Origin of the sequence: Streptomyces sp. NPDC048612 (assembly GCF_043199295.1) — a bacterium.
GTDB lineage: Bacteria > Actinomycetota > Actinomycetes > Streptomycetales > Streptomycetaceae > Streptomyces.
This window is the reverse complement of sequence record NZ_JBICVV010000009.1, coordinates 226,738-282,695: the sequence shown is the minus strand read 5'-3', so window position 1 is coordinate 282,695 and position 55,958 is coordinate 226,738. Positions and strand designations below refer to the sequence as shown.

The 55,958-nt window shown below is 72.9% G+C and carries 49 protein-coding genes (1 of these 49 running past the window's edge); 29 read left to right on the top strand and 20 right to left on the bottom strand.

Annotated features, from left to right (window positions below; all coding sequences use genetic code 11):
• The 4 genes from ACGFN2_RS17040 to der form a co-directional block, all read left to right on the top strand.
• On the top strand, positions 1-26 hold the 3' end of the coding sequence (locus ACGFN2_RS17040) for a prephenate dehydrogenase (protein ID WP_393360903.1). It extends 1,060 nt beyond the left edge of the window; only the last 26 of its 1,086 coding nucleotides appear in the window; the start codon falls outside the window, past its left edge; the stop codon is at positions 24-26.
• Positions 27-112: 86 nt separating this feature from the next.
• Entirely contained in the window at positions 113-847 is a 735-nt protein-coding gene (gene cmk / locus ACGFN2_RS17035) for a (d)CMP kinase (RefSeq protein WP_393360900.1), read from the top strand.
• Positions 844-1,500: a lysophospholipid acyltransferase family protein gene (locus ACGFN2_RS17030; protein ID WP_362608256.1), complete on the top strand. Its 657-nt coding sequence runs from the start codon at positions 844-846 to the stop codon at positions 1,498-1,500. Before cmk ends, ACGFN2_RS17030 begins: the two co-directional genes overlap by 4 nt.
• Before the next feature lie 95 nt (positions 1,501-1,595).
• Complete coding sequence (der, locus tag ACGFN2_RS17025) at positions 1,596-3,056, top strand: ribosome biogenesis GTPase Der (protein ID WP_362608255.1); 1,461 nt, start codon at positions 1,596-1,598, stop codon at positions 3,054-3,056.
• 27 nt (positions 3,057-3,083) lie between these two features.
• On the opposite strand, the gene ACGFN2_RS17020 is transcribed toward der, so the two are convergent.
• Both ACGFN2_RS17020 and ACGFN2_RS17015 read right to left on the bottom strand, forming a co-directional pair.
• The gene (locus ACGFN2_RS17020; protein WP_393360896.1) at positions 3,084-3,419 is read right to left on the bottom strand and encodes a hypothetical protein; all 336 of its coding nucleotides are present in this window, start codon (positions 3,417-3,419) and stop codon (positions 3,084-3,086) included.
• Positions 3,420-3,537: 118 nt separating this feature from the next.
• Complete coding sequence (locus ACGFN2_RS17015) at positions 3,538-4,347, bottom strand: hypothetical protein (RefSeq protein WP_393360893.1); 810 nt, start codon at positions 4,345-4,347, stop codon at positions 3,538-3,540.
• A gap of 284 nt (positions 4,348-4,631) precedes the next feature.
• Here ACGFN2_RS17015 and ACGFN2_RS17010 point away from each other — a divergent pair, with 284 nt between their 5' ends.
• The gene (locus tag ACGFN2_RS17010; RefSeq protein ID WP_362608249.1) at positions 4,632-5,192 is read left to right on the top strand and encodes a transglycosylase family protein; all 561 of its coding nucleotides are present in this window, start codon (positions 4,632-4,634) and stop codon (positions 5,190-5,192) included.
• A gap of 70 nt (positions 5,193-5,262) precedes the next feature.
• Here the strand turns inward: ACGFN2_RS17010 and ACGFN2_RS17005 are convergent, their stop codons facing one another.
• Complete coding sequence (locus ACGFN2_RS17005) at positions 5,263-6,057, bottom strand: phytanoyl-CoA dioxygenase family protein (protein WP_393360890.1); 795 nt, start codon at positions 6,055-6,057, stop codon at positions 5,263-5,265.
• Positions 6,058-6,499: 442 nt separating this feature from the next.
• On the opposite strand from ACGFN2_RS17005, the gene ACGFN2_RS17000 reads away from it, so the two are divergent.
• From ACGFN2_RS17000 to ACGFN2_RS16990, 3 genes are all read left to right on the top strand, one after another.
• Positions 6,500-7,759 carry a glycosyltransferase family 4 protein gene (locus ACGFN2_RS17000; RefSeq protein WP_362608245.1) on the top strand — a complete coding sequence of 420 codons (1,260 nt, stop codon included), beginning with the start codon at positions 6,500-6,502 and terminating at the stop codon, positions 7,757-7,759.
• Positions 7,756-8,727 (top strand): hypothetical protein, encoded by a 972-nt coding sequence (locus ACGFN2_RS16995; protein ID WP_393360887.1) that lies wholly within the window; start codon positions 7,756-7,758, stop codon positions 8,725-8,727. The genes ACGFN2_RS17000 and ACGFN2_RS16995 overlap by 4 nt, the downstream gene beginning before the upstream one ends.
• 72 nt (positions 8,728-8,799) lie before the next feature.
• Positions 8,800-9,834 carry a helix-turn-helix transcriptional regulator gene (locus ACGFN2_RS16990; RefSeq protein WP_393360884.1) on the top strand — a complete coding sequence of 345 codons (1,035 nt, stop codon included), beginning with the start codon at positions 8,800-8,802 and terminating at the stop codon, positions 9,832-9,834.
• Here the strand turns inward: ACGFN2_RS16990 and ctaD are convergent.
• Complete coding sequence (gene ctaD / locus ACGFN2_RS16985) at positions 9,725-11,404, bottom strand: cytochrome c oxidase subunit I (protein ID WP_362608241.1); 1,680 nt, start codon at positions 11,402-11,404, stop codon at positions 9,725-9,727. The genes ACGFN2_RS16990 and ctaD overlap by 110 nt on opposite strands.
• Before the next feature lie 510 nt (positions 11,405-11,914).
• Between ctaD and ACGFN2_RS16980 the strand changes: the two genes are divergently transcribed.
• Entirely contained in the window at positions 11,915-12,127 is a 213-nt protein-coding gene (locus tag ACGFN2_RS16980; protein ID WP_362608240.1) for an I78 family peptidase inhibitor, read from the top strand.
• Positions 12,128-12,229: 102 nt separating this feature from the next.
• Here the strand turns inward: ACGFN2_RS16980 and ACGFN2_RS16975 are convergent, their stop codons facing one another.
• On the bottom strand, positions 12,230-13,267 hold the full coding sequence (locus ACGFN2_RS16975; RefSeq protein ID WP_362608239.1) for a phosphatase PAP2 family protein: 1,038 nt from the start codon (positions 13,265-13,267) through the stop codon (positions 12,230-12,232).
• A 285-nt stretch (positions 13,268-13,552) separates the two neighbouring features.
• Positions 13,553-14,746 (bottom strand): hypothetical protein, encoded by a 1,194-nt coding sequence (locus tag ACGFN2_RS16970; RefSeq protein ID WP_393360881.1) that lies wholly within the window; start codon positions 14,744-14,746, stop codon positions 13,553-13,555.
• Positions 14,747-14,956: 210 nt separating this feature from the next.
• Between ACGFN2_RS16970 and ACGFN2_RS16965 the strand changes: the two genes are divergently transcribed.
• Positions 14,957-16,603, top strand: coding sequence for an MFS transporter (locus ACGFN2_RS16965; protein WP_362608235.1), 1,647 nt, complete (start codon positions 14,957-14,959; stop codon positions 16,601-16,603).
• Between the two features lie 148 nt (positions 16,604-16,751).
• Positions 16,752-17,966 carry an acyl-CoA dehydrogenase family protein gene (locus ACGFN2_RS16960; RefSeq protein ID WP_393360879.1) on the top strand — a complete coding sequence of 405 codons (1,215 nt, stop codon included), beginning with the start codon at positions 16,752-16,754 and terminating at the stop codon, positions 17,964-17,966.
• Positions 17,967-18,071: 105 nt separating this feature from the next.
• On the opposite strand, the gene ACGFN2_RS16955 is transcribed toward ACGFN2_RS16960, so the two are convergent.
• Complete coding sequence (locus ACGFN2_RS16955) at positions 18,072-18,521, bottom strand: cell division protein SepF (RefSeq protein WP_362608232.1); 450 nt, start codon at positions 18,519-18,521, stop codon at positions 18,072-18,074.
• A 926-nt stretch (positions 18,522-19,447) separates the two neighbouring features.
• Between ACGFN2_RS16955 and ACGFN2_RS16950 the strand changes: the two genes are divergently transcribed.
• The 3 genes from ACGFN2_RS16950 to ACGFN2_RS16940 all read left to right on the top strand — a co-directional run bounded on the left by ACGFN2_RS16950 (position 19,448) and on the right by ACGFN2_RS16940 (position 23,075).
• Complete coding sequence (locus ACGFN2_RS16950) at positions 19,448-20,356, top strand: S1 family peptidase (RefSeq protein ID WP_393360877.1); 909 nt, start codon at positions 19,448-19,450, stop codon at positions 20,354-20,356.
• A 230-nt stretch (positions 20,357-20,586) separates the two neighbouring features.
• Positions 20,587-21,510, top strand: coding sequence for a slipin family protein (locus ACGFN2_RS16945; RefSeq protein WP_393360875.1), 924 nt, complete (start codon positions 20,587-20,589; stop codon positions 21,508-21,510).
• Positions 21,511-21,998: 488 nt separating this feature from the next.
• The gene (locus ACGFN2_RS16940) at positions 21,999-23,075 is read left to right on the top strand and encodes a S1 family peptidase (RefSeq protein ID WP_393360873.1); all 1,077 of its coding nucleotides are present in this window, start codon (positions 21,999-22,001) and stop codon (positions 23,073-23,075) included.
• Between the two features lie 88 nt (positions 23,076-23,163).
• Here the strand turns inward: ACGFN2_RS16940 and ACGFN2_RS16935 are convergent, their stop codons facing one another.
• The 3 genes from ACGFN2_RS16935 to ACGFN2_RS16925 form a co-directional block, all read right to left on the bottom strand.
• Positions 23,164-23,955 (bottom strand): metallophosphoesterase family protein, encoded by a 792-nt coding sequence (locus tag ACGFN2_RS16935; protein ID WP_393360871.1) that lies wholly within the window; start codon positions 23,953-23,955, stop codon positions 23,164-23,166.
• 90 nt (positions 23,956-24,045) lie between these two features.
• Entirely contained in the window at positions 24,046-24,486 is a 441-nt protein-coding gene (locus tag ACGFN2_RS16930) for a subtilase-type protease inhibitor (RefSeq protein WP_362608222.1), read from the bottom strand.
• Positions 24,487-24,890: 404 nt separating this feature from the next.
• Positions 24,891-25,640, bottom strand: coding sequence for a TetR family transcriptional regulator (locus ACGFN2_RS16925; protein WP_393360869.1), 750 nt, complete (start codon positions 25,638-25,640; stop codon positions 24,891-24,893).
• 108 nt (positions 25,641-25,748) lie between these two features.
• Between ACGFN2_RS16925 and ACGFN2_RS16920 the strand changes: the two genes are divergently transcribed.
• Positions 25,749-26,519, top strand: a complete 771-nt coding sequence (locus ACGFN2_RS16920) for an SDR family oxidoreductase (RefSeq protein ID WP_362608219.1) — start codon at positions 25,749-25,751, stop codon at positions 26,517-26,519.
• A 343-nt stretch (positions 26,520-26,862) separates the two neighbouring features.
• Positions 26,863-27,516 (top strand): HAD-IA family hydrolase, encoded by a 654-nt coding sequence (locus tag ACGFN2_RS16915; RefSeq protein WP_362608217.1) that lies wholly within the window; start codon positions 26,863-26,865, stop codon positions 27,514-27,516.
• A 203-nt stretch (positions 27,517-27,719) separates the two neighbouring features.
• Here ACGFN2_RS16915 and ACGFN2_RS16910 read toward each other — a convergent pair whose 3' ends face one another.
• The gene (locus tag ACGFN2_RS16910; protein WP_362608215.1) at positions 27,720-28,754 is read right to left on the bottom strand and encodes a DUF3533 domain-containing protein; all 1,035 of its coding nucleotides are present in this window, start codon (positions 28,752-28,754) and stop codon (positions 27,720-27,722) included.
• Between the two features lie 218 nt (positions 28,755-28,972).
• Between ACGFN2_RS16910 and ACGFN2_RS16905 the strand changes: the two genes are divergently transcribed.
• Together ACGFN2_RS16905 and ACGFN2_RS16900 are read left to right on the top strand one after the other, a co-directional pair.
• Positions 28,973-32,578: a DNA polymerase III subunit alpha gene (locus tag ACGFN2_RS16905; protein ID WP_393360866.1), complete on the top strand. Its 3,606-nt coding sequence runs from the start codon at positions 28,973-28,975 to the stop codon at positions 32,576-32,578.
• A complete protein-coding gene (locus tag ACGFN2_RS16900; RefSeq protein ID WP_393360864.1) occupies positions 32,575-33,687 on the top strand; it encodes a hypothetical protein in 1,113 nt (370 codons plus the stop codon). The genes ACGFN2_RS16905 and ACGFN2_RS16900 overlap by 4 nt, the downstream gene beginning before the upstream one ends.
• Here the strand turns inward: ACGFN2_RS16900 and ACGFN2_RS16895 are convergent.
• Entirely contained in the window at positions 33,678-34,325 is a 648-nt protein-coding gene (locus tag ACGFN2_RS16895) for a pyridoxamine 5'-phosphate oxidase family protein (RefSeq protein WP_362608211.1), read from the bottom strand. The genes ACGFN2_RS16900 and ACGFN2_RS16895 overlap by 10 nt on opposite strands.
• 296 nt (positions 34,326-34,621) lie before the next feature.
• Here ACGFN2_RS16895 and ACGFN2_RS16890 point away from each other — a divergent pair, with 296 nt between their 5' ends.
• Complete coding sequence (locus ACGFN2_RS16890; RefSeq protein WP_393360862.1) at positions 34,622-35,515, top strand: esterase/lipase family protein; 894 nt, start codon at positions 34,622-34,624, stop codon at positions 35,513-35,515.
• Between the two features lie 64 nt (positions 35,516-35,579).
• Here ACGFN2_RS16890 and ACGFN2_RS16885 read toward each other — a convergent pair whose 3' ends face one another.
• Together ACGFN2_RS16885 and ACGFN2_RS16880 are read right to left on the bottom strand one after the other, a co-directional pair.
• Complete coding sequence (locus tag ACGFN2_RS16885; RefSeq protein ID WP_362608207.1) at positions 35,580-36,167, bottom strand: helix-turn-helix domain-containing protein; 588 nt, start codon at positions 36,165-36,167, stop codon at positions 35,580-35,582.
• Positions 36,168-36,328: 161 nt separating this feature from the next.
• Positions 36,329-37,612, bottom strand: coding sequence for an APC family permease (locus tag ACGFN2_RS16880; RefSeq protein ID WP_393360860.1), 1,284 nt, complete (start codon positions 37,610-37,612; stop codon positions 36,329-36,331).
• A gap of 80 nt (positions 37,613-37,692) precedes the next feature.
• On the opposite strand from ACGFN2_RS16880, the gene ACGFN2_RS16875 reads away from it, so the two are divergent.
• The gene (locus ACGFN2_RS16875) at positions 37,693-38,160 is read left to right on the top strand and encodes an Lrp/AsnC family transcriptional regulator (RefSeq protein WP_362608204.1); all 468 of its coding nucleotides are present in this window, start codon (positions 37,693-37,695) and stop codon (positions 38,158-38,160) included.
• Positions 38,161-38,229: 69 nt separating this feature from the next.
• Here the strand turns inward: ACGFN2_RS16875 and ACGFN2_RS16870 are convergent, their stop codons facing one another.
• On the bottom strand, positions 38,230-39,240 hold the full coding sequence (locus tag ACGFN2_RS16870; RefSeq protein WP_393360858.1) for a lytic polysaccharide monooxygenase: 1,011 nt from the start codon (positions 39,238-39,240) through the stop codon (positions 38,230-38,232).
• 366 nt (positions 39,241-39,606) lie between these two features.
• Positions 39,607-42,132: a SpoIIE family protein phosphatase gene (locus tag ACGFN2_RS16865; protein ID WP_393360856.1), complete on the bottom strand. Its 2,526-nt coding sequence runs from the start codon at positions 42,130-42,132 to the stop codon at positions 39,607-39,609.
• Positions 42,133-42,338: 206 nt separating this feature from the next.
• Between ACGFN2_RS16865 and ACGFN2_RS16860 the strand changes: the two genes are divergently transcribed.
• Positions 42,339-43,055, top strand: coding sequence for a class I SAM-dependent methyltransferase (locus tag ACGFN2_RS16860; RefSeq protein ID WP_393360854.1), 717 nt, complete (start codon positions 42,339-42,341; stop codon positions 43,053-43,055).
• Positions 43,056-43,332: 277 nt separating this feature from the next.
• Positions 43,333-44,283 (top strand): GNAT family N-acetyltransferase, encoded by a 951-nt coding sequence (locus ACGFN2_RS16855; protein ID WP_393360852.1) that lies wholly within the window; start codon positions 43,333-43,335, stop codon positions 44,281-44,283.
• A gap of 86 nt (positions 44,284-44,369) precedes the next feature.
• Here ACGFN2_RS16855 and ACGFN2_RS16850 read toward each other — a convergent pair whose 3' ends face one another.
• Complete coding sequence (locus tag ACGFN2_RS16850; protein WP_362608195.1) at positions 44,370-44,948, bottom strand: TetR family transcriptional regulator; 579 nt, start codon at positions 44,946-44,948, stop codon at positions 44,370-44,372.
• Positions 44,949-45,390: 442 nt separating this feature from the next.
• Between ACGFN2_RS16850 and ACGFN2_RS16845 the strand changes: the two genes are divergently transcribed.
• The 3 genes from ACGFN2_RS16845 to ACGFN2_RS16835 all read left to right on the top strand — a co-directional run bounded on the left by ACGFN2_RS16845 (position 45,391) and on the right by ACGFN2_RS16835 (position 47,772).
• Positions 45,391-45,780: a GntR family transcriptional regulator gene (locus ACGFN2_RS16845; protein ID WP_362608193.1), complete on the top strand. Its 390-nt coding sequence runs from the start codon at positions 45,391-45,393 to the stop codon at positions 45,778-45,780.
• A gap of 185 nt (positions 45,781-45,965) precedes the next feature.
• Positions 45,966-46,742, top strand: a complete 777-nt coding sequence (ddaH, locus tag ACGFN2_RS16840; RefSeq protein WP_362608192.1) for a dimethylargininase — start codon at positions 45,966-45,968, stop codon at positions 46,740-46,742.
• Between the two features lie 70 nt (positions 46,743-46,812).
• A complete protein-coding gene (locus ACGFN2_RS16835) occupies positions 46,813-47,772 on the top strand; it encodes a pirin family protein (RefSeq protein WP_393360849.1) in 960 nt (319 codons plus the stop codon).
• Between the two features lie 54 nt (positions 47,773-47,826).
• On the opposite strand, the gene ACGFN2_RS16830 is transcribed toward ACGFN2_RS16835, so the two are convergent.
• Together ACGFN2_RS16830 and ACGFN2_RS16825 are read right to left on the bottom strand one after the other, a co-directional pair.
• The gene (locus tag ACGFN2_RS16830; protein WP_393360847.1) at positions 47,827-48,426 is read right to left on the bottom strand and encodes a hypothetical protein; all 600 of its coding nucleotides are present in this window, start codon (positions 48,424-48,426) and stop codon (positions 47,827-47,829) included.
• 134 nt (positions 48,427-48,560) lie between these two features.
• Positions 48,561-49,673: a DUF5925 domain-containing protein gene (locus ACGFN2_RS16825; protein ID WP_393360922.1), complete on the bottom strand. Its 1,113-nt coding sequence runs from the start codon at positions 49,671-49,673 to the stop codon at positions 48,561-48,563.
• A gap of 225 nt (positions 49,674-49,898) precedes the next feature.
• Between ACGFN2_RS16825 and ACGFN2_RS16820 the strand changes: the two genes are divergently transcribed.
• The 3 genes from ACGFN2_RS16820 to ACGFN2_RS16810 all read left to right on the top strand — a co-directional run bounded on the left by ACGFN2_RS16820 (position 49,899) and on the right by ACGFN2_RS16810 (position 52,208).
• Positions 49,899-50,636, top strand: coding sequence for a YoaK family protein (locus tag ACGFN2_RS16820; protein ID WP_393360845.1), 738 nt, complete (start codon positions 49,899-49,901; stop codon positions 50,634-50,636).
• A gap of 229 nt (positions 50,637-50,865) precedes the next feature.
• On the top strand, positions 50,866-51,672 hold the full coding sequence (locus tag ACGFN2_RS16815) for an SGNH/GDSL hydrolase family protein (protein ID WP_362613891.1): 807 nt from the start codon (positions 50,866-50,868) through the stop codon (positions 51,670-51,672).
• Positions 51,673-51,944: 272 nt separating this feature from the next.
• A complete protein-coding gene (locus ACGFN2_RS16810) occupies positions 51,945-52,208 on the top strand; it encodes a hypothetical protein (RefSeq protein WP_362613889.1) in 264 nt (87 codons plus the stop codon).
• Between the two features lie 279 nt (positions 52,209-52,487).
• Here ACGFN2_RS16810 and ACGFN2_RS16805 read toward each other — a convergent pair whose 3' ends face one another.
• On the bottom strand, positions 52,488-53,738 hold the full coding sequence (locus ACGFN2_RS16805; RefSeq protein ID WP_393360843.1) for a type ISP restriction/modification enzyme: 1,251 nt from the start codon (positions 53,736-53,738) through the stop codon (positions 52,488-52,490).
• A gap of 216 nt (positions 53,739-53,954) precedes the next feature.
• Here ACGFN2_RS16805 and ACGFN2_RS16800 point away from each other — a divergent pair, with 216 nt between their 5' ends.
• The gene (locus ACGFN2_RS16800) at positions 53,955-55,346 is read left to right on the top strand and encodes an MFS transporter (protein ID WP_393360841.1); all 1,392 of its coding nucleotides are present in this window, start codon (positions 53,955-53,957) and stop codon (positions 55,344-55,346) included.
• Positions 55,347-55,958: the final 612 nt, after the last annotated feature.

Below are 55,958 nucleotides of genomic sequence, written 5' to 3'. Positions count from 1 at the left end.
AGCGGGGCTGGTCGATCCGGCAGTGACACCGTGGACGGCGCCGTGCGGGTGAGCCAGTAACCTTGTCCGGGGCCGTTGTGGCCCTTGGACCCCAGCCCCGTGTACAAGAAAGGTGTTCGTCACCGTGGAAACCGCCGCTCGGACCGCCCCGGCAGCAGTGATTGTCGCCATCGACGGCCCCGCAGGCACGGGCAAGTCCAGCACCTCCAAGGCCGTCGCCGCCAAGCTGGGCCTCGGCTACCTCGACACCGGCGCCCAGTACCGCGCGATCACGTGGTGGATGCTGACCAACGGGATCGACGTCAACGACGCGACCGCGGTGGCCGACGCCGCCGCCAAGCCCGTGATCGTCTCCGGCACGGACCCGGCCGCCCCGACCATCACGGTCGACGGCCTGGACGCCGCGGGACCGATCCGCACCCAGGAGGTCACTTCCGCGGTCAGCGCCGTCAGCGCCGTCCCCGAGGTCCGGACCCTGATCACCGACCTGCAGCGCAGCATCGCCGCCGAGGCGCCCGACGGCATCGTCGTCGAGGGCCGGGACATCGGCATCACCGTCCTGCCCGACGCCGACCTCAAGGTCTTCCTCACCGCCTCCCCGGAGGCGCGGGCGGCCCGCCGCAGCGGCGAGCTGAAGGGCAAGGAGGCCGGTGACCTGGCCGCCACCCGCGAGGCGCTGATCAAGCGCGACGCCGCCGACTCCGGCCGGAAGACCTCCCCGCTGGCCAAGGCGGACGACGCCGTCGAGGTGGACACCACCGACCTGACCCTGGAGCAGGTCATCGAGTGTGTGGTCACTCTCATCGAGGGCGCCGGCGCCGAAAAGGCGGGGCGGGTCGCCCGGTGACCGACAGCGGCAGGGCGCCGAGCGCGGCGGGTGCCGCGGTCGGCCGCCGGATCGGCATCGGCCTGATGTACGGGCTGTGGCGGCCGCGGGTGCTGGGCGCCTGGCGGGTGCCGTCCGCCGGCCCGGTGATCCTCGCCGTCAACCACTCGCACGGCATCGACGGCCCGATGCTGATGGGCACCGCGCCGCGACCGGTGCACTTCCTGATCAAGAAGGAAGCCTTCGTCGGCCCGCTGGACCCGTTCCTGCGGGGCATCGGGCAGCTGAAGGTGGACCGCGCCGCCGCCGACCGCAAGGCGATCACCGACGCCCTCGGGGTGCTGGCGCAGGGCGGAGTGCTGGGGATCTTCCCGGAAGGCACCCGTGGCGAGGGTGACTTCGCCTCCCTGCGGGCGGGCCTGGCGTACTTCGCGGTGCGCTCCGGGGCCCCGGTGGTGCCGGTGGCGGTGCTCGGCGGCAGGGAGCGGCAGAGCCGGCTGTCGTCGGCCGTGCCGCCGCTGCGGTCCCGCGTCGACGTCGTCTTCGGTGACGGCTTCGCCGCGGGGGACGGCAGTGGCCGGCGCACCCGTAAGGCGCTCGACGAGGCGACCGTACGCATCCAGGAGCGGCTGACCGCCCACCTGGCAGAGGCCAGGCGCCTGACCGGGCGCTGAACCAGACTTGAGTAGTGGGGCGCGGACGAGCGGCCCACCGACCACGAGGACCACGCGGCGGCAGCCGCACATTGAATGCGTGAGGAACGGACTTCATGAACGACCAGATCCCTACCGGCGACGAGCACGGTGCGCTTGGCGACGCCGAGTACGCGGAGTTCATGGAGCTCGCCGCGGAGGAGGGCTTCGATCTCGCGGAGGTCGAGGGTGACATCGCCGCGGCCGGCCACGGCCCGCTGCCCGTCCTCGCCGTCATCGGCCGCCCGAACGTCGGCAAGTCGACGCTGGTGAACCGCATCATCGGCCGCCGCGAAGCAGTCGTCGAGGACCGGCCGGGCGTCACCCGCGACCGCGTCACCTACGAGGCGGACTGGAACGGCCGCCGCTTCAAGGTCGTGGACACCGGCGGCTGGGAGCAGGACGTCCTCGGCATCGACGCGTCCGTCGCGGCGCAGGCCGAGTTCGCCATCGAGGCCGCCGACGCGGTCGTCTTCGTCGTCGACGCCAAGGTCGGCGCGACCGACACCGACGAGGCCGTCGTCAAGCTGCTGCGCCGCTCCGGCAAGCCCGTCGTCCTGGTCGCCAACAAGGTCGACGGCCCGTCGGGTGAGGCCGACGCGGCCATGCTGTGGTCGCTGGGCCTCGGCGAGCCGCACCCGATCTCCGCGCTGCACGGCCGCGGCACCGGCGACATGCTCGACGCCGCGCTGGAGGCGCTGCCCGAGGCCCCCGCGCAGACCTTCGGCACGGCCCTCGGCGGCCCCCGCCGGATCGCGCTGATCGGCCGGCCGAACGTCGGCAAGTCGTCGCTGCTGAACAAGGTCGCCGGCGAGGAGCGGGTGGTCGTCAACGAGCAGGCCGGCACCACCCGTGACCCGGTCGACGAGATGATCGAACTCGGCGGCAAGACCTGGAAGTTCGTGGACACCGCCGGTATCCGCCGCCGGGTGCATCTCCAGGAAGGCGCCGACTACTACGCCTCGCTGCGTACGGCGGCGGCCGTCGAGAAGGCCGAGGTCGCCGTCGTCCTGATCGACGCGTCCGAGTCCATTAGCGTCCAGGACCAGCGCATCGTCACGATGGCGGTGGAGGCCGGCCGCGCCCTGGTCATCGCCTACAACAAGTGGGACACCCTCGACGAGGAGCGCCGCTTCTACCTGGAGCGGGAGATCGAGCGGGACCTCGTGCAGATCCCCTGGGCGATGCGGGTGAACGTCTCCGCGCGCACCGGCCGGCACATGGAGAAGCTGGTCCCGGCGATCGAGACCGCGCTGGCGGGCTGGGAGAGCCGCATCCCCACCGGGCGGCTGAACGCCTTCCTCGGTGAGATCGTCGCCTCCCACCCGCACCCGATCCGCGGCGGCAAGCAGCCCCGCATCCTCTTCGGTACCCAGGCGGGCACCAAGCCGCCGCGCTTCGTGCTCTTCGCCTCGGGCTTCCTGGAGGCCGGCTACCGCCGCTTCGTCGAGCGGCGGCTGCGCGAGGAGTTCGACTTCGACGGGACGCCGATCCACATCTCGGTGCGGGTCCGCGAGAAGCGCAGCAAGAAGAAGTAGCGGCCCGTCCCCGGCCGTGCGGACCGGTCAGCGTCCGTGCGGCCGGGCGTCCCGCTGTGCCGGTGGCAGCGCCGCCGGGGCGTTCCCGCGGGGGTGGTAGGGCTGCCGGCTCACGACCTCCCAGTGGCCCGCGGAGCCCGGCGTACGGCTCCAGCTCCCGCGCAGCGACTCCGGGAGCTCCGGCTCGTCCGTACGGTCCCCGGGCAGGGCCCGAAAGCTGCGGCGGTACTCGGCGTACAGCGCGTCGTAGATCGGCGTGGCCGACCCGTGATCCGTGGTGTGCGCCGTCCCGTGGTCGTACGGCGGGCGCATGCCGGGGATCGGGTGGTACGGGACGCGGGGAGCGGGGTCGTATGCGTGCACGTACGTGCCAACGACCCCGGTGCCCGCAGGGATGCGGCTTTCCGGTGGAAATGGCTGATCGCGAGGCCAAGACCGTCCGGATCGACGGTCCTGCCCCCGCGATCGGGTCCGGCGGCTGTCAGGTGCCGGCCAGCGGGATCTCCGCGGCGACCAGGGCGCCCTTGGCGGCGGCGCTCTCCAGGGCCTCCCGCATCAGGTCCTCGCGGGGCTGGTGGCCGATGGTGCCGGCGGGCGCGGCGTACAGCACCACGGACTGCGCCTTGTTGGCCGCGGCGCGCCAGCCGTCGGAGACGGCCAGCGGCTGGTGGGCCTGCCACCAGGCGGACTGCTGGCCGGAGTTGCCCGGCTGGAGGACGGCGTGCAGCTTGCCCATGGCCAGCAGCGCGGACCAGCCCTGGTTCGGGGCGGGGAGCTGGTTCATGTCCGTCACCGGGTGGAAGCCCTGCTCCAGGAGCAGCGGGAGGAAGTCGTCGTCCGGGCCGGTCGAGCCGGGACGGGCGATCGGGCCGTCGGGCTCGACCACCAGGGCCGGACGCAGATCGGCGTCGACGAGCACCAGACCGCAGGTGATCCCGAGGGTCGCCTGGCGGGGAGCGGTGGGCACCGGGACGGCCGGGGACGGCACCGAGCCGGGGGTGCGGGGGGTGGCGTCCTCGCCGGTGATGGAGCGGACGGCTCCCTGGAGCTGCTCCTCCGAGACCGGGACGACCTGCGAGGGGATGCAGGTGGCGTGCGCGAACGCGAGCACCGCGGTCTCCTCGCCCACGAACAGGACGGTGCTGGTGCGCTCCTGGTCGCTGTCTCCGGGGGTCCGGCAGGAGGTGCAGTCGTAGTGGCCGGGGGCGTCGCCACCGGCCAGCAGGCGGTCGGCTTCTTCATCGCCGATCTCGGCGCGAACGTCGTCGCTGACGTCGAGCATGCGCGGCACGGGTGGCTCCTCGATCTCTGTGCGTCAGCCGGGTGGTCTCCCGGCTCGTACCAGGACAACGGGTGACCTGCGGCAGGAGTAACGCGGGGATGGGAACGGAATCGAACCAATCGCCGCACAGCGGAAAACCGTGGAAAGCCGTCCCGGAATCGGTCACTTAACGCCAACTTTTGCGCAGAACCTGGCGCAGTCGGCGGCGTTCCGTACGCCGGACCGGGTGGGACCGGGGCGCCGAGGGCGTGGCGGGCTGGCCGCCGCCGCGGGGCTGCCTACCGTCACCGGCTATGTCGGACAACTCTTCGGCGCCTCGGCGCCTCGTGGGATGCGTCGGGCTGCTCACCGCGGCCGCCGCTGCCCTGGTCCTGGGCCTGCCCGGGGGCGCCGCCGCCGACGGGCCGGACGGCGGGGACCGGCCGCCGCACGCCTGCGCCGGTGACCAGTGGCCCTGGGGCTGCCTCGCGGAGTGCGAGAGCAGCGGTGACTGGCACATCAACACCGGCAACTCCTTCTACGGCGGGCTGCAGTTCCATCAGCCCACCTGGGAGGCGTTCGGCGGTCTCGCCTTCGCGCGGCGGGCCGACCTCGCCTCCCGTGAGGAGCAGATCGAGATCGCGAAGAAGGTCCAGGCGGCCCAGGGCTGGGGCGCCTGGCCCGAGTGTTCCCAGCGCTACGGGCTGACCGCCAAGAGCCGGACCCATGTCGTACGGCGCGGGGAGACGCTCGGCACGATCGCGCAGAAGTACCGGGTGAAGGGCGGCTGGCAGGCGCTCCACAAGGCCAACCGGCCCGCCGTCGGACGGAACCCGGACCGGCTGTCGGTCGGCACCAGGCTCCGGCTTCCCTGAACGCTGCCCCCAAGGCGCGTGAGCCGGGCCGGCGTTCCTCTTGGACGGCGCACCGGGCCGTACGGGTGCGTCAGTGGCCGAGTCCCCGGCGGATCGCCACCTCCACCGGCGAGTAGGCCCCATCGGGGCGTTCGGTGCTCGGGCCCTGTCCCGGTTTGGGGAGCAGGGGCGGCTGGGCCATGAAACGGGGCTCGGTGCCCCTGTGCGGCTGCGCGGCGTGCACCAGGAACGGGTGGCAGAGGTAGACGTCACCGGCGCGGCCGGTGGCCAGTGCCTGCGGCCGGTGCTCGGTGGCGGGCACGGCGCGCTGCGCCAGGTCCATGAAGGGCAGCCCGGCCTCTCCCTCGGGGCCGAGGAGCGCGGCCACGTCCAGATGGGAGCCGACGCGGATGCGGGTGGGCGCGTCGTCCTCGCCCACGTCGGACATCAGGAACAGCATCAGCAGCCAGCGGCCCCGGGACGCGGCGTTCACCCGGTACGACAGATAGTCGGCGGGGTCGTCCCCCGGAAAGCTCGCGTCGATGTGCCAGCCGTCGTCGCCCGGCTCGTCGTCGCTGCGGAACCGCACCGGGAACGTGCCGAGGTCGCCGCGCGGCGCCCAGCGTCCCGGTCCGGCGAGGGCGTCGTACGCGGCGTGCAGGCGGGGCGCGTTGACGGCGGCGCGGAAGGGCTCCTGCCCGTAGAAGCCGAGCCGTACCACGGGGTCCTTCCAGGTCGCCGGATCGCCGGGCTCGCCCGGGATGTCGCGCCACATGATCTCCCGGCACTCCGCTGCGACCTCCGGCGAGAACGCGCCCTCCACACAGAGAAAGCCCTGCTCCACGAATGCGGAGAGGGCGGAGTCATCGATATTTGCGTCATCCATCGGGTCAGCGTGGCAGCGGGGGGAACGGGTGTACCAGCGAATTTCCGGGGGCCGGCCGGTGGTGGGGCACCACGACCAGCCGGTTCCCGGCCAGGTCCCCGGAAATCCGTACGCACCGGACGAGCGGGAGGCGGTACGGTCCCGGAATGCTCGATGCGGAGGGGCACTTGGGGGAGAAGCCCGCCGGCTGACCGGAGCGGGGAGGCCGCCGTCCCCGGGCCCGGTGGTGACCGGGTGGAGGGGATTTGCGGCCTAAGGGTTCCATGACCCGCTTACCGATGAACTAACTCTTTCGGAACAAGTTGGCGAAAGGCCCAACCCGGAACCGATTTTTGCGGTCCTTCCCTAGAGCAGGGGGCCGCCTCGCGCCATCAGGAGGGGAGCGCGACGTGGCCCACGGGGAGACCGGGCAGGACCAGAAGACCAGGGGACACGGGGACGGATGCACATCTCATTCCTGATTCACAATGCCTACGGTATCGGGGGGACGATCCGTACGACGTTCAATCTGGCGCGTACGCTCGCCGAACGGCATGACGTCGAGATCGTGTCCGTCCTGCGCCACCGCGACGACCCGGTCTTCGACCTGGGGCCCCGTGTGGCGCTGCGGCATCTCGTGGACCTCCGGGAGAGCAGCCCCGGGCACGACGGCGCCGATCCCGCGCACGCCCGCCCCGCCAAGGTCTTCCCCGCCGCCGAGGGCCGCTTCGACCAGTACAGCGAGCTCACCGACCGGCGGATCGCCCAGCATCTGCGCAAGACGGAGGCGGACGTGCTGGTCGGCACCCGGCCCGGCCTCAATGTGCACATCGCCAAGCAGGCGCGCCGCGGCCCGGTGCGGATAGGCCAGGAGCACCTCACCCTGGACACCCACACCCGGGAGCTCAAGCTGGCGCTGCGCGGCGCCTATCCGCGGCTGGACGCCGTCACCACCGTCACCGAGGCCGATGCCGGCGCCTACCGGCGGACGCTGCGGCTGCCCGGTGTGCGGGTCGAGGCGGTGCCCAACAGCGTGCCGGCGTCCGCGCTGCCGCCCGCCGACGGCAGCGGCAAGTGGGTCGTCGCGGCGGGCCGGCTCGCCCGCGTCAAGCGCTATGACGTCCTCATACGCGCCTTCGCCCAGGTCGCCGAGGAGCGCCCAGACTGGCGGCTGCGGATATACGGCGGCGGCGCCGAGAAGGCCCGGCTGCGCGATCTCATCGACGAACTCGGCCTGTACAACCACGTCTTCCTGATGGGCCCGGCCAACCCCCTGGAGCCCGAGTGGGCCAAGGGCTCGATCGCCGCGGTCTCCTCCAGCCTGGAGTCGTTCGGGATGACCATCGTCGAGGCCATGCGAGCGGGCCTGCCGGTCGTCGCCACCAACTGCCCGCACGGGCCGGGCGAGATCATCGACGACGGGGTGGACGGCAAGCTCGTACCAGTCGGCAGTCCGGAGGCGCTGGCCGGCTCGCTGCTGTCCCTGATCAACGACGACGCGGCCCGCAGGCGGATGGGGGAGGCGGCGCTGGCCTCGTCGGCGCGCTTCGACCCCGCCACGGTCGCCGGGCGCTACGAGGCGCTCTTCGGGGAGCTGCTCACCCGCAGGCGCGGCAGCCGATGGCACAGCAGCCTGCATCGCGCCCGCGGAGCCCTGCTCAGCGGCGCCTACGCCACCAAGGACGCGGCCCGCGCCGCGCTGAGAGGGGTGCGGACGGTATGACGGCGCCGAGCCAGTTGACCGTGACCGGACACGAGACGAAGGAGTCCTCCGCCATCGATCAGGAACCCATGGTTCCGGCGAGTTCGGGACCCGAGAGACCCGAGCGCCCGGCTGAGCGGGGCGGCGAAGCCGCTCCGGTGGAGCTGCGGGCCGACTGCATCGCGGACTCCGCGGGCGGCCTCACCTTCGACCTGAACGCCCCTCAGGACCTGCACACCACCTGGAGCGCGGCGCTGGTGCTGCGGCTGCGCGGCGGTGATGGCGTGGACGACGAGGTGCGGCTGCCGCTCGGGCCGAACGGCGCCGGGCGGCTGCGCGCCGTCCTGCCCAGCACCGTCGCGCTCGCCGAGGGCCGCTGGAACGCCTACGCCGACCTCGGCGACGGCCGGGACCCCCGGCGCCTGCTGCCCGGTGTCAACGACCTGCGGTCGCTGGTGGACCGCCGGCCGCTGGCGGGCATTGGCCGGCTCGGGGTACGCATCCCGTACGCCACGAAGTTCGGCAATCTCGCCCTGCGCAGCTGGCTGCGCGGCCCGCACGCCGAGGCCGGCGACATCCGCGTCGCCCCCGACGGCATGACGGTCTCCGGCCGGCTCTACGGCGCCGTCCCGGCCGCCGGTGCCCGGGTGGAGGCCCGCGCGCGCCGTACCGGGGCGGCCCCGGAAGCGGCCCCGGTGACCGTCCCGCTGACCGTCGAGGGCGCGGACTTCACCTTCACGCTGCCCTACGAGGAGCTGGCCGGGCGCTGGGAGCAGGGCAACGAGCCGTGGGACCTGTGGCTGCGCCTCGCCGAGGGTGTCCGGCCGGTGCGCATAGCCCGTCTGCTGGACGATGTCGCCGACAAGAAGCAGGTGTTCAGCTACCCGGCGCTGCCGGTGCCGGCCGCGGCGGGGGAGCTGAGGATCGGCCCGTATTACACCCTGGACAACGACCTGGCCCTCCGGGTCGCCGGGCCGGCCGGGAGCTGACGGAGGCGGCGGCCGGGTCCCGGTCCGGTATCGAGGACCGCGGCTGTCCGCAAGGGCTGGGAGACTCGGGCCATGTTGGAGACCTCGGCACGTCTGCTCCGCCTGCTCTCCCTGCTGCAGGCCCACCGGGAGTGGTCCGGCGCGGAACTCGCCGGCCGGCTCGACGTCACCCCGCGCACGGTGCGCCGGGACATCGACCGGCTGCGCGAGCTGGGCTACCCCGTCCACTCCACGCCCGGGACGGCCGGCGGCTACCGGCTCGGCGCGGGCGCCGAACTCCCGCCGCTGCTGCTGGACGACGACGAGGCGGTGGCGGTCGCGGTCGGGCTGCGCACCGCCGCGTCCGGCGGTGTCGACGGCATCGAGGAGGCGTCGGTTCGGGCGCTGGCGAAGCTGGAGCAGGTGCTGCCGCACCGGCTGCGGCGCCGGGTCGGCGCGCTGAACGCCGTCACCGTGCCGATGCTCGGCAGCGGCGGCCCCCGGGTGGACCCCGACGTCCTCACCGAGCTCGCGCACGCCTGCCGGGACTGCCACCGGTTCCGTTTCTCCTACACGGCCCATGACGGAGCGGTCTCCCGCCGCACGGTGGAACCGCACCGCCTGGTCTGCGCCCGGCGCTACTGGTACCTCGTCGCCTGGGACGTGGACCGCGCGGACTGGCGCACCTACCGGGCCGACCGCATCACCCCCACCCCGCCGCACGGGCCGCGCTTCACTCCCCGTACGCCACCGGCCGAGGACCTGGCCGCGTATGTCGCCCAGGGCATCTCCAGCCGCGTCTACTCGACCCGGGCCACCGTGCTGCTGCACGCCTCGCTGGAGCGGGCGGCGGAGCGCATCAGCCCGGCCGCCGGCGTGCTCGAGGCGGTCGACGCACGGCGTTGTCTGCTGCGTACCGGGGCGCACAGCCTCGAACTGCTGGTGCTCCACATCGTGCTGACCGGCTTCGACTTCGAGGTCCGGGAGCCGCCGGAGCTGCTCGGCCGGGTCCGGGAGATCAGGGACCGGCTGGGCCGGACGCTGGCAGCGTCACCGGCTGCTTCCCCACCTCCGGATGGTGCAGATCGAACGCCGGGGACTCGGAGCGGATGCGCGGAAGGGTCGTGAAGTTGTGCCGGGGCGGCGGTGAGGAGGTCGCCCACTCCAGGGACCGGCCGAAGCCCCAGGGGTCGTCCGCCGTCACCCTGGCGCCGTAGCGGGTGGTCTTCCAGACGTTGTAGAGGAACGGCAGGGTGGACAGGCCCAGCAGGAAGGAGCCGATGGTGGAGAAGGTGTTGAGCGCCGTGAAGCCGTCGGCGGCCAGGTAGTCGGCGTACCGCCGTGGCATGCCCTCCACCCCCAGCCAGTGCTGGACGAGGAAGGTGGTGTGGAAGCCGGTGAACAGCGTCCAGAAATGGATCTTGCCGAGGCGCTCGTCGAGCATCTTCCCGGTGAATTTCGGCCACCAGAAGTAGAAGCCCGCGTAGGTGGCGAAGACGACCGTGCCGAAGACGACGTAGTGGAAGTGGCCGACGACGAAGTACGAGTCGGTGACGTGGAAGTCCAGCGGCGGTGAGGCCAGGATGACGCCGGTCAGGCCGCCGAACAGGAAGCTCACCAGGAACCCGATCGACCAGAGCATCGGCGTCTCGAACGACACCGAGCCGTGCCACATGGTGCCGATCCAGTTGAAGAACTTCACCCCGGTCGGCGCCGCGATCAGGAACGACATGACGGAGAAGAACGGCAGCAGCACCGCCCCGGTCACGAACATGTGGTGCGCCCAGACCATCACCGACAGCGCCGTGATGGCCATCGTCGCGCCGATCAGCATGACGTAACCGAAGATCGGCTTGCGGGAAAAGACCGGGATGATCTCGGTGATGATGCCGAAGAACGGCAGCGCGATGATGTAGACCTCGGGGTGGCCGAAGAACCAGAACAGGTGCTGCCACAGGAGCGCCCCGCCGTAGCGGGCGTCGAAGACCACCGCCCCGAACTGCCGGTCCGCCTCCAGGACCAGCAGCGCGGCCGCCAGCACCGGGAACGCCATCAGCACCAGGATCGAGGTGAAGAGGACGTTCCAGGTGAACACCGGCATCCGGAACATCGTCATGCCGGGCGCCCGGAGCACGATGATCGTGGTGATGAAGTTGACGGCACCGAGGATGGTGCCGAAGCCGGCGAGCGCCAGGCCCATGATCCACATGTCGGCGCCGACCCCGGGGGAGCGGACCATCGAGTTGAGCGGGGCGTAGGCCGTCCACCCGAAGGCCGGGCCGCCGAACGGTGTGAGGAAGCTGCCCAGCACGATCAGGCCGCCGAAGAGGAACAGCCAGTACGAGAGCATGTTCAGCCGCGGGAAGGCGACGTCGGGCGAGCCGATCTGCAGCGGCATGATCTCGTTCGCGAAACCGGCGAACGCGGGGGTGGCGAACAGCAGCAGCATGATCGTGCCGTGCATGGTCAGCGCCTGGTTGAACTGCTCGGCGTCGATGATCTGCAGTCCGGGCCGGGCCAGCTCGGCGCGCATCACCATCGCCAGCAGCCCGCCCACCAGGAAGAACCCGAACGCGGTGATCAGGTAGAGGTGCCCGATCTTCTTGTGGTCGGTGGTCGTCAGCCAGTCCACCAGCACCGAGCCACGGCGTCGCGCCCCGGAGGGCCGCACGCGCGCCTGCCCGGTGTCCGTAACCATCCGCTGCACCTCGTTCGTCGACGGTGGACTGGGGACCGGGACATGATGCGCGCGCGGGGGACGCAGTGCGAGAGGGCGCTCCGGTCCGTTCCGGTGGCATCCGTCGGGGCGGTGGACCGGGGGCGCCGGGAGGGGGTGAGCCCGGTAAGCGGGGGGATGGGCGATGTGCGGGAAATGTGTGTGGAATGTGTCTCGTCGGCCAAATTCCGGTCGGCCGATAAAGGGCGCCGGGTAAAGGCGATCCGGAACTGACGGGGGAATGTTTTCGGACGGCGCGTCGCGTTGACCGGACGGTCCGTGTCCGTTAGCTGTCCGATCAGGGCGTGAATTCGGGCCGATTTATTTTCCACCCGGTTGCGCCGTCACGCGGCGCGTACGGGTGACGGAAGTTCCGGCAAACGCCGCCGGGGCCGCTGTGACACAAGTGTGACCAATGCCGGACAGGGGAGTCACCGGGGTGTGCGAGGGCGGGCCTTCCACCGGCCGTCGCGGGCGCTTACGGTGGCTGTCATGGACGTACCGAACCTCCCCGACACCCCTCAGGACGACATCGAGGCGTATGTCGGCCTTGCCCAGCAGGACGCCGAGGAACAGGCGCGGGCGCGCGGCTGGACCACCGTCCGCTCGCTGCCGCCGGGCGCGATCATCACGATGGAGTACCTGGCCGGCCGGCTCAACTTCGAGGTCAAGGACGGCGAGGTGCACCGCACCTGGCAGGGCTGAGCACCACTGACGACGACGAAGGCCCCGGCCGCTCCTGGGAGCGGCCGGGGCCTTCGCTGCGGGGGAGAGGTGTGCGTACCGGCCCCGCGGCTCGTGGGGCGGTCAGCCGCTCCCGTTGCGGCCGCGCCCGGACGTCGGGCTCAGCGGCGTGGTGCGCGGGACGCGGTCCGCGTGCGGCGGCCGCCGGCTGCCCGCCGGGGTGGCCGGGGTGCGCTCCGAACGGATGGAGTACGGGCGCGACGGGTGGTGCGGCCAGCCGTCCGGGGTGTGGCCGGAGGCGGAACGCCCGCCCGTACCGGCGGAGATCGTCTCGCGGACGAGCGCCTCCCCGTCCGAGGCGAGGCGCTGCCGGGACACCCCCGGGGCCAGTGCTCCGGCCGGCAGCGGGCCGCGCAGTGAATCGGGGCGCAGCCGCAGCCACAGCCGCAGCAGGATGCCCATGAGGCGGTCCTCGAACCAGGTGATCCCGGGCTCCAGCCAGGGCAGCGCCAGCAGCACCAGCAGTCCGGCGGCCCAGCCGAGCAGCACATCACTGACCCAGTGCGTGCCCAGGTAGACCGTGGTCATGCCGACGCCCAGGGCGCCCAGGGCGGCGATCACCGACAGCGTGCGGCGGCGCAGCGAGGTGGTCGCCAGGTAGGCCAGCACACCCCAGGTGACCACGGCGTTCGCGGTGTGGCCCGACGGGAATATGTCGCCGCCGAGCCCCATCTCGTGGGAGCCGACCACGGTCGCGTAGTGCGGGCCGAGCCGGCCCATGCCGATCTTGGCGGCGCCCACGGTGATGTTCAGCAGCAGCAGCGAGGCGCCGAACACCAGCAGCGGGTGGAGGTTGCGCTGACGCCAGCAGCGCCAGCCCAGCCAGGCCGCCACCGCCACCGCGGTCGGTCCGCGCTGGCCCAGCACCACGAAGTAGTCGAGGAAGGCATGGATCTCCGGCCACTGCTTGTAGGGCCGGAAGAACATGACCTGCCAGTCGAGCGTGACCAGCCATGAGGTAGCCAGCACCCCGGCCACGATCGCGAAATAGACCGCCACGGTCCCCCAGAACAGCCACATGCGGGTCCGGGTCATGCTGGGCGGTCGGACGCGATCGGTGGGGCGCTCCTCCATCTGGTCGAGCTTGTCATCGGTACGCACTCAATCGACGTTACCGCGTGTGATGTAGGTGCTTGGTCAAACTGTGCGCTTTGTAATGACGATGTGATGTGGAATGCGTCTCAAACGAGGCTTCGGCGCAGGGATTTGGAAGCGAATTCGCGGCGATTTTCAATGGCTCCCCGCCGCGCGCGTGTCGTCGCGTCGAGCGCCTTATCCGCTTTTCCGCTCCGGAGTTTATCGGCTATTCGCTCACGGGTCGTCCCGTGTTTCCCGCGAGGCGCTCACGAAGTGAACTCGTGCGATCACGCAGAGTGATCGGATAGCTCACGGCGGGCCGGAACCGTTCAGCCAGAACGCCCCGTAGACCGCGGAACCCGTCGCCAGCAGTCCGATGGCCAGCCAGGGCCACGCCCGGCGCCACCGCGCGAGGCCCACCGCCAGGGGGAGCAGCAGCGGATAGGCCGGCAGCATCAGCCGGGGCTTGGAGCCGAAGTAGCCCTTGGCGGTCAGCGCGAGCAGCAGCACCGTCCCGCCGTAGACCACCAGCGGCAGCGGCTGCCCCTGCCGGACCCCGCGCACCTGGAGCCAGATCACCAGCCCGATGCCCACGAGCAGTCCGGCTCCCGCCGCGAACACGGGCCCCGACAGCTGCTGCCGGACGAACGAGGCGAACGCGATGCCCCCGTCGAAGCCGTTGCCCCAGCCCTCCTGGATGTCCAGGTAGCCGGTGAGGGAGCCCTGGTGCACCGCCACCCACAGGAAGTAGCCGCACCAGCCGAGCGGGGCGAGCAGCACGCCGGGCAGCAGTCCGGGATGCCGCCGCGCCGCCGTCCGCAGCGGTGACCCGCCGGCCCGCTCCCGCCACAGCGTCACCGCTGCGGTGACCCACACCGCCGCCACCACCGCGGCACCCACCGGCCGGGTCAGCCCGGCCAGCGAGGCCAGCACCCCGGCGGCCACCCAGCGCCCGGTCAGCACGGCGTACAGCGCCCAGGCCGCGAGCGCGGTGAACAGCGACTCCGAGTACGCCATCGACTGCACGATCCCCACCGGCAGCGCGGCCCACAGCGCCGCGAGGGCGACCCCGGCCCGCGGCCCGTGCAGCCGCTCGCCGGTCGCGTACAGCGCCCAGGCCGCGGCCAGCGAGGCCAGCCAGGACACCACCATCCCGGCGTCGGCGGCCGAGAGCGGGGAGAGTGCCGACAGCCCGCGCTCCAGCCAGGGCAGCAGCGGGAAGAAGGCCAGGTTGGAGTGCACGTCGCCGTTGGGCAGCGCGACGGTGTAGCCGTAGCCCTGCTCGGCGACCCGGGTGTACCAGAGCGCGTCCCAGCGGGCGGTCAGCAGGGTGTGCCAGCTCCGGCCGCCGGCCGCCGACCAGAGGGCGAGGACGACGATGCCCAGCAGCCGGATCGCCGCGAACGCCAGCAGCGCGGGCGCGGCCCGGCGCAGCGCGGCCCGGACGCCGGTGCCGTCGCACCGGGCCGGGCCGGGAACGGCGGCGGGGGCAAGATCGTTCATCGGGACGATTATCCAGGTGGCCGAAGAACGACTGCCGACGGCGGGTGGGGGAACGCGTGACGCTGCGATGAGCGTCTCATCGTGAGGTGAGCCACGCGGCACCGCACGGGACTCGCGTAGTCTGAGCGTCTCAACTCGCCCGTGCCGCCGGTTCGCCCGGGGCGTTTTCGCGCCCTGTTCCGTGGCCGCGAGAGCATGACTGGAGGTGCTATGTCCGGGACGACCGCGTCCGGCAGTGGACGGACGGCTGGTGTTCCCCGGCTTTCAGGCGGCGGTGTGAACCGCTGGACCGTGCTGATCGTGCTCTGCGTCAGCCTGCTCTTCGTCGCGCTGGACACCACGATCCTGTACGTCGCGGTGCCCTCGGTCACCGAGGACCTGCGGCCGGGACCGGTGGAGCTTCTCTGGATCGTCGATGTCTATCCGCTGATCGCTGCCTCGCTGCTGATCCTCTTCGGCACCCTCGGCGACCGCGTCGGCCGCCGCCGCATCCTCCTCCTGGGCTACGGCCTGTTCGGCCTGGCCTCGGCCGCCGCCGCGCTCGCGCCCAACCCGCAGACCCTGATGGTGGCCCGTGCCCTGCTCGGCATCGGCGGCGCCATGATCATGCCGGCCACGCTGTCGATCCTGCGGCAGGTCTTCCCCGACCGGCGCGAACGCGCGGTCGCCATCGGCGTGTGGAGCGCGGTGGCCGCGGTCGGTGCCGCGGTCGGCCCGGTCCTCGGCGGCTTCCTCGTCGAGAACTTCTGGTGGGGCTCGGTCTTCCTCATCAACATCCCGATGATGGCCGCGATGCTGCTGATAGGCCGATGGCTGCTGCCGGAGTCGCGCGGTGAGCGCAACGGCCCCTGGGACGTCATCGGCGCGATCGTGGCGGCCCTCGGTGTGCTGGGGATCGTCCTCGGCGTCAAGCGGATCGGCAGCGGTGCGGCCGTGGTGGGCCCGACCACGCTGCTGCCCATCGTCCTGGGTGTCCTGCTGCTGGTCCTCTTCGTCCGCCGTCAGCGCCGGCGCAAGGACCCGCTGATCGATGTGCGGCTGTTCGCGGTGCCCGCGTTCGGCACCTCCGTCGTCTGCATCGTGCTGGCCATGCTCGCCCTCGTCGGGCTGCAGCTGATCGCCGTGCAGTACCTTCAGCTCGTCCTCGGGCTGAGCCCGCTGGAGACCGGGCTGCGGATGCTGCCGCTGGTCTTCGCCGCGATGGCCGCCGGCCTCACCGGCTCGAAGATGCTGCAGGCCCTGGGGCCGCGCGCGATGGTCTCCCTCGGTTTCGTGCTGACCGCGGTCGCGGTGCTGTGTCTGACCGCGATGAGCGCTGAGGACCGCCCCTGGCTGCTGTCCCTGGGCTTCGTGCTGCTCGGCTTCGGCTTCCAGTCCACGCTGTTCGGGGCCTACGAGTCGATGCTCAGCGAGGCCCCCGCCGAGCAGTCCGGCGGCGCCGCCGCGATCGGGGAGACCTCCTACCAGCTCGGCGCCGGCATCGGTGTCGCGCTGCTCGGCAGCGTCATGAACGCCGCCTACGCCCCGGGTCTGAACCACGTCGACGGCGTCCCCGCGCGGGCCTCCGCCTCGGCGGCGCACTCCCTCGGCGAGGCCTACAAGGTCGCCGCCGGTCTGGGCGACGGCGCCCGCGCCGCCCTGCGGGAGGCCGCCCGGGACTCCTTCGTCCGCGGGCTGCACATCACCCTCGTCGCCAGCGCCGTGCTGCTGCTGGTCGGCGCGGGGATCGCGCTGCGGCTGCCGCGCCGGGCCGCGGAGTCCACGGAGCGGGCGGAGGCGGACGGCGAGCCCGCCCCGGGCGAGGGCATGGGCGGCCGCGGCAGCAGCGAGCCCGCCCCGGCGCGCTCCGGCCGCTGAGCCCGGCCGTTCCGGCCGGGGCCCACCGGGCGTTCCCGTCCCCGTCGCGCGGCGGTGACCCTTGCCGCGCGGCACCACGGGCCGTACCGTCGGACAGCAAATAACTACCACTGCTAGTTTTTCGCGCTGATCCGCCGGAGGCCCCGCCATGTCCGCACAGCCGTCCTCAGAGTCCGCAGCGTCCCCGGCGCGTGCGCCGTTCGACCCCCGCGACCCCCTGGGCCTCGACGATCTGCTGTCCGACGAGGACCGTGCCGTACGGGACACCGTCCGCCGGTGGGCCACCGACCGCGTGCTGCCGCAGATCGCCGACTGGTACGAGCGCGGCGAACTGCCCGGCATCCGCGAACTCGCCCGCGAACTGGGCTCCCTCGGCGCGCTCGGGATGTCCCTGACCGGCTACGGCTGCGCGGGCGCCTCCGCCGTCCAGTACGGCCTGGCCTGCCTGGAGCTGGAGGCCGCCGACTCCGGTATCCGCTCGCTGGTCTCCGTCCAGGGCTCGCTCGCCATGTACGCGATCTGGCGCTTCGGCTCCGAGGAGCAGAAGCAGCAGTGGCTGCCGCGGATGGCGGCCGGCGAGGTCATCGGCTGCTTCGGCCTGACCGAGCCCGACATCGGCTCCGACCCCGCCGCGATGCGCACCCACGCCAAGCGCGACGGCGGGGACTGGGTGCTCAGCGGCCGCAAGATGTGGATCACCAACGGCTCGGTGGCCGGAGTCGCGGTCGTCTGGGCACAGACCGACGACGGCATCCGCGGCTTCGTCGTCCCCACGGACACTCCCGGGTTCTCGGCCCCCGAGATCAAGCACAAGTGGTCCCTGCGCGCCTCGGTGACCAGCGAACTCGTCATGGACGACGTACGGCTGCCGGCCGACGCGGTGCTCCCGGAGGTCACCGGGCTGCGGGGCCCGCTCGGCTGTCTCAGCCACGCCCGCTACGGCATCGTCTGGGGCTCCATGGGCGCCGCCCGCGCCAGCTTCGAGGCGGCGCTGGACTACGCGAGGACCAGGGAGCAGTTCGGCAAGCCGATCGGCGGCTTCCAGCTCACCCAGGCCAAGCTCGCCGACATGGCGGTCGAACTGCACAAGGGCATCCTGCTGGCCCACCATCTGGGGCAGCGGATGGACGCGGGGCGGCTGCGCCCCGAGCAGATCAGCTTCGGCAAGCTGAACAACGTACGGGAGGCGATCGAGATCTGCCGCACGGCCCGGACGATTCTCGGTGCCAACGGGATCTCGCTGGAGTACCCCGTCATGCGGCATGCGACCAACCTCGAATCGGTGCTCACCTACGAGGGCACCGTCGAGATGCACCAGCTCGTGCTGGGCAAGGCGCTCACCGGTCTGGATGCCTTCCGGTGAGCGGCCTCGCCCGCTGAGCGGGACGCCGCACCACCCGGGGACCGGTGCGCCGGTGGCGGTTGCCGCGGGCGCCCGGACCCCCGGCAGGACACACGCGGGTCGTGCTCAACTCTGGTTGAAGAAACCGCCGTTGCGGTGGCCGCGGGCCTCACCGCTGACCACCCGGTAGTCGGCGGGGGTCAGCAGGAACACGCGGGTGGCGACCCGCTCGATCGAACCGCGCAGCCCGAACGTCAGGCCGGCCGCGAAGTCCACCACCCGCTTGGCGTCGTCGGGCTCCATGGCCGTCAGGTTGACGATGACCGGGACGCCGTCCCGGAAGAGCTCGCCGATACCGCGGGCGTCCCGGAAGCTCTCCGGGGAGACCGTGGCGATGCGGGTGCCCTGGTCCTGGGCGGCCTCGTCGGCCACTCGGACCCGGGGGTCGGTGACCCAGGGGCTGTCGACCGAGTCACCGGCATCGGGTCCCTCGGCGTAGTCGTCGTCGTAGTAGCGCTCGTCATCACTGTCGTCGACGAGGCCAAGCCAGGCACTCGCCTTGCGCACCGATCCCATTGACGCCTCCTCTCACCCGCGGTCTCTGCGTGTCCGCCCCTATCGTCGTTCATGAGGCGGAGGGTGTGCCAAGTGGATAGCCGCCGCACGGGGGGTTCGTGACACATCTGGTGCAAAGGGGGTGGCGCAGCATCAGGTCACGCGCCCCGTAACGAAACTGACAGTACGACGAACATCACGGTCGGTACTCTATCGGGTGAGAGGGGTCGGGCGCGCGGACAAAACGGAGCGGACTACCGGGTCGGTTCATGCACGGGACCAGGGCAAATGCCAAGGGCCTCGGCGGGGGCCCGCGGGATAGCCCGATGATCGGGAGACTGGCCCATCGGAGGGGTGTTGACGCGGCGGCGGATTCCGACCTGTGTCCACCGGACCCGCTTCCCTCGAAAGTCGCCCAGGCCGATTGTCGGACGATGCCGGCCGGAATCCGGCGTTCCGGGCGGAGTTCGCGCCCCCCTTCCGGGGCGCCGGGCACCACCCCGGCCACTGCGGAAGGCCATCGGCAACGGGCGGTACGGGAAGCCACGAGGCGGCCCCCTATGGCGCGACGCACTTCGTGGCGCTCACCAGGAGCGGGGTGCACCGTACGGAGTACTCCGGCAGGACGCTTCGCTCGCACGTGGCGGAGGCGCGGAACCGCGGCGTGCGCTGCGCCGTCCAACCCGCGACCGAGGGGGTCAGCGCCGCCCCGGCAGCCGTCAACAGGGCTGCCGGGGCGGAGTGTTGGGGCGCCGGTGGTGTTGCCGCCGTATGTCAGCCGTGAGACATCCGTGCCGGACTCTTGCGCTGCGGGGGCGGCGCGCCCGACACTCCGCTCAGCGCTTGTCAGGGGCACGCTGAAAATGAACGTGCGGATTCCCACGTGCCCTTCGGCTGCGCCTCACGGGCTGCCCACCGGCGGCCCCCCGATCCCCTCGGAGGAATCAGTGAGGAACGCGCGCACCATCCCCCACAGCGGCGTGGCGAGACGTACCCGGCTGATCGCCGTGGCGTCCGGACTGGTGGCCGTCGGTGCCATCGCCATCCCGTCCGCCAGCGCACAGAACCCCGCCCCCGCGCAGAAGTTCAGCGCCGCCCAGCTCAGTGCCGCCGGTCAGGCGGTCCGTGCCGCGGACGTCCCCGGCACCGCCTGGCGGACCGACAGTGCGACGGGCACCCTGGTCGTCACCGCCGACCGCACGGTCTCCCGGGCGGAGATCGCCCGGATCGAGCGGGCCGCGGGCAGCAACGCCGACGCGGTCCGCATCGACCGCATCGCGGGCACCTTCCGCAAGTTCATCTCCGGCGGCGACGCCGTCTACGCCCCCAGCTGGCGCTGCTCGCTCGGCTTCAACGTCCGCAGCGGCAGCACCTACTACTTCCTGACGGCCGGACACTGCACCGACGGCAACCCGCCGTGGTACACCAACTCCTCGCACACCACGAGCATCGGTCCGACCGCCGGCTCCAGCTTCCCCGGCAACGACTACGGCATCGTGAAGTACACCAACTCCTCCGTGGCACACGCCGGCACGGTCGGCAGCCAGGACATCACCAGCGCCGGCACCCCGAGCGTCGGTCAGTCGGTCACCCGCCGGGGCTCCACCACCGGCACCCATAGCGGCAAGGTCACCGCGCTGAACGCCACCGTCAACTACGGCGGCGGCGACATCGTCTCCGGACTCATCCAGACCACGGTCTGTGCCGAGCCCGGCGACAGCGGCGGCCCCCTCTACTCCGGGACCAAGGCGCTCGGCCTCACCTCCGGGGGCAGCGGCGACTGCACCTCCGGCGGCACCACGTTCTTCCAGCCCGTCACCGAGGCACTCAGCGCCTACGGCGTGAGCGTCTACTGACGCCAGGCTGAGGCCGTACCGTCCCGGGCGCACGCATCCCGGGTCCGTACGGCAGGCTCCCCGCACCCCACGCCGGACCCGGCTCCGGCGGCACGAAGGGCCCCCGTCCGCCGGCGGACGGGGGCCCGGCCGCGTCCGTCCGCCCCGAGCCTCGACCGCCTTCCAGACCCGGGCATACCATGGTAAGTGGCGTGATCCGGACACGTGCGGCACATCTTCAGGGAGCCGTGATGGTCGAAGAACTGGTGGCGGCCGGGGTGGCACTGGCCTCCGTGGGCACGGTGTACCTCATGGCGGCGGCGCGGGTGGTCAAGCAGTACGAACGCGGGGTGGTACTGCGACTGGGGCGGCTGGCGTCCGAGGTCCGCGAGCCCGGATTCACCATGATCGTTCCGGTCATCGACCGGATGCGCAAGGTCAACATGCAGATCGTCACGATGCCGGTCCCGGCCCAGGAGGGCATCACCCGCGACAACGTCACGGTGCGCGTCGATGCGGTGGTCTACTTCAAGGTCGTGGACGCCGCCGACGCGGTCATCCGGGTCGAGGACTACCGCTTCGCGGTCTCGCAGATGGCGCAGACCTCGCTGCGGTCGATCATCGGCAAGAGCGAGCTGGACGACCTGCTGTCGAACCGCGAGAAGCTCAACCAGGGCCTGGAGCTGATGATGGACAGCCCGGCCATCGGCTGGGGCGTGACCGTCGACCGGGTGGAGATCAAGGACGTCTCGCTGCCGGAGACGATGAAGCGGTCGATGGCCCGCCAGGCCGAGGCGACCCGCGACCGGCGCGCCCGGGTGATCAACGCCGACGCCGAGCTGCAGGCGTCGAAGAAGCTGGCCGAGGCCGCCGCGGCGATGTCCGACCAGCCCGCGGCGCTGCAACTGCGGCTGCTGCAGACCGTGGTGGCGGTCGCCGCCGAGAAGAACTCCACCCTCGTGCTGCCCTTCCCGGTCGAGCTGCTGCGCTTCCTGGAGCGCTCCGGGCTGCAGGCCCAGGCGCAGACCGAGGCGGCCGAGGCGGAGCGGGTGAGCGCCGAACGGCCGCCCGCCGCGGCGCCGCCCCGGACGTCCCCGCCCGCCGTCGAGCACGACGCGGAGAGTGACCTCCCGCCGGCGCTGGCGGACCTCCCGCCGGTGGAGGATCTCCCGTAGGGGCCTCGCGCGGCGCGGGGCCCGCTGCCCGGAGGCGGCGGCTCCCGCGGGGCCGGGGCGGGTGGCCTTTGAGTCCCGGTCCGATGTCCGCCAAAGCGCCGTATGTCCCCCTTGATGGGGGTACATGCGGCCTTTTCGGGGGCCCAGGGGGCGGTTCCCGGCCGGTGTTTTCCGGCCAGCTATAGTCCTCACACATTGCCGTCCGCCGGGTGTCCCGTGTGTCCGTTGATGTCCGCACGCGGAGCCGAGGTGCGCGGATGTCGGTGTGGCCTTCGTGTGACGAATTGGTGAACTCCCGCGGAGGAGACCGGAACTCGGTCTTGTGCGCGAGTGTGGCGGATGGGAATACTCGGCTCACCTTGGCATGGACGCGACTCCTCGGGGCGCTGTTTCCCGGGGCGGACCGGTGCCAGTCCCGACCCCCTCACTCTCCGGGCCCGGACAACTCCCCACGGTTTCCGGGTTCTTCCCCCACGGGAGGCTCTGACTTGAAGCACCGTCGCATACCCAACCGGCGCGTCGTCCTCGCGGGCGCGGGAGCGCTCGCCCTCGCCGCGACCGCCACCGTCACCCTCGCCAACGCCAACGCGTCCCAGGACCCCGCCCCCAAGCCGGCGCTCGCCAAGCTGACCTCCGCGGCGGCGACCACCCTCGCCTCCCAGCTCAAGACGGACACCGCCGGTGCCTTCTACGACGCCAAGGCCAAGAAGCTGGTGGTCAACGTCGTGAACGAGACGGCGGCCAAGGCCGTGCGGGCCAAGGGCGCGGAAGCCAGACTCGTCAAGCACACCTTCGCCCAGCTCGACTCGGCCCGGAAGACGCTGAAGTCGAAGGCGACCATCCCCGGCACCTCCTGGGGCATCGACCCGCAGAGCAACAAGGTCGTGGTGACCGCCGACCGCACGGTCAAGGGCGCCAAGCTGGACCGTCTCACGAAGGTCGCCGAGAGCCTCGGCGGCAAGGTCGAGGTCCGCCACAGCAAGGGGAAGTTCACCCCCTTCATCGGCGGCGGCGACGCGATCTATGGGAGCGGTGCCCGCTGCTCGCTCGGCTTCAACGTCGTCAAGGACGGCCAGCCGCACTTCCTGACGGCCGGCCACTGCGGCAACGACATCAAGAGCTGGTCCGACAAGCAGGGCGGCTCGGCGATCGCCACCACCGAGGACTCCAAGTTCCCCGGCGACGACTACTCGCTCGCCAAGTACTCCGGCGACACCGCGCACCCGAGCGAGGTCGACCTCTACAACGGCAGCACCCAGAAGATCACCAAGGCCGCGGAGGCCACCGTCGGTGAGAAGGTGCAGCGCAGCGGTAGCACCACCCAGGTGCACGACGGCACCGTCAAGGCGCTGAACGCCAGCGTCAACTACCAGGAGGGCACGGTCGAGGGTCTGATCCAGACCGACGTCTGCGCCGAGCCCGGCGACAGCGGCGGCGCGCTCTTCGACGGCGAGACCGCCCTCGGCCTCACCTCCGGCGGCAGCGGCGACTGCTCCAGCGGCGGCGAGACCTTCTTCCAGCCGGTCACCGAGGCCCTGGAGGCCTACGGCGCGGAGATCGGCTGACCCGCAGGCACACCCCGCACCGGCCCGGCGCACGGTGCCCGGTCCCGGACCCGCCCATGGTCCGGGACCCGGCACCGTCCCGCGGCGCTCAGCCGCCCGGGGCCGTGTCCCGGCCGTCGCCCGGCCCGAACGTGGCCAGGGCCTCCTCGGCCGAACACCGGGCCCGGACATAGGTATCCGCCCACGCGGCCGCCGACGGAGAGTCCGATTCCCGGGCGATCCGGGCGCAGGCCGCCTCGTGATCGAAGGCCGTATGCCGCAGTGTGACCGCTCCGCCGCCCGGCCCCAGCAGCGCCCAGTGCGCGCCCGGTCTGCCGTACGGCATGCCGACGCTCCCCGGATTGACCACCAGCCGTCCGTGGGTGAACCGGACGAACGGCATATGGGTGTGCCCGCAGACCACCGTCCGCACCGCATCGGGCACCCCCTCCAGAACCTCCGCCCAGCGCTCGGGCCGGGAGTCGACCAGCGCGATCTCGGTGTCGTCGCGCGGGGTGGCGTGACAGAACAGGACCGGCCCCAGCCCGGCCACCTCCAGCGTCGCGGTGGCGGGCAGCGACCCCAGGAAGTCCAGCTCCTCCGGGCCGAGCCGGCCGGCCGCCCAGGCGTCCATCGGGTCCCCGGGCACGGCCCCCGTCCGGGTGGCGGCCATCTCGCGGTCGGCGTTGCCGCTGATCCACACCGCCCGGTCGCCGAGGGCGCGCAGCCGCGCCAGGGTCTGGCGGGGGAGCGGCCCGGCGAGCAGATCGCCGGTCAGCACGATGCGGCCGGCGGCGCGGACGTCCGGTTCGTCGAGCACCGCCTCCAGCGCCGGCAGCACGGCATGGATGTCGGAGAGCACCGCGACGCCCGCGCCGGCGCTGGTGGGGGAAGCGTCCATGCGCCGAGCGTAAGGACCGCCGACGCCCCCTCGCACACGAAATCCCCGGGCACCGCCGTCCGGTGCCCGGGGATCTGAGCCGTGGTCCGGTCAGAAGTTGAAGACCGAGCCGAGACCGTCGGCCATCGCGCAGGAGTTGGCGAAGGTGTAGGAGTACGAGACCCGCTTGCCCTGCCACACGCCGTCGGCGGTGACCACGAAGGGGTTCCACTCCCGGGTGCACAGCCGGTCCGACGCGGCGGTGGTCACCGCGTTGAAGTCACCGGCCACCGTGCGCAGTTGGGCGCAGGCGGCTTTCGGGTCCGGGTGACTGCCGGTCGCTCCCGGCATACAGCTGAGCGTCACGGCGCGCTGCACCGTGGCGGTCGCGCGGCTGTCGCCCTGACCGGTCGTCAGCACCAGTGCCGTCGGGGCGTAGAGCCCGCCGGTCCGCGTGGGCTGCGCCGGTGCGGCGACGGCGTGCGCGGTGGTGGCGAGCGTGCCCATAACCAGCGCTGCGCCAAGCGCGACCGCCCCAGTGATGTACCGCATGACGAACACTCCCTTGCTCGAAGGTGCAGATACCGGACGGGAGTCTGGCCCAACTGCACCCCGAAAGCACCCCGATCTAGCAAGGAGCGATCGCTTTGAGTCGTTAGGTGAAAGCTCAGAGTAATGGCGCGAACCGGCCGGGGGTGGTGCGGGACGGCCGGGGGAGAGCTGTGCGCGGCCAGCGGGGATGACGCCCCCGGCATGCCCCGGGCAAAGGCCACTCGGCCACGGAACGACGGAATCCGGCCGCCGACCGGTCGTTCGGGCGGGTTTGGATCTCCGGCGATTGGCCGAAGAGGGGGGCCGGAGGGACCCTCCGTGCTGCCCCGGGCGCCGATGGCGGTAAGAACCGGCCGCCCGCCGGTCGCCTTACCGGGCCGGTGTGCCCGTCACGGCGTTCGCCCTCACCGCCTCCGGCCGGCCGCCGCCGCGCCGCCCTTTCCCTCGCCCCGCCGACCCGGATTTCCCTCGCTTTCCCGCTCGTTCTCCGGGTACGCCCCGCACGCCGCGTCCAGTTCCGGCAGCCCCGCCGTCAGCGCCCGCAGGGCCCGCACCGCCAGGGTGGCGGGCCCCCGCGGCCCGTCCGGCGCCGCGTCTCCCGCCGCCCACTCCTCCACCGCGACCCGCATCGCGGTGTTCGCGGCGGCCGCGGCCAGCCGCACCTGAAGCGGGCCCGCGCCGGTCAGCCGCGCCAGCACCGGCCGCAGCGCCTCCTCGGAGTCGTGGTGCACCCGGTGCCAGGCCGCGCGCAGCGCCGGCTCGCCCGGCGCCACCCGCAGCAGCCCGCGGGTCCAGCGCAGCGCCTCGGCGGCCGGCTCGTCGGCGGGCGTCAGTGACCGCCGGGCCGCCCGCTCCAGCACCTCGCGCACGGGAAGCGCCTCTGCTTCCGCCGGGGGCGTCGCCAGATCGTCGAGCCACTCCCGCACCCCGTTGGCGAGCAGTGGCACCACCGCCTCCTCCTTGGTGCGGAAGTAGCGGTAGAAGGTGCGCAGCGCGACCCCGGAGGCGCGGGCGATCTCGTCGGCGGTGACGGCGGCGCCGCGCTCCGCGAACAGGGCCGCCGCGGTGCGGGCGATCTCCAGCTGGGTCTCGGCCTTGCGCCGCTCGGTGAGCGAGGGGCGGGGCGGCGGGGCGGTGCGGGGCGCGGTCGGCATGGCGTCAGTCTACGGAGTGCCGTGACAGACCGGCATGACGGGCGAAAGTGGCACGATGTGCCATATGCGCGTTAGCGTGCTCGGGCACCTCGAGAACGGAGCTGGACCATGAACCGCTTTGACGGACGCCGCGCACTGATCACCGGAGCCGGCTCGGGCATCGGCCAGGCCACCGTCCACCGCGTCCTCGCCGAGGGCGGCCGGGTGGTGGCGGCGGACATCGACGCCACGGGGCTGGGCATCACCGCCGACCGCGCCGCCGCGGAGGGCACCGACGGCCGGCTGGAGACCGTGGTGCTGGACGTGGCCGACGAGGCCGCGGTCCGCGCGGGCGTCGCCACCGCGGTGGCCGGCCTCGGCGGCCTGGACGTCCTGGTCAACGCGGCCGGCATCCTGCGTGCCGCACACACCCACGAGACCGGCCTGGACCTCTTCAACCAGGTCCTCACGATCAATCTGACCGGCACCTTCCTGATGATCCGTGAGTCACTGCCCGCCCTCCTGGAGGGCGAGGCGCCCGTCGTGGTCAACTTCAGCTCCACATCGGCCTCGTTCGCGCACCCGTACATGTCGGCGTACGCGGCGAGCAAGGGCGGCATCCAGTCCATGACGCACGCCATCGCCAGCGAATACAGCAAGCAGGGACTGCGCGCGGTGTGCGTGGCACCGGGCTCCATCGCCAGCGGCATGACCAGCGGCCCGGTACCGGGACTGCCCGACGACGCCGACATGTCCCTGTTCACCAAGCTCTTCCCCGCCATAGGCGAGGGCTTCGCAGGCCCGGAGACGGTCGCCGGCGTCATCGCGATGCTCGCCTCACGGGACGGCGCGTTCATCACCGGCACGGAGATCCGGATCGATGGGGGGACGCATATGTGAGCAGGGGGCGGGGCCGGGCTTCTCTTGCGGGGATCACGGCTGGGGGAGGAGGGTGCTCGGGTGGGCGGCGGTGGTGTGGCTGACCGAGGACTTCGTCGTAGGTCTGCCCGAGCCGGTATCTGGCTTCCCGGACGGCGCCGACCGCGGAACCCCGCTTTCCCGTGTGCGCGGATGCCTGTTGTGAATCGCTTGCGGCTGCTATCGAGCGTCCCGCAGCCCGCGCATTCCTTCAGGTAGGACACCAGGTGCTCGCGCGAGTCGGTTTGAGGAGCTTCGCCTGTCCGCGTGGTCAGTGCGCGGTAGCGTCGCCGAGAGAACCCATCAGGGAAGGAACGGTCACCGGATGCCGCACAGGACTGATGTCGCCGACAGGCGCGGCCTGATCCTCGACTTCGCCGGGGTGCTTACCGCCAGCCCAGTTGATGTCCACCGCGCCTGGTGCGTGTCGGAAGGGCTGGCTCCGGGCGCGTGGCGCAGCACTCTCAACGATCACCCAGAGGGCCGGCGTCTGTACGCGGCTCTGGAGATCGGGGAGATCGGGCAGGCCGAGTGGAACGAGGGCACGGCCGCACTGTTGGGTGCACATGTGGACCCGGTGAATCTGATGGGGCGGGCCTGGGCCGGGGTGCCTGCGGCCCGGCGCATGGCCGCGCTCGCGCGTGCCGCGCGTGGCGCCGGTCACCGTCTCGCCCTGCTGTCCAACAGCTTCGGCCTCGAGCCGTTCAATCCGTACGAACACGTCGGCATCTGGGATCTGTTCGACGTCCATATCGTCTCCGAGCTGGTCGGGATGGCCAAGCCTGACCCGGCCATCTACGAGCTCGCCCTGGAACGGATCGGGCTGTCCGCCGAGCGGTGCGTGTTCGTGGACGATCACGCGGTGAACCTTCCGCCGGCGGAAGGTTTGGGCATCTCCACGGTCCATGTCACGGACGAGGACGCGGCCGTGACCGAGCTGGAGGCCTTCCTCGGTGTCACGGCGGTGCTCGCCGCGTGAGTCCAACTGCAGCCTGAGTAAAGGCTGTCAGCCCCGGCGCTCCTGCCAGTGCTGTCCGTGTGGGGCCCCTCACGCGGAGGTTCTGGGGCATGCAGTGGTCGGAGTACACCAACTCTGAGCGCTCGACGCCTGCTCGTCGTAACGGTTGAGGGCCGTGACCAGGGCACGCACCGCGGGGTGGGAAGCCCGGTTGGCGGGGCAGGTCAGGCGGGGCTCTTGTCCTTCCCGCGGGAGACCGAAAGGACCAGTGTGAGCAGGGTCCCGCCCGCTGCCCAGGCCGACAGGACCAGGAGTGGGCCGGTGAGGGCGTTGCCGTGGAAGTAGGCGAGGGAGCGGGCTGCCCAGGTGCCCGCGCCTGGGGGGAGGGCCGGGCCGATGGCGTGCCAGAACGGGGGGAGCAGTGGGTAGGGGTAGGCGCCGCCTGCGCTCGGGTTGCCGAGGATGACGATCAGCAGGATCGCCAGGCCGATGCCGAGGATGCCCAGCAGGGCCTGGCAGGCCAGCGTGGTGGCGCCCACCGCGAAGACGGTCAGGGCGCCCAGGCCCCACAGTCCGAGGAAGGTGCCGGGCAGTGCGCCGAGGACCGGCCCGACGATGATCGTCCCGGCCAGCCCGGCGGCGAGCGCGTACACCGCGAGCGCGGCCAGCCGGATGACCGCCCGGTGCCCGTTCGAGGGGCGTGCCCCGGCGCTGATCGCGAGGATCGCGGCGCACAGGTAGCCGCCCACGCACCAGCCGACGACGAGGTAGAAGGACGACAGGCTGCGGCCGTCGCCCGGGGCGGCGGGGAGCACGTCGACCGTGCGCACGGTGCGGTGCCCGGCCTTCTCGGCGGCGCGGACGACCTGTTCGACCGCCTGGGAGAGGGAGGCGCCGCCGCCACTGGCGACCAGCAGCCGGTCGGTGTTCCCCCGCGGGTCGACGATCAGCGCGCCGTCGAGGGTCCGGTCCGCGATCCGCTGCCGGGCGGCCCGTTCGGAGGGCGCCGGGCGCGCGTCCAGGGGAGAGCCGGGCAGCCGGTCCAGCTTGGCCACCAGCTGCGCCCTGGTCTGCGCGGGGGCGACGACGCCGAGGGGCATATCGGTCGGCGCGGGGTGGTGGAAGGCGCCGGTGTACGACGTGATGAACGCGATCATCAGGCCCAGGACGCCGAGCACCAGCAGCGCGGCGTGGGGCGTCACCGCGCTCTTCACCTCCCCGAGGAAGGTGGTGCGGGTGCCGTCGTCCGTCGTGGCCATGCCTCGCTCCTCGCCACACGTCGGCGGCCGGTTCGGTGCTTTGGTGCCCTTATCTTCCGGTTGGCGGCAGAGGTCCGCAGATCGGTGGGGCTGATCGGCGGACCGGTGGGCGGCCGCCCGTACGTCTTCGTACGAATGTTCGATGAGCGGGTTATGGTGGAGAGGAGGAACGGGGGACGCAAGGTCAGCCGGGGGCGGGTGAGGTGCAGGAGGTGCGGATGCCCGGGTTCACGCATCTGCACACCGCTTCGGGGTTCTCCCTGCGCTACGGCGCCTCCCACCCGGAGCGGCTCGCCGAGCGGGCCGCCGAGCGGGGGATGGACGCCCTCGCCCTGACCGACCGGGACGGGCTCTCCGGGACCGTACGGTTCGCCAAGGCCGCGGCCGAGGCCGGTATCCGTCCGCTGTTCGGCAGCGAACTCGCCGTGGCGGAGCGGGAGGCGGCGCCCACGCCCACCGCGCGCCGCCGCACCCCGGTGCGCGGCGGCGCCTTCCTCGACGAGTCCGCCGCCCGCGCCGTCTTCCTGGCCCGCGACGGGGCGGCCGGCTGGGCCGCCCTGTGCCGGCTGGTCTCGGCCGCCCACGCCGGGCAGGGTGAGCAGCCCGTCCTCCCGTGGAGCGCCCTGGAATCCGTCACGGACGGACTGACCGTGCTGCTCGGACCGGACTCCGAGGTCGGCCGGGCGCTGGCCGCCGGCCGCCCGGACCGCGCCGCCCGGCTGATCGCCCCCTGGCGCGAGCTGTACGGCGAGGCGCTGCGCCTGGAGGTCGTCGACCACGGCCGGTCCGGCAGCGGACCCGGCTCCCCGCGGCTGGCCGCCCGCACCCTCGGCTTCGCCGTCGACCAGGGCCTCCGCGCCGTCCTGACCAACGCGGTCCGCTACGCCGACCCCGGCCAGGGCCCGGTCGCCGACGTCCTGGACTCCGCCCGCCGGCTGGTGCCGGTGGACCGGCGCCGGCCCGAGGCCTGGGACAGCGGGGAGCGCTGGCTCAAGGACGGCGCCACGATGCGCCACACCGCCGAGCGGATCGCCGAGGCGGCCGGCTTCCGGCGCGACCTGGCGCACCGGCTGCTCGCCATGACCGAGGAGGCCGCCGGGGAGTGCCTGGTCGACCCGCAGGACGACATCGGGCTGGGCCGGGTCCACTTCCCCGAGCCGCGGCTGGTCGGTGCGGGCCACCGCACCGCCGCCCGGGTGCTGCGCTCGCGCTGCGCCGCCGGCATGGTGCTGCGCGGCCACGACCACGACCGCGCACGCTGGGCGCGGCTGCACGACGAACTGCGCACGATCGAACGGCTCGGCTTCCCCTCGTACTTCCTGACGGTCGCTCAGGTCGTGGACGACATACGGAAGATGGGCATCCGGGTCGCGGCCCGCGGGTCCGGTGCCGGGTCCTTGGTCAACCACCTCCTGGGCATCGCGCACGCCGATCCGGTCGAGCACGGGCTGCTGATGGAGCGGTTCCTTTCCGAGCGGCGGGCGGCGCTGCCGGACATCGACATCGACGTCGAGTCCGCCCGCCGGCTGGAGGTCTACCGCGCGATCTTCGACCGGTTCGGCGCGGAGCGGGTCGCCACCGTCTCGATGCCCGAGACCTATCGCGTACGGCACGCCGTACGGGACGTGGGTGCGGCCCTGGGCATGGACCCGGCGCGGGTGGACCGGCTGGCCAAGGCCTTCCCGCACATCCGCGCCCGCGACGCGCGGGCGGCGCTGGCCGAGCTGCCGGAGCTGCGCGGGGTGCGGGAGGCCGGCGGCGAGCAACTGTGGCCGCTGGTCGAGGCGCTGGACGCGCTGCCGCGCGGGATCGCGATGCACCCGTGCGGGGTGCTGCTGTCGGACGTCACGCTGCTGGACCGTACGCCGGTCGTGCCCACCAGCGCCGAAGTCCCCCATAGCCTTAAGGGCATGGGAGGTGCCCCCATCGCCATGTCCCAGTTCGACAAGGAGGATGTGGAGGACCTGGGGCTGCTCAAGCTCGATGTGCTGGGCGTGCGGATGCAGTCCGCGATGGCGCACGCGGTCGCCGAGATCGGCCGGGCCACCGGGCGGCGGATCGACCTCGACGACCCCGCGCAGGTGCCCCCCGGCGACCCCGCCACCTACGACCTGATCCGCTCGACCGAGACGCTCGGCTGCTTCCAGATCGAGTCGCCGGGCCAGCGCGACCTGGTCGGCAGGCTGCAGCCGGCCACCTTCCACGACCTGGTCGTCGACATCTCCCTCTTCCGGCCGGGTCCGGTCGCCGCCGACATGGTGCGGCCCTTCATCGAGGCCCGGCACGGCCGCACGGCGGTCCGCTATCCGCACCCCGACCTGGAGGAGCCGCTGCGCGAGACCTACGGGGTGGTGGTGTTCCACGAGCAGATCATCGAGCTGCTGCGGATCATCACGGGCTGTGCACGGGACGAGGCCGACGAGAAGCGGCGGGCGCTGTCCCGTCCGGAGCTGCAGGGCCGGGTGCGCGCCTGGTTCGCGCAGTGCGCCGAGCGGCGCGGGTACGCACCCGACGTGATCGCGCGCACCTGGGAGATCGTCGAGGCCTTCGGCTCGTACGGCTTCTGCAAGGCGCACGCGGTGGCCTTCGCGGTGCCCACGTACCAGTCCGCCTGGCTCAAGGCGCACCACCCCGCGGCCTTCTACGCCGGGCTGCTCACCCACGACCCGGGGATGTACCCGAAGCGGCTGCTGCTCGCGGACGCACGGCGGCGCGGGGTGCCGGTGCTGCCGCTGGATGTGAACCGGTCGGCGGTCGCTCATCGAATCGAACTGGTGTCCGGTGGGGCTTCCCGTGGCGACGGCCCGGGGGACTCCGCGGTCTGGGGGCTGCGGCTCGCGCTCTGCGATGTGCACGGGATGAGCGAGGCCGAGGCGCGGCGGATCGAGGCCGGGCAGCCCTACCGCTCGCTGCAGGACCTGTGGCAGCGGGCCAGGCCGGGCCGCCCGGTGGCCGAACGCCTCGCCCGGGTGGGCGCGTTGGACGCCTTCGGAGCGAACCGCCGGGACCTGCTGCTGTACGTCGCCGAGCTGCACCACCAGGGACGGCGGGCGCCCGGCGGCCAGCTGACGCTGCCCGGCCGGACCCTCGACGGGGCGGAGGCGGAGCCGGTCGACGCGGTCGAGCCGGCCGGGCTGCCCGACCTCGGCGACATCGAACGGCTCAGCGCCGAACTGGGCGTCCTCGGCATGGACACCTCCCGCCATCTGATGGCCGACCACCGGGAGTTCCTCGCCGAGCTGGGCGCGCTGCCGGCCCGGCTGCTGCGCGACGCCCGGCACGGTGAGACGGTGCTGGTCGCCGGGGCCAAGGCGGCCACCCAGACACCGCCGATCCGCTCCGGCCGCCGGGTCATCTTCACCACCCTGGACGACAGCACGGGGCTGGTCGACTGCGCCTTCTTCGACGACAGTCACGCGGCCTGTGCGCACACGGTCTTCCACTCCTGGCTGCTGCTGGTGCGCGGCACGGTCCAGCGGCGCGGCCCGCGCAGCCTCAGCGTGGTCGGTGCCGCCGCCTGGAACCTCGCCGAGCTGGCCGAACTGCGCCGCGAGGGCGGGCTGGAGGCGGTCGCCGCCCGGCTCGCGGCGGAGCCGGACACGGGGGGCACCCCGGAGCCGGAGACGGATGCGGCGGGGCCGGGCCGGGGGCCGGGCAAGGAGCCCGGTGCCGACCGGGAGCCCGAACCGGCCGCCGCCCCGGGCCGCACCATCCGGCTGGAGACCGGCTACGAGATGCACCCGTGGGCCGACCTCCAGCCGCCCGGCGAACGCGCCGCCACCGGCCGGAAGCTGTGGCACTCCAGCCCGGGGAGCGCGGGATGACCCCCGCGCCGCGGCCCCCCGCCGCACCGCCGGACGCCTCCGGCGCCCCGCGGCGGCCGGGCCTGCTCCACGTACGGTTCCGGACCGCCGACGGCACCCCCGTGAGCGCCGGGTGCTTCGAGCAACTGCTGGGTCTGCTGGGGAGGTTCACCCCGGTGGTCGAGGCGCTGCCGCCGGACGCCGCACTGGCGGACGTCCGCGGTGCGCTGCGCTACTTCGACCGGGACGCGGCGGGCCTCGCCGAGCTGGTGCGGCTGCGCGCCCTGGCCTGGTACGGCGTGCGGTGCACGATCGGGATCGGTGCCAACCCGCTGCTCGCCCGGATGGCGGCGCAGGGGGCGGCGCCCGGGGAGATCCGGGCCGTCCCCGACGACACCGGCACCGTCGCCGCCTTCCTCGACCGCCGGCCGGTCTCGGCGCTGCACGGCGTCGGTCCGGCGACCGCGCGCGCCCTGAGCGCCTACGGGCTCGACAGCATCGGCCGGATCGCCGCCGCACCGCCCGCGACGCTCCAGCGCATCCTCGGCGCCCGGACGGGCCGGATCGTGTACGAGCGGGCCCGCGGTATCGACCCGACGCCGGTGACACCCAACGCGGCGGCCCGCTCGATGGGCGCCGAACACCGCTTCGCCCACGACGAGCTGGACCCGGCCCGGCGCCGCCGGGCGCTGCTCTCGCTCGCCGACGGCCTGGGGGCCCGGATGCGCGGGAGCGGGCAGGTGGCCCGCGCGCTCACCCTCACCGTCCGTTACGCCGACCGCTCCACCACGACCCGCACCCGGCGCCTGGACGGGCCGACCGCGCACGGGCCCGCGCTGACCGAGGCGGCCTACGCGCTGCATGCCGCGCTCGGGCTGCAGCGGGCGCGGGTACGGTCCGTGGCGCTGCGCGCGGAGGATCTGTGCCGCGCCGAACGCGCCGCGCGGCAGCTGACCTTCGACCCGTCCGACGACAAGGCGCACCGCATCGAGGTCGCCGTCGACCGGGCCAGGGCGCGCTTCGGGCCCGCGAGCGTACGGCCCGCTGCGGCCCTCGGCCGGACCACCCGCACCTCACCGCACCCGGGCGCGAAGCCCTCCGGTCCCGGGGGCCCCGGGCCTCAGCCGTAGAGCCGCTCCGCGTACCGGGGGCCGTAGTGCTGCTCCAGCTCCTCCAGGGGTACGTCCTGGGCCTCCAGGCCCTTGACGATCCGGGCCCGTGAGGGCAGCGCGTCCGGCTGCCAGGTCTCCGGCTTCCACAGTTCCGAGCGCAGGAACGCCTTGGAGCAGTGGTAGAAGACCTCCTCGACCTCCACCAGGAGCGCCAGCCGCGGGCGATGGTTCCTGACGATCAGCTCGTCGAAGAACGGGGCGTCGCGCAGCAGCCGGGCGCGGCCGTTGATGCGCAGGGTGTCACCGCGCCCCGGGAGGAGGTAGTTCAGCCCGACCTGCGGATTGGCGAGGACGTTCATCCAGCCGTCCACGCGCTTGTTGCCGGGGCGGTCCGGGATCACGAGGGTGGTGTCGTCCAGGACGTGGGTGAAGCCCGCGGGGTCGCCCTTGGGGGAGGCGTCGCACCGGCCCTGCGCGTCCGCGGTGGCTATCACGCAGAACGGCGACTGGGCCAGCCACTGGCGGTCGAGGTCGTGCAGCCGGTGGCGGGTCTTGTGCGCCGCGTGGGCGCTGGGCTCACCGAGCAGCTCGCGCAGCTCCGCCGGCGACTCGATCTCCACGACCCCGGTCAGGTCCGCCGTTCCGGCCGTCTCCATCGGTGTTCCCCCTCATGTCGCGTGCCTGGTCGGGCAGTTGACGACTCTACGGGACGGCACTGACAGTCGCCCCGGCCGCGACGGACGGGGCGTCATGCAGGCACAGAAACCGCGCGTCGCACCCCGGGCGTCCGGTGAGGGTTGTGTGGTGCTTCCTTCACCGTCACACCGCTGGTCCACCGTGCTTACCCAGCCGTAACTTACCTGTCAGTCAACTGCGTTGGCCCTTGCGATCCGGATCGCGTGAACGGCTCACCGAGCACTTCGGAGTCCCCTCACCCCGCAAGGAGCATCGTATGAAGCTGCGCTGGTCAAGAACGCTCACCCTGCTGCCCGCCCTCGCCCTGGCATTCGGCGTCACCACCGTCCCCGCTGCCGCCGCCCGCCTGTCCTCCGCCACCCCACAGGCCGGAGAGGCGGCGCAGCGCACCGCCGTCAGCAGCGGCTGGAACAACTACTCCTGCAAGCCCTCCGCCGCCCACCCGCGGCCGGTGATCCTGGTGCACGGCACCCTCGGCAACTCCGTCGACAACTGGCTCGGCCTCGCGCCCTACCTGGTGGCCCGCGGCTACTGCGTCTTCTCCCTGGACTACGGCCAGCTGCCCGGCGTCCCGTTCTTCCACGGGCTGGGCGCGGTCGACGCGTCCGCCGGGCAGCTCGCCGCGTACGTCGACCGGGTGCTGGCCGCCACCGGCACCGGGAAGGCCGATCTGGTCGGCCACTCACAGGGCGGCATGATGGCGCGGGTGTACCTGAAGTTCCACGGCGGCGCGGGCAAGGTCAACACGCTGGTCGGGCTGGCCCCCGACAACCACGGCACCGATCTCAACGGTCTGACCCGTCTGCTCGACCACTTCCCCGGCGCCAAGAAGTACCTCCACGAGCTGACCCCCGGGCTGGCCGACCAGATCGCCGGCTCCGAGGTCCTCAACCGCCTCAACGAGGGCGGAGACACCCTCCCCGGAGTGCACTACACGGTGATCGCGACCAAGTACGACGAGGTCGTCACGCCCTACCGGAGCGCGTTCCTCGACGGCCCCGGCGTCCGCAACGTGGTGGTCCAGGACCTGTGCGCGCTCGACCTCTCCGAGCACGTGGCCATCGGTCTCGTCGACCGCATCGCCTTCCACGAGACGGCCAACGCCCTCGACCCGGCCCACGCCACCCCGACCACCTGCGTGTCGAACTGACCGGAGGCCGGCCCGGCCCGCCGCTTCTGCGGGGCCGGGCCACGCTCCGTACGGGGGGTGCCGGTCAGTCGATGGCCAGCAGGGCGTCGGTGCACCGCTCCGCCAGGTCCTCGGCGTGCGGGGGCAGCGGTGTGCCGCCGCGCAGATGGCGGCGCACCAGCGACAGCGGGAGGTCGACGGCGGCGAGCGTCACCCGGTCGAAGCCCTCCCTGCCGTGCAGCCCCAGCGCCCCCGCGAGCGCCGCCAGGGCGGCCCGTACCCGCATGTTCCCCTCTTCCGCGCGCACCAGATGCGCGTCGGACCAGTCGTCCCGCCCGAACTCCCGGGCCCCGTACAGCAGCAGCGCCGCCTCGGCGGGGTGCGCACGGCTCCACGCCACGACGTGCCGGGCGGCGGCCCGGCCCCCGGCGCGCGGGTCGTCCGAGGATTCGAGGGCCTCGAAGTAGCCCGCCTGGAAGCCCTCGACGGTGCGCAGCCACACCTCGGCGAGCAGCGCCGTGCGGCCGGGGAAACGGTGGTAGAGCGAGCCGCTGGGCGCGCCGACGGCGGCCGCCACCGCCGACATGGTGACACCCGAGGGCCCGGACTCGGCCGCCAGCCGTACGGCGGCGTCGAGGAGCTGCGCGGTGTCGAACCGGGATGGCCTGGCCATGTTCTGGAGGTTACTCTCCACTATATTGGAGAGGCGCCTCTAGAATGGGGCGCGGACGGCCGTGGAAGGGCGCGAGGGGCTGCGACGTGCGTGAACGGGCCGGTACGGGCACCGTGCCCGGACCGCCCGCCGGAGCCGGCACGTCCGGACACCGTGCCGTCTCACCGGGTGACGCGGCGCAGCGTCAGGAAGCCGACGGCCGCGCAGGCGAGCCCCGCGGGGATCAGCAGCAGCCGTCCGGAGAAGGCCAGCACGGCCGCCGTCAGCAGGGCGCTCAGGCACCCGCCGCACCACAGGGGAGTGCGGCGGGGCAGCAGCACCAGCGCGGCGGCCAGGCCGGCGAGGGTCACCGCCGCCAGACAGGTGGCGGTGGCCCTCATCAGGAGGTCCAGGTCGGCGCCGCCGAGGCCCGCCGCCGCGCCCACGAGCCCGGCCGCCCCGCCGAGCACCGCCAGCGACCGCCGCGGCACCTCACCCGGCGCCCCGCCCTTGGCCAGCCCGCGCGGCGCCGCCCCGTCCCGGGCGAGCGCCGCACCCAGCCGGGAGGCCCCGGCCAGGTACGAGTTGACCGCGCCGAAGGTCAGGAAGAGCGCCGCCACGGCGGCCACCGGCCGTGCGGCGCCGCCCACACTCCGGAGGAGCAGCTCGGTCAGCGGGGTGTCGGTACGGGCCGCGGCCGGCCCCAGCACACCGATCGTGGTCACCGCGAGCCCCAGGTAGAGCACGGTGATGACGGCGAGCGTACGGCGGGTCACCCGCGGCAGGTCCCGCCCGGGGTCGGCGAACTCGCCCGACAGATGGCTGGCCGCCTCCCAGCCGGCGAACGCGAAGAACAGCACCCCGGCAGCCGACCCGACCGAGGTCCAGCCGCCGGGCAGGAACGGGGTGAAGTGGGCGGCGGACACCTGCGGGGCGGCGGCCAGCACCGTGCCCAGCAGCACCACCGCCAGCAGCCCGCCGAGCAGCAGCTGCACCCGGCCCGACATCCGTAGGCCCACCGCGTTGGAGACCAGCGCCACCGCCACCACCGCACCGGCCACGACGACCGCGCCCGTACCGCCCCAACCGGCCGCGCCGGCCACGTACTTCCCGCCGATCCAGGCCGCCGAGACCACCCCGATCGGCACCGCCCCGTAGAACCACCACCCCACCACGGCCGCCGCCCGCGGCCCGACCGCCCGGTGCACATAGGTGGCCACGCCACCGCCGTCGGGGAACCGTGCGCCGAGCGCCGCGAACGAGGCGGCCACCGGTACGCACAGGGCGAGCAGGACCACCCAGGCCAGCACCGAGGCGGGGCCGGCCGCCGCGGCGGCCAGGGACGGCAGGGTCAGGACGCCGGGGCCGAGGACGGCACCGGCGCACAGCGCGGTACCGCTGCCGACGCCCAGCCGCCGTACATCCGGTCGTCCGGATGCAGGAAGCAATGTCTGTTGTACGGTCACAGTCGCCGAACGTAACCGTTGGATTGATCAAAAAGAGTTCTCGCCGAACATAATTCGGCAGCTGCGGCACCATGGGGGTCATGGACGACATTGATTCGGCGATTGTCCGCGAACTCCAGCGCGATGCACGGCAGACCAACCGCGACCTGGCCCGCCGGCTGGACATCGCGCCCTCCACCTGTCTGGAGCGGGTCCGCGCCCTGCGTGCCCGGGGAGTGATCACCGGCTATCGCGCGACCGTGGACCTGCGCGCCCTCAACCGGCCGGTCCAGGCACTGCTCACGGTCCGCATCCGCCCGATGAACCGCGAGGTCATCGAGCGCTTCAAGGCCTTCCTGACGTCCCTGCCCGAGGTGCTGAACGTCTATGTCGTCGCGGGCGGCGACGACTTCCTCGTCCATGTCGCCGTCCCCGACGTCGACCGGCTGCACGCGCTGCTGATGGACCAGGTGTTCAAGCGCCGGGAGGTCGTCGACTGCCGCAGCTCGGTCATCTACCAGCACGTCGCCAATGACATCATCGAGGCGCTGCCGCCGAACGGCTCGTGACAGGGCGACGCCGCCCCCGACGTGACGAAGGGGATGGCGCCGCCTCCCGGCCGCGGCCGGGTGCCGGACTCAGCCGCGGTGCCGGGCGGCCCGGCGGCGGGTGGTGGCGAACACGACCCCGGCGCCCAGGGCGAGCACCGCGGCGCCGCTGACGGCGAGCGGGGCGGTGGAGCTGTCGTTACCGGTCTCCGCCAGCCGCTGACCGTCGACCGGCTCGGAACTGCCGTTGGCGTGCGGGGCGTTGGCCGCCGCCGCGTCCGCGTGGGCCGGTGCGCCGGCGGACTTCGGCCGGGCGCCGTTCTTGTGGTGCGTGGTGCCGCAGTCGTCGTCGTGGTGACCCGTGCCCACGGTCGACTTGGACGCGCCGTCCTCGATCTGGGATTTGCTCGGCGCGGAGGCGGTCGGCGCGGGCGCCGTCTCGGACTTGGCGGTGGTGCCGCCGGCCTGCTTGCCGAAGACGACGTCGGAGCAGGTGTAGAAGGCCTCGGGGCTGTCCGACCGCTGCCAGATGCTGTAGATCAGGTGGCGCCCGGACCGCGCCGGCACCTTGCCGTCGAAGACGTAGTCCCCGTTGACCATCTTCGGGTCGCTGACCTTCGCGAACGGCTTCGACTCCAGGTCGGACCACTTCAGCGGCTTCTTCGGGTCGTAGCCGTCCTTGGTGAGGTACAGCTCGAAGTAACCCGCGTGCGGCGCGGTGCCCTTGTAGCGGAAGGTGTGGTTGCCCGCCTTCATCGGGGACGACGGCCAGTCGGCGCGGGGCAGGTCCAGGCCCTTGAACTCGGGGCTGTTGGCGCTGCACAGCTTGCCGTCCGGGATACGGGTCCGGGACTGGCCGCCCGCGTTGCCGTCCCGTACGCCGTTCCAGTCGTAGAACGCCTGGGCCCCGCCGGCCTGCACGGCGGCCTTGCACGCCGCGGACTCCGGACTCTCGGGGCCCTCCGCGTAGCAGGCCGACACCCGGCTGACCGGGTCCGTCATCGAGCCGTGTGCGGCGGCCGGGCCCGCGGTGAGCACGGTGAGCGCGAGCGGGGCGATACCGGCCAGGGCGATTCCGGTGGCCTTGCGACGAGCGGTCATGGTGGGGGTCTCCTTCATCAGGTGCATCGAGCGGGGGTGGCGGGGGAGCGGTGGGGGGTCGGGACACAGCACGCCGGCGCCGCCCCCGGTGACCGGCGCCGGCGGTCTGCGACCCGCCTTACGAGAAGCACGCTAGCCGCGCTGAACAGCGGTTTTGGCGGCTGAAGGGCGATCCTGAAGATCCTTATGGTCGCTTTAAGGAGCCGCTAAGCGCGCCCTCATACAGGCGGGGAGGAAACGGGCATCGCCGGGTGGTGAGCGGTTCCCGTACCGGTGGCCGGCGTGGTCCGGCGGAGTCGGTGCCGCTGCCGGATGCGGCTCTCGGGCCGTGCGGGCAGCGGGAGTTGTGCGCGGCGGCAGGAGCCGTCAGCGGTCTTCGGTGCCGGTGGTGTCGGCCGGGCCGCCGAGGTCGTCGAGGCTGTCCAGGAGCGCGCCCACGTCGTGTGCCGGTACGGCTCCGGGTACCGACCGCAGCGGCTGCTCGGCCCAGATGATCTTTCCCTGGGGGGTGTAGCGGGTGCCCCAGCGCTCGGCGTACCGGGCGATGAGGAACAGGCCCCGGCCGCCCTCGTCGGTGGTCCGCGCATGGCGGAGGTGCGGTGAGGTGCTGCTGCTGTCCGACACCTCGCAGATCAGGGCCCGCGCCCGGATCATCCGCAGGCCGATCGGCCCGGCGGCGTGCCGGATGGCGTTGGTGACCAGTTCGCTGACGATCAGCTCGGTGGGGAAGACGAGGTCCTCCAGGCCCCACTCCGCGAGCCGGGCGGCGGCGGACCGGCGGGCCTGCCCGACCGCGGACGGATCGGCGGGGATCTCCCAGGTCGCCAGCTGGGCCGGGGCCAGCGCCCGGGTGCGTGCCAGCAGCAACGCCACGTCGTCGACCGGCCGTCCGCCCGGCAGACCGCCGATCACCGTGTCGCAGAGGTCCTCCAGCGGGGCCTGCGGATCGGCCAGGGCGCTGCGCAGCCGGGCGATGCCCCCGTCGAGGTCGAGCGCCTTCCCCAGCAGCAGACCGTTGGTGTAGAGGGCCAGCAGACTGCCCTCCGGCAGCGGCAGTTCGACGGATTCGAAGGGCATCCCGCCCAGCCCCAGCGGCGGTCCGGTCGGCAGCTCCAGCAGCCGCCCGTCGCCCCCGGGGGTGATGAGCAGCGGTGCGGGGTGGCCGGCGCGGGCCAGCGTGCAGCGGCAGCCGACCGGGTCGTAGACCGCGTAGAGGCAGGTGGCCCCGAGGACCCCGTCGTCGGCGTTCGCGTCGTGGGCGACCCGGTTGAGCATGTCGTCCAGGTGTGCCAGCACCTCCTCCGGGGACAGGTCCAGGTCGGCGAGCGCCTGCACCGCGGCCCGCAGCCGCCCCATGGTGGCCGCGGCATGCACCCCGTGGCCGACGACGTCGCCGACCACCAGCGCGACCCGGGCACCGGACAGCGGGATCACGTCGAACCAGTCCCCGCCGACGCCGCTGAGCGAGTCGGCCGGCAGATAGCGGTAGGCCGCCTCCACCGCGCACTGCTCGGGCAGGTCGTGCGGCAGCAGGCTGTGCTGGAGGGTGAGGGCCGTGGTGTGCTCGCGGGTGTACCGGCGGGCGTTGTCGATGGACATCGCGGCGCGGGTGACGAACTCCTCGGCGAGCACCAGGTCGTCGGGCTGGAACGGCCCGATGTGCTGCCGGCGGGCGAAGGTGGCCGCCCCCAGGAAGACACCGCGCGCCCGGAGCGGCACCACCATCAGCGAGTGGAAACCCAGCTCCCGCAGGTGCGCCGCCCGGACCGGGTCGTCGGCCGCCCGGTCGCCGGCGGCCGGGTCCAGCGTCTGGAAGAGCGCGGAATCGCCCGCGACGAGCCCCGGCACGACGGGTCCCGACGCGGGGTAGACGGCCGCCTCCCCGATCGTGACCACCGCCTCGGGGCAGCCCTCGCGCACCGACTGCTGTCCCGCACGGCGCATGGCCAGCAGATCCGCGGCGCCGACCGGGTCGGGCGCCGGCTCCTCCCCGGAGAGCAGCGCGTCGAGCAGGTCGACGGTGACGAAGTCGGCGAGCCCCGGAACCGCCGAGTCGGCGAGCTCCTGGGCGGTCCGCCAGACGTCCAGGGAGCTGCCGATGCGCTCACCGGCCCGGTTCAGCAGCGCCATCCGCTGCCGCGACCGGTAACTCTCCGTGACATCGAGGACCATGTAGCAGACGCCCAGCACCTGCCCGGCCTCGTCCTCCAGGCGGAAGAACGAGGTGGAGTAGGCGTGCTCGCGCTGCGGATCGGACTGCGGGCGCCCGAGGTACTCGTAGCCGACCGAGGGGGTGCCGGTGCTCAGCACCTTGCGCATCTCCGCCTCGATGGCCTCCACGGCGAGGCCCGGCTGGACTTCCCCCAGGCGCTTGCCGAGGCGCTGCTCGCGGCTGGTGCCGCCCATCTCCTCCAAGGCGTTGTTCAGCCACACGAACTGCAGATCGGGGTTCACCATGGCCACGCCGATCGGCGACATGCCCAAGATGCCCTCCAGGAACGAGCGGCTCGCTCCTGACCAGGGCGTCTGCGTCATCTCGGCGGCGAGGACGAGGCGCGTGGAGTGCTCCTCGGCGACCATCAGCGGCAGTATCCGGAACTCCAGGTCGAGCCGGTGGCCGTCCTTGTGCCGTACGGCCTCCAGACCGCTCCAGCCCTCCGCCGCCGCCAGCCGGGACTCCCACCTGGCGTTCTGCTGCGCCCCGGGGGCCAGCCCCGCGAACAGCTCCGCCAGGGGCCTGCCGACGGCCTCCGAGACCCCATAGCCGAGCAGCCGCTCTGCCCCCCTCGTCCAGCCCCGGGCCACCCCCGCGCGATCGGCCATCACCACGGCCGTCCGCGTGAAGTCGAAGACGCCGTCCCCGGAGAGACGACTGCTCTGGGAGGCACACATATGACCGGTCCAATGCCGGTCCCACCGTGCGACGGGCGCTCTCTCACGGCGCCGCGGCCGCACACGACCGGCCTCTCCACGGTAACCCCTCACCCTGGCCGGGCGCTCTCCCCGACGCCCGCCACCGGCCCGCCCGGCTGACCCGGAACCGGCGTCCGTCACCCGTGTCCGCCGCCGTTGTCAGTGGGTGCTGCCACCATCGGCACATGAGCACCGACACCCCCGCCGACCCGTCCCGTCAGCTCCCTGCCGCACCGCTCAACCCACCTGCCGCCGAGGAGGAATCACCGCTGCCGACCGCCGACGCCGCCTACTGGGAGGCGGCCGCCGCCTCCTTCGACGACGAGCCCGACCACGGCCTGCGCGACCCCGCCGTCCGTGCCGCCTGGGCCGCCCGGCTGCGCTCCTGGCTGCCGTCCCGCCCCGCCGCCGTCCTCGACCTCGGCTGCGGCACGGGAAGCCTGTCCCTGCTCGCCGCCGAGCAGGGCCATCACGTCCTGGGCGTCGACCGCTCCCCGGCCATGACCGCACGGGCGCGCACCAAGCTGGCGGACCATGACGCCGCCTTCGTCACCGGCGACGCGGCCGAACCACCGGTGGGGGAGCGGCGGTTCGATGTCGTCCTGGTACGCCACGTCCTGTGGGCCCTCCCCGACCCCGCGGCCGCGCTGCGCCACTGGACCGGCCTGCTCACCCCCGGTGGCCGGCTGGTACTGGTGGAGGGCCGCTGGGGCGAGGCCGCCCCGATCGGCATCCCGGCCACCGAACTCACCGCCCTCGTCGAGCCGTTGGCGGCGCGTACCCACCTGGAGAGCCTGACGCACGACCCGGCACTCTGGGGCAAGGAGGTGACCGACGAACGCTATGTGCTGACAGCCGACCTCCCCCGTAGGCCGGTACCGGCTCAACGGACGGCTGGCTGAACGTGGCCTCGCGGCACGCTGGGGACGGCGACGCCCGGCCCGGCGTGCCGTCGCCGATCGCGAGGCCGCCGGAAGCAGGGCGACCGAAAAGTGTTTGCGGCCGGATGCCGCCACCGGATAGACGTGGCCGCTGGACCCCCGCCACCAGGGCGGCGGGGCCATGACAGCGAGAGGAGGGGTAAGCCCGTGATCCCCATGATCAACGCGCTGATGTCCTCCCGGGGTGCGGACCACCTCTGACCCCGGAGCGGACGGGGCGCCTTCACCGGAGCGTGCCGTGACCGTGAATGCGAACGACCTGACCCTGCGCCCCCTCACCGGGCGCGAAGAACTCGATCTCTTCTCCCAACTCCCCTACGTCCTCAACGAGGAACTGGCGGACGACCTCTCCGGCGGCCGTCGGCGGCCGGAGTGGATGTGGGTCGCCCTGCGTGGTGACCGCCTGCTGGCCAGAGCGGCCTGGTGGAGCCGCTCGGCCGGTGACCCCCCACTCGTCCTGGATGTCCTCGACCTCGACGACAGCGCCCCGGGCTCCGCTCGCCTGGACATCGCGGTGCGACTTCTGCGGACCGCGATGGCCGCCACCCTCCCGCACGGTTCCCGTCCCCCCGAGTACAGCCGTTTCGTCCCGCCGGACTGGCGTGCGGACGCGGTGCGGCGACAAGCCGTCGAAGACCGCATGACGGTCCTGGAGCGAACCGGTGCCCGGCTCTTCGTCGAACGGCTGCGCCTCGAATGGCGTCCGGAATCGCCGGTTCCCGAGCCCAGCGGGCGCCTTGTCTTCCGGCCGGTCCGCGACAGCGAGGAACTCGTGGCAATGATGGCCTCGGTTCTGGACGGCACGCTGGACGCACACGGCCGTGACGACCTGACCCGGATGTCCGCGCACGAAGCGGCCGTCCGGCACTACGAGGACGAACTGGCGCGGTACACCAGCCCGCGGGACTGGTGGCGCGTCGCGACCCTGCCCCACGGCGAGCCGGTGGGGTTCGTCATCCCGGCCCGCAACTCCTACCACCCGGTCATCGCCTACCTCGGGGTCCTGCCCGCGCACCGCGGCAACGGCTACCTCGACGACCTCCTCGCCGAGGGCACCCGAATCCTCGCCGCGCAGCACGTCCCCCGCATCCGCGCGGCCACGGACCTCGGCAACATCCCGATGGCGCACGCCTTCCGGCGCGCCGGCTACCGCAACTTCGAGCGGGCGATCAACATGACCTGGAGCTGAGGGCGCACGGGTGGGAACGGCGGGCCGCCGCGCGGCGCTCGTGCCCCACGGCGTGGGTGCCGCTCGCGAGGCGGCCCGCCGGTGCCCTATTCGGCCGCCACGATCCGCTCGACCGCCGCCGTCACCAGTTGTTCCCGCTCGGCCTCCGTGAAGACGTCCGGCAGGGTGAGCTGTTCGACGATCAGCCAGTTCAGCGTCAGCATCAGCAGCTTGACGGCCATGGCGTCGCCGGGGAGGCCGGAGGCCTCGTGGTAGGTGACGTTGGCGTCGACGTCGGCCCGGACCCGCTCGGTGAGGACCCGGCGCAGTTCCGGGCGGCGGGTGGCCTCCAGGCGGAGTTCGAGCAGCGCGAGGTAGCCGGTGCGGAAGGAGGCGATGCGGCCGACGAGTTCACGCATCAGCTCCACATAGGTGTCCCGGTCGTGGCCGGCCGCCTGCTGGCGGGCGATGGTGGCCTCGTCGGGCCGGAGCCGCTCATAGACCCGGGCACCGGCCTGGGTGAGCAGGTCGTCGCGGTTGGCGAAGTAGTTGGACGCGGTGCCGGTCGGCACCGCGGCCTCGGTGTCCACCGCCCGGAAGGTCAGCCCGCGGGCGCCTTCCCCGGCCAGCACCTCGATCGCCGCATCGACGAGGGCGGCACGCCGCTGGTCGTTCCGTCGCGCCATTGCCACCACTCCAGGTGTCGTCCTGACTCTCAAACCACTTCAGGAAGAGTACTGCGTGTGGAGTTATCGACCTGGGGGGTGGGCGGCGCCCGACGGCCGTCCCTCCCGTGCTCGCCAGCCATCTCTTTTCCGCTGCTTCGGCCGAACTCGTCCTCGGTATCAACGCCTGGCTGCGGACCTCGGGCACCACCCTGGAGCTGTGACCCTCCCCGAGGCGTGACCCGTCCCGCGCGGCAAGCCCTCCCGGCGGACGGGACCTTCCAGGAGACGGGACCTTCCGGCGGACGGGACCTCCCGTCACAGCGGGCGCTGCTGACGCACAATGGATGCGACAAACACGCGCACCGACGGGTACGCGTACGCGCACGCACCCCGGGGACTCCCCAGGGGTACGGGCCGTCGCGCATCCGCCCGCCCCACGACCAGCACCAGGAGCGCCACCGTGTCCCCGCAGAGCTTGACCCTCACCATCGATCCGGCGGCGGACGCCGCGCCGTTCGAGCAGGTACGCACCCAGATCGCGGATCAGGCCAGGGACGGCGGCCTGCCGGTCGGCTACAAACTCCCCACCGTCCGCGGCCTCGCCGAAGACCTCGGCCTGGCCGCCAACACCGTCGCCAAGGCCTACCGCGCCCTGGAGACCGACGGCGTGATCGAGACCCGCGGCCGCAACGGCAGCTTCATCGCCGCGGCCGGCGAGGCCGCCGACAAGGAGGCCGCCGTGGCCGCCGAGGCCTACGCCCGCCGCGCCCACCGCCTCGGCCTCGACCACCACGCCGCCCGCACGGCCGTCGAGAACGCCCTGCGCGCGACGTACGGGTCCGACGCCTGACCCGCGCCCGCCGCGTCGCCGACGGACCGTGCCGGCGGGGGCCCCGGCCTCTGTCCGCCGCCCCGGCGCGAGCCCCTGCCCGCCGCCCCGGCGCCGGAGCGCCCCCGGACCGGCCGCCTCCCCGCCCCCGCCACCCCCGATACTTGACCGCACCCCGAGCCACCCCCACCGCCCGAAGGAGCCGCATGCCCAGCAAGCAGGCGCTCGTCCGCCGCCCCGGCCCCCGCCTCGCCGAGGGGCTGGTCACCCACATAGACCGGCGCCCGGTCGACCCCGTCCTCGCCCTGCGTCAGTGGGAGTCCTACGTCCGGGTGCTCCGCGACCACGGCTGGCATACCACCGAGGTCGCCCCCGCCGACGACTGCCCCGACGCGGTCTTCGTCGAGGACGCCATGGTCATGTTCCGCAACGTCGCCCTGCTCGCCCGCCCCGGAGCCGACGAGCGCCGCCCCGAGATCCCGGACGCCCGCGCGGCCGTCGAGGCGCTCGGCTGCTCCGTCAACGAGGTCCGGGCGCCGGGCACCCTGGACGGCGGCGACATCCTCAAGGTCGGCGACACCGTCTACGTGGGCCGCGGCGGCCGCACCAACGCCGAAGGCGTCCGCCAACTCCGCGCCGCCTTCGAGCCGTTGGGTGCCCGCGTGGTCGCCGTACCGGTGAGCCGCGTACTGCACCTCAAGTCCGCCGTGACCGCCCTCCCGGACGGCACCGTCATCGGCCATCCGCCGCTGGTCGACGACCCCGCCGTCTTCCCCCGCTTCCTGCCCGTCCCCGAGGAGTCCGGCGCCCATGTCGTGCTGCTCGGGGGCGGCAAGCTGCTGATGGCCGCCGGTGCGCCGCGCAGCGCGGAACTCCTCGCCGACCTGGGGTATGAGCCGGTCCTCGTGGACATCAGCGAGTTCGAGAAGCTGGAGGGCTGTGTGACCTGCCTGTCCGTGCGGCTGCGCGAGCTGTATGCATGACGGGGCATCATCCCCCGCCGCGTCGTGCGCCTGCCCGGACCGTACCGCCGGCCGTGCCTATCGTGGCGCCATGAGCAACCTCGACCTCAGACCCGCGCCCAGCCTCTGCGGCGGCACCGGCCGTACGGGCCCGGTCCGCGACGTCCAGCCCGGGAAGCAGGTTCCCCTCGGCGAGAGCACCGTCGTCCGCCGACTGCTGCCGAACCTGGGCCGGCGGATGATCGGCGCCTGGTGCTTCGTCGACCACTACGGCCCCGACGACATCGCCGCCGAGCCCGGGATGCAGGTGCCGCCGCATCCGCACATGGGGCTCCAGACCGTCAGCTGGCTGCACGAGGGCGAGGTGCTGCACCGCGACAGCCTCGGCAGCCTCCGGACCGTACGGCCGCGGGAACTGGGCCTGATGACGTCCGGCCGGGCCATCGCCCACTCCGAGGAGTCGCCGCACGGCCACGGCCCGTTCCTGCACGGCGCCCAGCTGTGGGTGGCACTCCCCGGCGAACACCGCCACACCGCCCCGTCCTTCGAGCACCACACCGACCTGCCGGTGGTCAACGGCGGCGGGCTCTCCGCCACCGTCATCCTCGGTGAACTCGCCGGTGCCACCTCACCCGGCACCACCTACTCCCCGCTGGTCGGCGCCGACCTCAGCCTCACCGCCGGCACGGACACCCGCCTGCCGGTCGACCCCGACTTCGAGTACGCGGCGCTGACCATCTCCGGCGAGAGCGAGGTCGACGGCGTCCGGCTGGCCCCCGGCGCCCTCCTCTACCTCGGCTGCGGCCGCACCGAATTGCCCCTGCGCGCCGACTCCCACAGCTCCCTGATGCTCCTGGGCGGCGAACCGTTCGAGGAGCACATCGTCATGTGGTGGAACTTCGTGGGCCGCTCCCAGCAGGACATCGAAGAGGCCCGCACCGACTGGACGACAGGCTCCCGCTTCGGCACCGTCCACGGCTACGACGGCGACCGCCTGCCCGCCCCCGAACTCCCCCCGGTCACACTGAAGCCGCGGGGGAGGGTGCGGTGAGGCGGGAGCCCTGTGCCGAATCCACCGGCAGGACATCACCTGCCCGCAGCCGCGTCAGTCCTCCCCGACCCGCGCTCCGGCGGCGCGGGCCAGCGCCCGTGCCCCGGGGCTGACGCCCCGTTTGCGGGGGGACATCCGTGAGTCCGTCGCCTCCCGCTGGGCGACCTGCAGGAGGTTCCGCGGCCCGGGAGTCGCCATGACGCCCAGGTACCGGGGATCGCCGGCGAACCACGCCGTGGTGACCTGCCCGGACTTCACCGCGCGCACCCAGAAGTGCCGCCCCGTCCCGATGACCCCGCCGAACCCGAGGCCCACCGTCTTCTCCGGCCGCTCCGGGTTCGGCACGAGGAACTGTGTGCTGCCGTTCTTCTTCGACCTGACCTCGGCGATGCCCGCCTGCCACGGATAGACCCGCAGCACGCGCCGCATCCCCATCAGCGAGGAGGCCGCGACCGCCGCCAGCAGGGCGTACCAGATGCCGACGAACAGCACCGGCATCCACACCACCAGCAGCCAGACCGGCGTCATGACGACGGCGAACAGCCAGGCGGGGAAGCCCGCCATCCAGCCCAGCACGGCGGCGCACCGGAACACCGCCGTACGGCGCCATGCCCGGCGGGTGGCCGGGTCCGCCCAGGCCGTCTTTTCGTGCACCGCGTTGTCACCTCGGTCGTCACATGTCCCTGATCTGCCGGACACTCACCGTACGGGGACGACTCTCCATGCCTCCCGCCGCGTCACGGACTGCCCGCGCTCCCGGCCGCAGTGGGCCGCCGGTCCCTCCTGCCTCACAGGTACAACCCCGCATCCGCCCCCGAGTCCTGGGGCGGGACCGAGGCGGGGCGGGTGCCGCGGCGTAGTGCGTAGAGTTCGGCGAGGGTGGCGCCGTCGCGGGAGATGTTCTGGTCGGTGCCGAGCCAGTGGGTCGCTTCGGGGCGGCTGAGCGGGCCGACCTCGATGCGGGCCAGGCAGCGGCCGGGGCGGACCACCGCGGGGTGCATCCGTTCCAGGTCCTCGTTGGTGGTGACGCCCACCAGGACGTTGCGGCCCTGGCCCAGCAGACCGTCCGTCAGGTTGAGCAGTCGTGACAGGGCCTGCCCGGCCGCGTGTTTGGCCTCGCCGCGGATCAGTTCGTCGCAGTCCTCCAGGAGCAGCAGCCGCCAGCGGCCCTTGCCGGTGCTGTCGTCCTCGCCGATCGCGATGTCCATCAGATAGCCGACGTCGTTGAAGAGCCGCTCCGGGTCCAGGACGCAGTCCACCTGGCACCAGTCCCGCCAGGAGCGGGCGAGGGTGCGCAGGGCGGAGGTCTTGCCCGTGCCCGGCGGGCCGTGCAGCAACAGCAGCCGGCCGGAGATCTCGTCGGGTGCCACCTTCATCAGCCGGTCCATCGCCTCGGCCACCGGCGCGGTGTAGTTGGGGCGGATCTCCTCCCAGGTGGCCGCCGAGATCTGCCGGGACGTGCGGTGCGGGCCGCGGCGCGGGGAGAAGTACCAGAAGCCCATCGGGACGTTCTCCGGCCGGGGTTCCGGTTCGTCCTCCGCCCCGTCGGCGGCCTGCCCCAGCACCTTCTCGGCGAGGTCGTCGGTGACGGCGGTGACCGTCACGTCGGCGCCGTGGTTCCAGCGGGAGACCAGCAGGGTGAAGCCGTCGCCCTCGGCGAGGACGGCGCTGCGGTCCTCGTCCTTCGCCGAGCGCAGCACCCGGGCGCCGGGCGGCAGCAGGGTCAGCCCCGGCCGCACCCGGTCGACGGACCGGCTGCGGGAGTACGGCTGCTCGCCCCGGGCGAACCGGCCCAGGAAGAGCGCGTCGACGACATCGGCGGGCGAATCGCTGTCGTCCATGGTCAGCCGGAGCGGAAGGGAGTCTTCCGTGGCGGACGGCTGGACGTGATCGGCACACATGCCGTCATGATCCGTCACGGCGGCCCGCCTCGTACACGGATTATCCCGGCGTTTCCCCGAGGCCGGGCGGCACGGTGCGCGGGAAGGCCGTGCGCCGGTGCAGGGCCCGGGGCGGAGGGGGACGGGCCGCCCACAGACGGCGCAATGACGGACCGCCGGGCGCGCCGTCCGGAGACTGGGAGGACGTGCCGCGAGGTGAGGTGACCGCCGGAAGGAGCCGCGTCCGTGGAGCCGCCGAGCGGACCACCCCTGACGGTGATCATGGTCTGTCTGACCGTGGCGACCGGGATGCTCGACGCCGTCAGCTTCCTGGCGCTCGGTCAGGTCTTCACCGCCACCCAGACCGGCAATCTGCTCTTTCTCGGCTTCGGTATCGCCGGGCAGGGCGGGCTCCCGGTGGTGACGACGATCGTGTCGCTCGGCGCCTTCGTCCTGGGCGCGGCGCTCGGGGCGCGGATGGAGTCCACCCTGGCGGCACGGGAGTACCGGTGGTTCCCGACGGCGCTGACCGTGGAGGCGGCGCTGCTGGCCGCCGCCGCGGTGGCGGCGTGGGAGTCGGGGCCGGCGCCGGTCCTGCCGCCGGGCCGGCGCGGTGTCGCCATCGGCCTGATGGCGCTGGCGATGGGCATGCGCAATGTCACCGCCATGCGGGCCGCGCCGGCCGACCTCACCACGACCGTGGAGACCCGGGCGATGACGGCCCTGGTCAGCGGGTCACGGGTGGGGCACGACGCGCGGCTGGGGTACGGCAGCCACGCCGCGGGCCGCCGGACGCTCTCGGTCGTCGCGATGTTCACCGGCGGTCTCCTCGGCGCCGGGCTGCTGGGGCTGGGGACCCGTCCGACGCTGGTGATCCTGCTGGTGGCCGGCTTCGTGGCGGCCACCGCCTTTCTCGTACCCGGCCTCGCCCGCCGTCAGCAGCGGAACGGGAAGGGGGAGGGGAAGGAGAAGGGGAAGGGGTGAGGGGGCGTCAAGAGGGCGGGCGGGGCACGGAGGCCGGGCCGGAGGCGGCATCGGGCCCTCCTCGGGGAGGCTTCGGAGCCGGGTGTCGTGGTGGGGGCGGGAGGGTGAACATCCGCTCGGATCGGCGGATTTGCCGTGAATCGCGGAACGACTTTTGGCATGGACACTTCCGGCTCCCCGCGAGTCTTGCTACGACAGATGTGGCAGAGATCCTGCTAAGGGAGGTTCCATGAGACTGTCCCGATTCGCGGCCTTGACGTCCGCCTTCTTCGTCACTACGGCGCTCGCGCTCACCGGCGCGAGCGCCGCCGCGTCCGCCCAACTCCCCGCCGCCACGGGCTATGTGGCTCTCGGCGACTCCTACTCCTCCGGCGTCGGGGCCGGCAGCTACGACAGTGGCAGCGGCTCCTGCAAGCGCAGCACCAAGGCCTACCCGGCCCTCTGGGCCGCCGCGCACTCCCCCTCGTCCTTCCGCTTCACCGCCTGTTCCGGCGCCCGAACGGGTGATGTTCTCAGCGGCCAGCTCGCACCGCTCAGCAGCTCCACCGGCCTGGTCAGCATCAGCATCGGCGGCAACGACGCCGGATTCGCCGACACCATGACGACCTGTGCGCTCCAGGGCGAGAGTGCCTGCCTGGCCCGGGTCGCCCAGGCCAGGACCTACATCACCAACACCCTGCCCGGCCGGCTCGACGGGGTGTACGACGCTATCTCCGACAAGGCCCCGGCCGCACATGTGGTGGTCCTGGGCTATCCGCGCTTCTACAAGCTCGGCGGAAGCTGTATCGCCGGCCTCTCCGAGAAGTCCCGGGCCGCGATCAACGCCGCCGCCGACCACATCAACGACGTCACCGCCAAGCGGGCCGCCGACCACGGCTTCACCTTCGCCGATGTCAACGCCACCTTCTCCGGCCATGAGCTGTGCTCCGGCAGTGCCTGGCTGCACAGTGTGACCTTCCCCGTCCTGGAGTCCTACCACCCCACCGCCGCCGGCCAGTCCGGCGGCTACCTGCCGGTGTTCGCCTCCGCTGCGTGACGACCCGTACGCCGGGCGCCGGGGAGAGGCCGTGATCCCGGTCTCTCCCGGTGCGCTCCGGCGGTCCGCCGGGGGGACCCGCGGGGCGGTCCCCGGATGTCCGACGGTTGCTCAACTCGCCCTGTTCCACGCCTTGTACGTGACATTCCGTATGGTGTTCGTCAACGTCAGAGCGAGGCAGGTGAATCCGGTGACCGGTCTGCACGCGTGTCCGCCGAGAGAGATAGGGTTACCCTGCCCGGGCCGGGTGCCCTCATAGGGTGGGGAGAGTCATGGAACAGATAACAGTGCGTAGCAGGGCGCGTGTCCCTGCCATCAACTGCCGGAGCAGCGCGTCCAGTGCGCGTCTCGACCGTCATCTCGCGGTACTGGGTGGTCCCGCCATCCCGCACCGTGAGGTGGAGGGCGCGACGTCGCTGATGCAGGAGCTCACCGCACGCGATCACTCGCGTACGAGGAACGGCCGCAGCGCGAGGGTGTCGCTGTTCGCACCGCTGCGCAGGCTGCGGCGCTCGCTGTTCGGCGGGCACGGCTGATCCGCTTCTGAAAGCGGCATCACGGGCGATCACCCCGCCCCGGCGCGGCACCGCGGTCCGATCGTTCATCAGGCCCGGGGCGCCGGTGCCACACCGGTGTGCTCGCCGGGGCGGGAACCCTCGCCCCGGAGATGCCGTGCCCCGCTCACCCCGTCGCCCGGCCCCGTCCCCACCCGGCCGGTCGCACCACTTCCCACCACCCGTCGCCCGTACCGCGACGGGTGTTCTGCTGTGCGGAGCCGGCGTCCGAGGGCCGTGGTGCGGGTGTCCGCCCGAGGTCTACAACAGGGCGAACTGCCCCTCCGGGCCCTCCTCGTGGTGATCGAGGACGGACGCCGGGCGGTGCGCGGAGACCGGCGCCGGAAGGATGCCGGCCGCCCGCAGCTCACCCGCGGTCATCTGCGGGGCATCTCCCGTGCGCTGCCTCAACTCCTCGCACTGCGGCCGGAGTTCGGCCAGCAGGGCCAGTACGGTGATCAGCTCCAGCAGCTCCGAGGTCCACTCCTGCGGCCAGCCGTCGGCGCGCAGCGCGGCCAGCGAACCGGCCTCGGGCGGTTCCGCTCCCGCGCCGGTGCGCTCGGCGTACCACGCCGAAAGGACACGGACACCGCCCGCGTGGACGTCCCAGGCGCCCGGCGGCACCGGCGAGATCCGGCCGCCGCCGACGAGCAGCGCCTCCTCCTCCGGGGCGTAGCCCAGCGCCTCCGGCAGCCCGCGGTCGGGCAGCGCGGAGCGTACGTACGGGCGCCGGCCGCCCGGCATCCGGGGCCGGTCGCCCGCCTGCCCGCCGTCCGCCCCGTGCACGTAGGCGCCGCGGGTGGTGAGCCACAGCAGCCGTGCGCCGAGCGCGACGCCGCGGTCCCAGAGGTCCGGGTCGGTGGTGAGCGGGACCGCGCAGCCGTCGGGGGAGTGGTGGGCGCTCGCGGCGAGCCAGGCGAGCAGGTCCGTGGGGGCCACCGGGCGGTCCAGGCGGCGGCTGAGCAGCGCGAGCAGGCCCGGGGCGACGTTCGGCTCCCGGCCGCCGGGCCGCCGGTAGAGGGGGCGGATACGTCCGGGGCGGCCGCCGGGCGACCGTCCGTCCGGCAGCAGCGCCGAGCAGGTCAAGGCGGGGCCGGACAGCTGCGGCACCTGCCCCCACTCGACCGCGAACAACTGCCGCGCGTCCGCGACCCGCCACAGCTCCGGGCGCGCACCGTCGATCAGCCGGTGGTCGGGCAGCAGCCACTGCTGGTCGAACGGGCCGTGCAGAATCCGCACCGGTTCCGGGCAGGGCCCGCTCGCCCGGTACAGCCGCCCGGTCGGGGTGGCCTGGCCCGGCAGCTGGCCGACGGCGGAGTGCAGGGTCCGGGCCCGGGACGGCCGGAACAGCCGCTCGCGTTCCGCCGCGTCCTCGGCGGCCACCAGCGCCGCCCAGCGGGCGCGCAGGGTGGCCCGGTCCGGCGCCCGCACCCAGGAACGGCCGAGCCGCAGCGGCGCCACGGACCACGGCATGAGATCGGACAGCCGTGGCGCGTCCTGCTTCGCCGTCACGCGGAGCCCCTCCCGGACCGTTCGGTTGACCCCGGCATGGTATCCAGCGCCCCGGCGGCCGCACCGAATCCGCAGGCCATACCACTCTTCCAGGACGGACACCGGCGGTCTTCCGCTTGCTGATCATGACGGAGTACGGTCCTGGCCGTACGCCCGACCACGCGGTGCGGACCGGCTCCGCCCCGTGCGCCGGGACCTGCTCAGGGGAGGACCGTCATGACGGACACCACCTCCTCCACGCCGGAACGGCGCGGGGGAACCCCGGTCGGCGGCCGGGCCGCGGCACGGCTGGACCGGCTGCCGCCGACCCGGTGGCACCGCCGCCTCACCCTCGTCGTCGGGATCGGCGCCTTCTTCGACCTCTACGAGATCTTCCTCGGCGGCGTGCTCGCCGCGACCCTCGCGGAACGGTGGCACCTCGGGCACACCGCCACGTCATGGGTGATCGCCTCCGGCTTCCTCGGCATGTTCGTCGGGGCGAACGTGCTGTCGGTGCTCGCCGACCGCTTCGGGCGGCGCCGGATGTTCCTCGTCAACCTGGCCGGGTACGCGTTCTTCTCGCTGCTGTGCGCCGCCGCCCCGAACCTGACCTGGCTGCTCGTGCTGCGCTTTCTGTCCGGTCTCGGGCTCGGCGCCGAACTCGTGCTGGTGGACACCTGTCTCGCGGAGTTCCTGCCCCGGGCGGTACGCGGCCGCTACATCGCCTGGGCGTACACCCTCGGCTTTGTCGGGGTGCCGGTCGCCGCGCTGCTCGGTGCCCGACTGGTGGCCGCGCACCAGCTGTTCGGCATCGAGGGCTGGCGCTGGCTGCTGGTCGCCGGCGCCCTGGGGGCCGCGTTCCTCCAGGTGATGCGGCGCCGGCTCCCGGAGTCACCACGGTGGCTGACGGTGCAGGGACGCGAGGCGGAGGCCGACCGGATCGTGGCCGGGATCGAGGAGCGGGTGGCCCGGGAGAGCGGCGGCAGCCTGCCGTCCGTACCGGAAACCGAGACCGTCCCGGAGCGGAAGGTGCCCCTGGCGGAGATGTTCCGGGGCGAGCAGCGGCGGCGCACCCTCATGTGGTGGATCTTCCAGGTGCTGCAGACCGTCGGCTACTACGGCTTCGCGTCGCTGGCGCCGGTGGTGCTCACTGCGAAGGGCCACACCGTCACCGACTCGCTGCTGTACGCGGCGCTGAGCTTCTGCGGCTATCCGCTCGGCTCCGCGCTGTCCATCCCGCTCATCGACCGGATCGAGCGCCGGACGCTGATCATCGCCTCCGCACTCGGGATCGCCGCCTGCGGCCTGGCCTTCGGCTTCGCCACCGCCACCTGGGCCGTCGTCACCTTCGGCTTCCTGCTGACGGTGTGCAGCAACGTCTTCTCCAACGCCTTCCACGTCTACCAGACCGAGATCTTCCCGACCGGCCTGCGCAGCAGTGCGATCGGTATCGCCTACTCACTGTCCCGCCTCACCTCGGCCGCCCTGCCGTTCGTCGCACTGACCGTACTGACGAGCCTCGGGGCGGCGGCGGTCTTCGCGGGCTCGGCGCTGCTGATGCTGTTGCTGTGCGTGGACGTGGCGCTCCTGGGTCCCCGCAGTACGGGGCGAAGCCTCGAACGAATCTGAGGCCCTTCCCACGTTGTCGGCGTTCCCGCCGTGGTGGCTCGCGTTGTTTCGGGTCCGCTGCGCGGGGCGTGGGTTGGGGTGATGTTTGTGCGTTCCTCGCCGTTGCGCCGGTCCGCTGCGCTTTGCCTTCGGCCCACGTTGTCGGCTTCCCCGCCGTTGCGCCTGCGGCGGGCGGGGTCCGCTGCGCGGGGCTGTCGGGGTGCGGTGACGGGCCTCCGGGGCCTGGTGTGTGGACTGCTTCGCTTTAAGTCCACACACCAGGCCCCACCCGCCCCGCCCCCCCCCCCGGGGGGGGGGGTAAAAAGGTGTGTGGGGGGGGATGGCGGGGGGGGGGGGGGGGGTGCGGGGCCCCGGGGGCTGGGTGTGTGGACTGCTTCGCTTTACGTCCACACACCAGGCCCCTCCGGCCCGTCCCCTCCCGTTGGGGGGTGGGGAAAAGCGCTGGGTGGGGGCTTGGTGGCTGGTCGGGTGCGCGTGGTGAAGAGCAGTGATGCGACGCCCGCCCCCACTCAGCTGTAGTCACTCCCTCAACGGGAGGGGACGGGGCGCCCGGGGGGGGGGGGTGGGGGGGGAAAAAACCAAAAAACCCCAACACAACCCCCCCCCCCCCCC

What these genes read in the sequence shown, in the direction of transcription:
- der (WP_362608255.1), top strand. Translation starts at nt 1,596, where the DNA reads ATGAACGACCAGATCCCTACCGGCGACGAGCACGGTGCGCTTGGCGAC.
- ACGFN2_RS17010 (WP_362608249.1), top strand. Translation starts at nt 4,632, where the DNA reads ATGTCGGACAACTCTTCGGCGCCTCGGCGCCTCGTGGGATGCGTCGGG.
- ACGFN2_RS17005 (WP_393360890.1), bottom strand. Translation starts at nt 6,057, where the DNA reads ATGGATGACGCAAATATCGATGACTCCGCCCTCTCCGCATTCGTGGAG.
- ACGFN2_RS17000 (WP_362608245.1), top strand. Translation starts at nt 6,500, where the DNA reads ATGCACATCTCATTCCTGATTCACAATGCCTACGGTATCGGGGGGACG.
- ACGFN2_RS16995 (WP_393360887.1), top strand. Translation starts at nt 7,756, where the DNA reads ATGACGGCGCCGAGCCAGTTGACCGTGACCGGACACGAGACGAAGGAG.
- ACGFN2_RS16990 (WP_393360884.1), top strand. Translation starts at nt 8,800, where the DNA reads ATGTTGGAGACCTCGGCACGTCTGCTCCGCCTGCTCTCCCTGCTGCAG.
- ctaD (WP_362608241.1), bottom strand. Translation starts at nt 11,404, where the DNA reads ATGGTTACGGACACCGGGCAGGCGCGCGTGCGGCCCTCCGGGGCGCGA.
- ACGFN2_RS16980 (WP_362608240.1), top strand. Translation starts at nt 11,915, where the DNA reads ATGGACGTACCGAACCTCCCCGACACCCCTCAGGACGACATCGAGGCG.
- ACGFN2_RS16970 (WP_393360881.1), bottom strand. Translation starts at nt 14,746, where the DNA reads ATGAACGATCTTGCCCCCGCCGCCGTTCCCGGCCCGGCCCGGTGCGAC.
- ACGFN2_RS16965 (WP_362608235.1), top strand. Translation starts at nt 14,957, where the DNA reads ATGTCCGGGACGACCGCGTCCGGCAGTGGACGGACGGCTGGTGTTCCC.
- ACGFN2_RS16960 (WP_393360879.1), top strand. Translation starts at nt 16,752, where the DNA reads ATGTCCGCACAGCCGTCCTCAGAGTCCGCAGCGTCCCCGGCGCGTGCG.
- ACGFN2_RS16955 (WP_362608232.1), bottom strand. Translation starts at nt 18,521, where the DNA reads ATGGGATCGGTGCGCAAGGCGAGTGCCTGGCTTGGCCTCGTCGACGAC.
- ACGFN2_RS16945 (WP_393360875.1), top strand. Translation starts at nt 20,587, where the DNA reads ATGGTCGAAGAACTGGTGGCGGCCGGGGTGGCACTGGCCTCCGTGGGC.
- ACGFN2_RS16935 (WP_393360871.1), bottom strand. Translation starts at nt 23,955, where the DNA reads ATGGACGCTTCCCCCACCAGCGCCGGCGCGGGCGTCGCGGTGCTCTCC.
- ACGFN2_RS16930 (WP_362608222.1), bottom strand. Translation starts at nt 24,486, where the DNA reads ATGCGGTACATCACTGGGGCGGTCGCGCTTGGCGCAGCGCTGGTTATG.
- ACGFN2_RS16925 (WP_393360869.1), bottom strand. Translation starts at nt 25,640, where the DNA reads ATGCCGACCGCGCCCCGCACCGCCCCGCCGCCCCGCCCCTCGCTCACC.
- ACGFN2_RS16920 (WP_362608219.1), top strand. Translation starts at nt 25,749, where the DNA reads ATGAACCGCTTTGACGGACGCCGCGCACTGATCACCGGAGCCGGCTCG.
- ACGFN2_RS16915 (WP_362608217.1), top strand. Translation starts at nt 26,863, where the DNA reads ATGCCGCACAGGACTGATGTCGCCGACAGGCGCGGCCTGATCCTCGAC.
- ACGFN2_RS16910 (WP_362608215.1), bottom strand. Translation starts at nt 28,754, where the DNA reads ATGGCCACGACGGACGACGGCACCCGCACCACCTTCCTCGGGGAGGTG.
- ACGFN2_RS16905 (WP_393360866.1), top strand. Translation starts at nt 28,973, where the DNA reads ATGCCCGGGTTCACGCATCTGCACACCGCTTCGGGGTTCTCCCTGCGC.
- ACGFN2_RS16900 (WP_393360864.1), top strand. Translation starts at nt 32,575, where the DNA reads ATGACCCCCGCGCCGCGGCCCCCCGCCGCACCGCCGGACGCCTCCGGC.
- ACGFN2_RS16895 (WP_362608211.1), bottom strand. Translation starts at nt 34,325, where the DNA reads ATGGAGACGGCCGGAACGGCGGACCTGACCGGGGTCGTGGAGATCGAG.
- ACGFN2_RS16890 (WP_393360862.1), top strand. Translation starts at nt 34,622, where the DNA reads ATGAAGCTGCGCTGGTCAAGAACGCTCACCCTGCTGCCCGCCCTCGCC.
- ACGFN2_RS16885 (WP_362608207.1), bottom strand. Translation starts at nt 36,167, where the DNA reads ATGGCCAGGCCATCCCGGTTCGACACCGCGCAGCTCCTCGACGCCGCC.
- ACGFN2_RS16875 (WP_362608204.1), top strand. Translation starts at nt 37,693, where the DNA reads ATGGACGACATTGATTCGGCGATTGTCCGCGAACTCCAGCGCGATGCA.
- ACGFN2_RS16870 (WP_393360858.1), bottom strand. Translation starts at nt 39,240, where the DNA reads ATGACCGCTCGTCGCAAGGCCACCGGAATCGCCCTGGCCGGTATCGCC.
- ACGFN2_RS16865 (WP_393360856.1), bottom strand. Translation starts at nt 42,132, where the DNA reads ATGTGTGCCTCCCAGAGCAGTCGTCTCTCCGGGGACGGCGTCTTCGAC.
- ACGFN2_RS16860 (WP_393360854.1), top strand. Translation starts at nt 42,339, where the DNA reads ATGAGCACCGACACCCCCGCCGACCCGTCCCGTCAGCTCCCTGCCGCA.
- ACGFN2_RS16850 (WP_362608195.1), bottom strand. Translation starts at nt 44,948, where the DNA reads ATGGCGCGACGGAACGACCAGCGGCGTGCCGCCCTCGTCGATGCGGCG.
- ddaH (WP_362608192.1), top strand. Translation starts at nt 45,966, where the DNA reads ATGCCCAGCAAGCAGGCGCTCGTCCGCCGCCCCGGCCCCCGCCTCGCC.
- ACGFN2_RS16835 (WP_393360849.1), top strand. Translation starts at nt 46,813, where the DNA reads ATGAGCAACCTCGACCTCAGACCCGCGCCCAGCCTCTGCGGCGGCACC.
- ACGFN2_RS16825 (WP_393360922.1), bottom strand. Translation starts at nt 49,673, where the DNA reads ATGTGTGCCGATCACGTCCAGCCGTCCGCCACGGAAGACTCCCTTCCG.
- ACGFN2_RS16815 (WP_362613891.1), top strand. Translation starts at nt 50,866, where the DNA reads ATGAGACTGTCCCGATTCGCGGCCTTGACGTCCGCCTTCTTCGTCACT.
- ACGFN2_RS16810 (WP_362613889.1), top strand. Translation starts at nt 51,945, where the DNA reads ATGGAACAGATAACAGTGCGTAGCAGGGCGCGTGTCCCTGCCATCAAC.
- ACGFN2_RS16800 (WP_393360841.1), top strand. Translation starts at nt 53,955, where the DNA reads ATGACGGACACCACCTCCTCCACGCCGGAACGGCGCGGGGGAACCCCG.